60 protein-coding genes and 12 pseudogenes (1 of these 72 cut by a window edge) are annotated in these 55,420 nt (G+C 61.6%); 40 read left to right on the plus strand and 32 right to left on the minus strand.

Translation table 11 applies throughout. The features are described from left to right. Positions 1-206 precede the first annotated feature (206 nt). Positions 207-1,574 (plus strand): glutamate--tRNA ligase, encoded by a 1,368-nt coding sequence (gene gltX / locus QNJ43_RS16495; protein WP_300471703.1) that lies wholly within the window; start codon positions 207-209, stop codon positions 1,572-1,574. Here the strand turns inward: gltX and QNJ43_RS16500 are convergent. Beyond that, entirely contained in the window at positions 1,537-2,118 is a 582-nt protein-coding gene (locus QNJ43_RS16500; protein ID WP_300471886.1) for a DUF2865 domain-containing protein, read from the minus strand. The two genes, gltX and QNJ43_RS16500, sit on opposite strands and share 38 nt — an antisense overlap. A gap of 261 nt (positions 2,119-2,379) precedes the next feature. Next, positions 2,380-2,775: a hypothetical protein gene (locus QNJ43_RS16505; protein WP_300471704.1), complete on the minus strand. Its 396-nt coding sequence runs from the start codon at positions 2,773-2,775 to the stop codon at positions 2,380-2,382. Positions 2,776-3,295: 520 nt separating this feature from the next. On the opposite strand from QNJ43_RS16505, the pseudogene QNJ43_RS16510 reads away from it, so the two are divergent. The 7 genes and pseudogenes from QNJ43_RS16510 to QNJ43_RS16540 all read left to right on the plus strand — a co-directional run bounded on the left by QNJ43_RS16510 (position 3,296) and on the right by QNJ43_RS16540 (position 9,029). Beyond that, positions 3,296-4,298 (plus strand): annotated as a pseudogene (locus tag QNJ43_RS16510) (fumarylacetoacetate hydrolase family protein). A gap of 303 nt (positions 4,299-4,601) precedes the next feature. Continuing rightward, on the plus strand, positions 4,602-5,558 hold the full coding sequence (locus QNJ43_RS16515; protein WP_300471705.1) for an MBL fold metallo-hydrolase: 957 nt from the start codon (positions 4,602-4,604) through the stop codon (positions 5,556-5,558). A 227-nt stretch (positions 5,559-5,785) separates the two neighbouring features. Continuing rightward, positions 5,786-7,414: pseudogene (locus QNJ43_RS16520) on the plus strand (FAD-dependent oxidoreductase). 18 nt (positions 7,415-7,432) lie between these two features. Beyond that, positions 7,433-7,624, plus strand: coding sequence for a DUF2783 domain-containing protein (locus QNJ43_RS16525; protein WP_300471887.1), 192 nt, complete (start codon positions 7,433-7,435; stop codon positions 7,622-7,624). Positions 7,625-7,923: 299 nt separating this feature from the next. After that, on the plus strand, positions 7,924-8,277 hold the full coding sequence (locus QNJ43_RS16530; protein ID WP_300471706.1) for a hypothetical protein: 354 nt from the start codon (positions 7,924-7,926) through the stop codon (positions 8,275-8,277). After that, positions 8,271-8,429: a hypothetical protein gene (locus QNJ43_RS16535; protein ID WP_300471707.1), complete on the plus strand. Its 159-nt coding sequence runs from the start codon at positions 8,271-8,273 to the stop codon at positions 8,427-8,429. Before QNJ43_RS16530 ends, QNJ43_RS16535 begins: the two co-directional genes overlap by 7 nt. Before the next feature lie 108 nt (positions 8,430-8,537). Beyond that, a complete protein-coding gene (locus tag QNJ43_RS16540; RefSeq protein ID WP_300471888.1) occupies positions 8,538-9,029 on the plus strand; it encodes a CreA family protein in 492 nt (163 codons plus the stop codon). 19 nt (positions 9,030-9,048) lie between these two features. Here QNJ43_RS16540 and QNJ43_RS16545 read toward each other — a convergent pair whose 3' ends face one another. Further along, positions 9,049-9,204: a hypothetical protein gene (locus QNJ43_RS16545; RefSeq protein WP_300471708.1), complete on the minus strand. Its 156-nt coding sequence runs from the start codon at positions 9,202-9,204 to the stop codon at positions 9,049-9,051. 448 nt (positions 9,205-9,652) lie between these two features. On the opposite strand from QNJ43_RS16545, the gene cysS reads away from it, so the two are divergent. From cysS to QNJ43_RS16580, 7 genes and pseudogenes are all read left to right on the plus strand, one after another. Beyond that, entirely contained in the window at positions 9,653-11,074 is a 1,422-nt protein-coding gene (gene cysS, locus QNJ43_RS16550; RefSeq protein ID WP_300471709.1) for a cysteine--tRNA ligase, read from the plus strand. A gap of 204 nt (positions 11,075-11,278) precedes the next feature. Then, positions 11,279-11,797, plus strand: a complete 519-nt coding sequence (locus QNJ43_RS16555; protein WP_300471710.1) for a GFA family protein — start codon at positions 11,279-11,281, stop codon at positions 11,795-11,797. Beyond that, on the plus strand, positions 11,794-12,750 hold the full coding sequence (gene pip / locus QNJ43_RS16560) for a prolyl aminopeptidase (RefSeq protein WP_300471711.1): 957 nt from the start codon (positions 11,794-11,796) through the stop codon (positions 12,748-12,750). Before QNJ43_RS16555 ends, pip begins: the two co-directional genes overlap by 4 nt. A gap of 124 nt (positions 12,751-12,874) precedes the next feature. Beyond that, positions 12,875-14,412, plus strand: a pseudogene (gene cimA / locus QNJ43_RS16565) (citramalate synthase). A 17-nt stretch (positions 14,413-14,429) separates the two neighbouring features. Then, positions 14,430-14,642 (plus strand): hypothetical protein, encoded by a 213-nt coding sequence (locus tag QNJ43_RS16570; RefSeq protein ID WP_300471712.1) that lies wholly within the window; start codon positions 14,430-14,432, stop codon positions 14,640-14,642. Next, positions 14,615-14,965, plus strand: a complete 351-nt coding sequence (locus tag QNJ43_RS16575) for an EamA family transporter (protein WP_300471713.1) — start codon at positions 14,615-14,617, stop codon at positions 14,963-14,965. Before QNJ43_RS16570 ends, QNJ43_RS16575 begins: the two co-directional genes overlap by 28 nt. After that, on the plus strand, positions 14,962-15,333 hold the full coding sequence (locus QNJ43_RS16580) for a hypothetical protein (RefSeq protein WP_300471714.1): 372 nt from the start codon (positions 14,962-14,964) through the stop codon (positions 15,331-15,333). The genes QNJ43_RS16575 and QNJ43_RS16580 overlap by 4 nt, the downstream gene beginning before the upstream one ends. 219 nt (positions 15,334-15,552) lie before the next feature. On the opposite strand, the gene QNJ43_RS16585 is transcribed toward QNJ43_RS16580, so the two are convergent. Continuing rightward, positions 15,553-16,155, minus strand: coding sequence for a TIGR00730 family Rossman fold protein (locus tag QNJ43_RS16585; RefSeq protein ID WP_300471889.1), 603 nt, complete (start codon positions 16,153-16,155; stop codon positions 15,553-15,555). A 376-nt stretch (positions 16,156-16,531) separates the two neighbouring features. On the opposite strand from QNJ43_RS16585, the gene QNJ43_RS16590 reads away from it, so the two are divergent. The 6 genes and pseudogenes from QNJ43_RS16590 (at position 16,532) to QNJ43_RS16615 (ending at position 23,669) form a co-directional block, all read left to right on the plus strand. Next, positions 16,532-17,047, plus strand: coding sequence for a hypothetical protein (locus tag QNJ43_RS16590; RefSeq protein ID WP_300471715.1), 516 nt, complete (start codon positions 16,532-16,534; stop codon positions 17,045-17,047). A gap of 395 nt (positions 17,048-17,442) precedes the next feature. Then, a pseudogene (locus tag QNJ43_RS16595) lies at positions 17,443-18,576 on the plus strand (ABC transporter ATP-binding protein/permease); the annotation flags it as partial. A gap of 363 nt (positions 18,577-18,939) precedes the next feature. Beyond that, positions 18,940-19,641 carry a phosphatidylserine decarboxylase gene (locus QNJ43_RS16600; protein WP_300471716.1) on the plus strand — a complete coding sequence of 234 codons (702 nt, stop codon included), beginning with the start codon at positions 18,940-18,942 and terminating at the stop codon, positions 19,639-19,641. 4 nt (positions 19,642-19,645) lie between these two features. Next, complete coding sequence (locus tag QNJ43_RS16605; RefSeq protein WP_300471717.1) at positions 19,646-20,566, plus strand: phosphatidylcholine/phosphatidylserine synthase; 921 nt, start codon at positions 19,646-19,648, stop codon at positions 20,564-20,566. Between the two features lie 603 nt (positions 20,567-21,169). After that, a pseudogene (gene puuE, locus QNJ43_RS16610) lies at positions 21,170-22,071 on the plus strand (allantoinase PuuE); the annotation flags it as partial. Between the two features lie 458 nt (positions 22,072-22,529). Continuing rightward, positions 22,530-23,669 (plus strand): annotated as a pseudogene (locus QNJ43_RS16615) (TRAP transporter substrate-binding protein). A gap of 118 nt (positions 23,670-23,787) precedes the next feature. On the opposite strand, the gene QNJ43_RS16620 reads toward QNJ43_RS16615, so the two are convergent. Further along, positions 23,788-24,000, minus strand: coding sequence for a hypothetical protein (locus QNJ43_RS16620; protein ID WP_300471718.1), 213 nt, complete (start codon positions 23,998-24,000; stop codon positions 23,788-23,790). A 30-nt stretch (positions 24,001-24,030) separates the two neighbouring features. Between QNJ43_RS16620 and QNJ43_RS16625 the strand changes: the two genes are divergently transcribed. The 6 genes and pseudogenes from QNJ43_RS16625 to QNJ43_RS16650 all read left to right on the plus strand — a co-directional run bounded on the left by QNJ43_RS16625 (position 24,031) and on the right by QNJ43_RS16650 (position 28,757). Beyond that, entirely contained in the window at positions 24,031-24,240 is a 210-nt protein-coding gene (locus QNJ43_RS16625; RefSeq protein WP_300471719.1) for a TRAP transporter small permease subunit, read from the plus strand. A gap of 133 nt (positions 24,241-24,373) precedes the next feature. Beyond that, positions 24,374-25,792, plus strand: a complete 1,419-nt coding sequence (locus QNJ43_RS16630; RefSeq protein WP_300471720.1) for a TRAP transporter large permease — start codon at positions 24,374-24,376, stop codon at positions 25,790-25,792. A 221-nt stretch (positions 25,793-26,013) separates the two neighbouring features. Then, entirely contained in the window at positions 26,014-26,814 is an 801-nt protein-coding gene (locus QNJ43_RS16635) for an ABC transporter ATP-binding protein (protein WP_300471721.1), read from the plus strand. 244 nt (positions 26,815-27,058) lie between these two features. After that, a pseudogene (locus QNJ43_RS16640) lies at positions 27,059-27,976 on the plus strand (hypothetical protein); the annotation flags it as partial. 21 nt (positions 27,977-27,997) lie between these two features. Next, complete coding sequence (locus tag QNJ43_RS16645) at positions 27,998-28,132, plus strand: hypothetical protein (protein ID WP_300471722.1); 135 nt, start codon at positions 27,998-28,000, stop codon at positions 28,130-28,132. A 328-nt stretch (positions 28,133-28,460) separates the two neighbouring features. Then, a complete protein-coding gene (locus tag QNJ43_RS16650; protein ID WP_300471723.1) occupies positions 28,461-28,757 on the plus strand; it encodes a hypothetical protein in 297 nt (98 codons plus the stop codon). Positions 28,758-28,793: 36 nt separating this feature from the next. Here the strand turns inward: QNJ43_RS16650 and QNJ43_RS16655 are convergent, their stop codons facing one another. After that, positions 28,794-29,126, minus strand: a complete 333-nt coding sequence (locus QNJ43_RS16655) for a hypothetical protein (protein WP_300471724.1) — start codon at positions 29,124-29,126, stop codon at positions 28,794-28,796. On the opposite strand from QNJ43_RS16655, the gene QNJ43_RS16660 reads away from it, so the two are divergent. From QNJ43_RS16660 to QNJ43_RS16695, 8 genes are all read left to right on the plus strand, one after another. Beyond that, positions 29,113-29,556, plus strand: coding sequence for a hypothetical protein (locus QNJ43_RS16660; protein WP_300471725.1), 444 nt, complete (start codon positions 29,113-29,115; stop codon positions 29,554-29,556). The genes QNJ43_RS16655 and QNJ43_RS16660 overlap by 14 nt on opposite strands. Before the next feature lie 109 nt (positions 29,557-29,665). Beyond that, positions 29,666-29,989, plus strand: coding sequence for a hypothetical protein (locus QNJ43_RS16665; protein ID WP_300471912.1), 324 nt, complete (start codon positions 29,666-29,668; stop codon positions 29,987-29,989). Then, positions 29,946-30,167: a hypothetical protein gene (locus tag QNJ43_RS16670; RefSeq protein WP_300471726.1), complete on the plus strand. Its 222-nt coding sequence runs from the start codon at positions 29,946-29,948 to the stop codon at positions 30,165-30,167. Before QNJ43_RS16665 ends, QNJ43_RS16670 begins: the two co-directional genes overlap by 44 nt. Before the next feature lie 172 nt (positions 30,168-30,339). Beyond that, positions 30,340-30,786 (plus strand): hypothetical protein, encoded by a 447-nt coding sequence (locus tag QNJ43_RS16675; protein ID WP_300471890.1) that lies wholly within the window; start codon positions 30,340-30,342, stop codon positions 30,784-30,786. After that, positions 30,786-31,040: a hypothetical protein gene (locus QNJ43_RS16680; protein ID WP_300471727.1), complete on the plus strand. Its 255-nt coding sequence runs from the start codon at positions 30,786-30,788 to the stop codon at positions 31,038-31,040. The genes QNJ43_RS16675 and QNJ43_RS16680 overlap by 1 nt, the downstream gene beginning before the upstream one ends. 22 nt (positions 31,041-31,062) lie before the next feature. Continuing rightward, complete coding sequence (locus tag QNJ43_RS16685) at positions 31,063-31,884, plus strand: hypothetical protein (protein WP_300471728.1); 822 nt, start codon at positions 31,063-31,065, stop codon at positions 31,882-31,884. After that, positions 31,815-32,384, plus strand: a complete 570-nt coding sequence (locus tag QNJ43_RS16690; RefSeq protein WP_300471729.1) for a hypothetical protein — start codon at positions 31,815-31,817, stop codon at positions 32,382-32,384. Before QNJ43_RS16685 ends, QNJ43_RS16690 begins: the two co-directional genes overlap by 70 nt. A gap of 211 nt (positions 32,385-32,595) precedes the next feature. After that, complete coding sequence (locus QNJ43_RS16695; protein ID WP_300471730.1) at positions 32,596-33,366, plus strand: SDR family NAD(P)-dependent oxidoreductase; 771 nt, start codon at positions 32,596-32,598, stop codon at positions 33,364-33,366. A gap of 186 nt (positions 33,367-33,552) precedes the next feature. On the opposite strand, the gene QNJ43_RS16700 is transcribed toward QNJ43_RS16695, so the two are convergent. The 14 genes and pseudogenes from QNJ43_RS16700 to QNJ43_RS16765 form a co-directional block, all read right to left on the minus strand. After that, a complete protein-coding gene (locus QNJ43_RS16700; RefSeq protein WP_346433020.1) occupies positions 33,553-34,251 on the minus strand; it encodes an aminotransferase class I/II-fold pyridoxal phosphate-dependent enzyme in 699 nt (232 codons plus the stop codon). A gap of 230 nt (positions 34,252-34,481) precedes the next feature. Further along, positions 34,482-34,688, minus strand: coding sequence for a hypothetical protein (locus QNJ43_RS16705; protein ID WP_300471731.1), 207 nt, complete (start codon positions 34,686-34,688; stop codon positions 34,482-34,484). Then, entirely contained in the window at positions 34,685-35,011 is a 327-nt protein-coding gene (locus QNJ43_RS16710; RefSeq protein WP_300471732.1) for a hypothetical protein, read from the minus strand. The genes QNJ43_RS16705 and QNJ43_RS16710 overlap by 4 nt, the downstream gene beginning before the upstream one ends. A gap of 117 nt (positions 35,012-35,128) precedes the next feature. Further along, a complete protein-coding gene (locus QNJ43_RS16715; protein ID WP_346433021.1) occupies positions 35,129-35,539 on the minus strand; it encodes an acyl carrier protein in 411 nt (136 codons plus the stop codon). Next, on the minus strand, positions 35,430-37,250 hold the full coding sequence (locus QNJ43_RS16720; protein WP_300471734.1) for an SDR family NAD(P)-dependent oxidoreductase: 1,821 nt from the start codon (positions 37,248-37,250) through the stop codon (positions 35,430-35,432). The genes QNJ43_RS16715 and QNJ43_RS16720 overlap by 110 nt, the downstream gene beginning before the upstream one ends. A gap of 36 nt (positions 37,251-37,286) precedes the next feature. Then, complete coding sequence (locus tag QNJ43_RS16725) at positions 37,287-37,541, minus strand: hypothetical protein (RefSeq protein ID WP_300471735.1); 255 nt, start codon at positions 37,539-37,541, stop codon at positions 37,287-37,289. A 36-nt stretch (positions 37,542-37,577) separates the two neighbouring features. Next, positions 37,578-38,288 (minus strand): hypothetical protein, encoded by a 711-nt coding sequence (locus QNJ43_RS16730; protein ID WP_300471736.1) that lies wholly within the window; start codon positions 38,286-38,288, stop codon positions 37,578-37,580. Continuing rightward, positions 38,285-39,556 (minus strand): polyketide synthase dehydratase domain-containing protein, encoded by a 1,272-nt coding sequence (locus QNJ43_RS16735; RefSeq protein ID WP_300471891.1) that lies wholly within the window; start codon positions 39,554-39,556, stop codon positions 38,285-38,287. Before QNJ43_RS16735 ends, QNJ43_RS16730 begins: the two co-directional genes overlap by 4 nt. After that, positions 39,553-40,257 (minus strand): polyketide synthase dehydratase domain-containing protein, encoded by a 705-nt coding sequence (locus QNJ43_RS16740; protein ID WP_300471892.1) that lies wholly within the window; start codon positions 40,255-40,257, stop codon positions 39,553-39,555. The genes QNJ43_RS16735 and QNJ43_RS16740 overlap by 4 nt, the downstream gene beginning before the upstream one ends. 6 nt (positions 40,258-40,263) lie before the next feature. Then, positions 40,264-41,082 (minus strand): annotated as a pseudogene (locus QNJ43_RS16745) (acyltransferase domain-containing protein); the annotation flags it as partial. Between the two features lie 252 nt (positions 41,083-41,334). Continuing rightward, positions 41,335-41,523 (minus strand): ketoacyl-synthetase C-terminal extension domain-containing protein, encoded by a 189-nt coding sequence (locus tag QNJ43_RS16750; protein ID WP_300471893.1) that lies wholly within the window; start codon positions 41,521-41,523, stop codon positions 41,335-41,337. Between the two features lie 117 nt (positions 41,524-41,640). Next, positions 41,641-41,727 (minus strand): annotated as a pseudogene (locus QNJ43_RS16755) (hypothetical protein); the annotation flags it as partial. Between the two features lie 60 nt (positions 41,728-41,787). Further along, the gene (locus tag QNJ43_RS16760) at positions 41,788-42,561 is read right to left on the minus strand and encodes a polyketide synthase (protein ID WP_346433029.1); all 774 of its coding nucleotides are present in this window, start codon (positions 42,559-42,561) and stop codon (positions 41,788-41,790) included. 534 nt (positions 42,562-43,095) lie between these two features. Then, positions 43,096-43,617, minus strand: a complete 522-nt coding sequence (locus QNJ43_RS16765; RefSeq protein ID WP_300471737.1) for a transporter substrate-binding domain-containing protein — start codon at positions 43,615-43,617, stop codon at positions 43,096-43,098. 59 nt (positions 43,618-43,676) lie between these two features. On the opposite strand from QNJ43_RS16765, the gene QNJ43_RS16770 reads away from it, so the two are divergent. Beyond that, positions 43,677-44,057, plus strand: a complete 381-nt coding sequence (locus tag QNJ43_RS16770; protein ID WP_300471738.1) for a hypothetical protein — start codon at positions 43,677-43,679, stop codon at positions 44,055-44,057. Between the two features lie 128 nt (positions 44,058-44,185). On the opposite strand, the pseudogene QNJ43_RS16775 reads toward QNJ43_RS16770, so the two are convergent. The 5 genes and pseudogenes from QNJ43_RS16775 to QNJ43_RS16795 form a co-directional block, all read right to left on the minus strand. Then, positions 44,186-45,008 (minus strand): annotated as a pseudogene (locus QNJ43_RS16775) (substrate-binding domain-containing protein). Then, positions 45,005-45,298 (minus strand): hypothetical protein, encoded by a 294-nt coding sequence (locus QNJ43_RS16780; RefSeq protein WP_300471739.1) that lies wholly within the window; start codon positions 45,296-45,298, stop codon positions 45,005-45,007. Before QNJ43_RS16780 ends, QNJ43_RS16775 begins: the two are co-directional and overlap by 4 nt. Before the next feature lie 90 nt (positions 45,299-45,388). Then, complete coding sequence (locus QNJ43_RS16785; protein ID WP_300471895.1) at positions 45,389-45,661, minus strand: ATP-binding cassette domain-containing protein; 273 nt, start codon at positions 45,659-45,661, stop codon at positions 45,389-45,391. Positions 45,662-45,685: 24 nt separating this feature from the next. Further along, positions 45,686-45,844, minus strand: a complete 159-nt coding sequence (locus QNJ43_RS16790) for a hypothetical protein (protein WP_300471740.1) — start codon at positions 45,842-45,844, stop codon at positions 45,686-45,688. Continuing rightward, positions 45,837-46,544: pseudogene (locus tag QNJ43_RS16795) on the minus strand (ABC transporter permease). The gene QNJ43_RS16790 and the pseudogene QNJ43_RS16795 overlap by 8 nt, the downstream one beginning before the upstream one ends. Positions 46,545-46,908: 364 nt before the next feature. Between QNJ43_RS16795 and QNJ43_RS16800 the strand changes: the two are divergent. The 4 genes and pseudogenes from QNJ43_RS16800 to QNJ43_RS16815 all read left to right on the plus strand — a co-directional run bounded on the left by QNJ43_RS16800 (position 46,909) and on the right by QNJ43_RS16815 (position 48,820). Beyond that, positions 46,909-47,139 carry a hypothetical protein gene (locus QNJ43_RS16800; RefSeq protein WP_300471913.1) on the plus strand — a complete coding sequence of 77 codons (231 nt, stop codon included), beginning with the start codon at positions 46,909-46,911 and terminating at the stop codon, positions 47,137-47,139. A gap of 16 nt (positions 47,140-47,155) precedes the next feature. Beyond that, entirely contained in the window at positions 47,156-47,230 is a 75-nt protein-coding gene (locus QNJ43_RS16805; RefSeq protein WP_300471896.1) for a hypothetical protein, read from the plus strand. A gap of 127 nt (positions 47,231-47,357) precedes the next feature. After that, positions 47,358-48,344 (plus strand): aldehyde dehydrogenase family protein, encoded by a 987-nt coding sequence (locus QNJ43_RS16810; RefSeq protein WP_300471897.1) that lies wholly within the window; start codon positions 47,358-47,360, stop codon positions 48,342-48,344. Positions 48,345-48,534: 190 nt separating this feature from the next. Further along, a pseudogene (locus tag QNJ43_RS16815) lies at positions 48,535-48,820 on the plus strand (GIY-YIG nuclease family protein). 169 nt (positions 48,821-48,989) lie between these two features. Here QNJ43_RS16815 and QNJ43_RS16820 read toward each other — a convergent pair. From QNJ43_RS16820 to QNJ43_RS16850, 7 genes are all read right to left on the minus strand, one after another. Further along, complete coding sequence (locus QNJ43_RS16820) at positions 48,990-50,258, minus strand: indolepyruvate oxidoreductase subunit beta family protein (RefSeq protein ID WP_300471898.1); 1,269 nt, start codon at positions 50,256-50,258, stop codon at positions 48,990-48,992. Further along, positions 50,213-50,425 (minus strand): hypothetical protein, encoded by a 213-nt coding sequence (locus QNJ43_RS16825; protein ID WP_300471914.1) that lies wholly within the window; start codon positions 50,423-50,425, stop codon positions 50,213-50,215. Before QNJ43_RS16825 ends, QNJ43_RS16820 begins: the two co-directional genes overlap by 46 nt. A gap of 3 nt (positions 50,426-50,428) precedes the next feature. Then, complete coding sequence (locus QNJ43_RS16830; protein WP_300471741.1) at positions 50,429-51,730, minus strand: thiamine pyrophosphate-dependent enzyme; 1,302 nt, start codon at positions 51,728-51,730, stop codon at positions 50,429-50,431. 71 nt (positions 51,731-51,801) lie between these two features. Next, complete coding sequence (locus tag QNJ43_RS16835) at positions 51,802-52,557, minus strand: hypothetical protein (RefSeq protein ID WP_300471742.1); 756 nt, start codon at positions 52,555-52,557, stop codon at positions 51,802-51,804. Positions 52,558-52,591: 34 nt separating this feature from the next. Next, the gene (locus tag QNJ43_RS16840) at positions 52,592-53,368 is read right to left on the minus strand and encodes an IclR family transcriptional regulator (RefSeq protein WP_300471743.1); all 777 of its coding nucleotides are present in this window, start codon (positions 53,366-53,368) and stop codon (positions 52,592-52,594) included. A 270-nt stretch (positions 53,369-53,638) separates the two neighbouring features. After that, complete coding sequence (locus tag QNJ43_RS16845) at positions 53,639-54,961, minus strand: TRAP transporter large permease (protein ID WP_300471744.1); 1,323 nt, start codon at positions 54,959-54,961, stop codon at positions 53,639-53,641. A gap of 48 nt (positions 54,962-55,009) precedes the next feature. Continuing rightward, positions 55,010-55,420, minus strand: partial view of a TRAP transporter small permease gene (locus QNJ43_RS16850; protein WP_300471745.1) — the 3' portion only. Its footprint extends 138 nt past the window's final position; 411 of the gene's 549 nt are visible here — the last part of the coding sequence; the start codon falls outside the window, past its right edge; its stop codon occupies positions 55,010-55,012.

Genomic DNA, 55,420 nt, shown 5'->3' on the forward strand with positions numbered 1-55,420 from the left:
AACGTCATCCTGAGGAGGCCGAAGGCCGTCTCGAAGGATGGGCCGCTTGCTCCGCAATCGGTCTTCGCGCTCCGATGCAAGTAATCCACTTCCCGGCGTTGGCGCGGGCGGCAATCCAGAGTAGAAGCTCAACCCAAATACGACATCCCCCGCGCCGCCGTGCCGTGGTGACGGGGATCTGCAAACAAAGGCAACCAGCGAAAAACATGACTGCAACCGTCCGTTTCGCCCCTTCGCCCACGGGTATGATCCATATCGGCAACGCGCGCACTGCGCTGTTCAACGCGCTGTTTGCCCGGCAACGGGGCGGATCCTTCGTGCTGCGGTTGGATGACACGGATGTTGCACGCTCCCGCGAGGAATATGCCGAAGCGATCATTCGCGATCTCGAATGGCTCGGCATCACGCCCGATCGCATCGAACGCCAATCAAAGTGCTTTGCGCTCTACGATGCCGCAGCCGAGAAGCTGAAGGCCGCAGGCCTGCTCTATCCTTGTTACGAGACGCCGGACGAACTCGAACGACGGCGCAAGCGTCGCCGTGCGCGCGGGCTGCCGCCGGCCTATGACCGCGCCGCGCTCAAACTGTCCGACGAGGAGCGCGCCGCCCTGGAAGCGGAAGGCCGCAAGCCCCATTGGCGTTTTCTGCTGCCGAACTACGAGACGGACCCGTTCGAGACGCGCCGGTCCGAAATCACCTGGCCCGATCTGTGTCGGGGAGACCAGAGCGTCGATCTCACCTCGCTGTCCGACCCGGTCCTGCTGCGCGAGGACGGCACCTACCTCTACACGTTGCCCTCCATCGTCGATGACATCGACTTTGGCATGACCCATGTCATTCGCGGCGAGGAGCATGTCGCCAACACCGCCGTGCAGATCGCGATCTTCCATGCGCTGAACGCGACGCCGCCGATCTTCGGCCATCACAACCTGCTGACGACGGCAAGCGGGGAGGGGCTGTCGAAGCGCTCCGGCGCACTGTCCATCACCGCGCTGCGCGAGGTTGGCTACGAACCGATGTCGGTCGCGAGCCTTGCCGTGCTGATCGGCACATCGGATGCGGTGGAGCCGATGGTCGATCTCGATGCGTTGACGGAGCACTTCGATCTCTCCCACGTCTCGCGCGCACCGGCCCGGTTCGACCCGTCGGATCTCTCAAACCTGAATGCCCGGCTTCTGCATCACCTTCCGGTGGAAAGCGTGGCCGACCGTCTGGTGACGATGGGGGTTGCGTCCGACAAGGTCAGCGAATTCTGGGAAGCGGTTTCGGGAAACCTGGAGAAGCTGGCCGATGCGGTCGGTTGGTGGCGGATCATTTCGGGTCAGATGCAGCCGGTCATCGCGGAGGAAGACCGCGAGTTTCTGAGCAAGGCGGCCGGGCTGTTACCCGAGGAGCCCTGGGACGGCGAAACCTGGAAGACCTGGACGAATGCCGTGAAGACGGCCACCGGGCGCAGGGGCAAAGGGCTTTTCATGCCTCTCCGAAAGGCTCTGACCGGGCGCGAGCATGGCCCCGAACTGGCGCGTCTGCTGCCCCTTATTGGGCGACAAAATACTTTGGACCGACTCGCCTGACACGGGTCGGCACGGACGCAGTCTTGGCTGTTTCGCCCTTTTGGGAAGTCTCTGCTGCGGCCGTCTTCGGCGGTGCGGCTTCCGCAGGCTTCGGAACATAGGCCCCGCGCCGGTTCAGGACCGTGTCCGGATCTTCATCGGCGGGCAACTTGGCGAGCGGCCGGGTCTCGGTGACGAGATCCCCGTTGTGATCGGCGCGATAGCCGTCCCACGGGTCGTTTGAATCCCAGGGTTCATTCGTGTCCCACGGCTCGTCGGGATTCCACACCCTTTCCGAATTCCAGTCGTCCTCGGTCCACTCGGAAGCCGGGTCGGAACCGCTGGCATTGAGCGCGGTGCCTCGTTCCGTGCTCGTCAGCGGCGTGATGTCCCCATTGTACCGGTTGCCGAGCCCCGCCACGGACATGTTCGACGACTTGCAGGAACACTCCGCATCCGTGCCCGGACACATGGCGTGACACTGGTCGGCATCCTGCAAGAACTGGTTTTCCGTCGTGGAAAACGAGATCGGGAAATAGAACCCGTCGCAGCGCCTGACGCACAGCGTTCGATAGGTGCGCCGCCGTAATTGTTCCGGTCCTCATAGGGCGTGTAGTAGTCGCGTTCGCCGCGATTGCGCTCTCCTCCGCCGAACAACATTCCGAACAGTCCGCTCTCGTGCTGTGCTTGCGGCGGGCGATTGTCGATGACGCCGTTGCGGTTGGGGCTTGCGAGTCTCCAGGCGCCGGAATCCCGGCCGTTGGTATTCGCGGCTTGCGGATAGCGGGAATCGGGCTCGCGCGATCCTGCTCGATAATCTGGAGCATTACAGCGCAGGGCGGAAAGCTGCTCGCGCACCTTGGCCATGCGCTGGGCGGTCTTGCTCGTGCCGGAGCGCTGCATGGAGATTGCGCGACAGCCGCGCCATGCGGGCGTGCATGTCTGCGATATCGTGGTCGATCCCGGCGCATACGCGCGGATCGGGCGAGGAGAACAGAAACCCGCCGCCGCAATGGGCCCGCCGGGCACGCTGATCCAGCATGTCGAGCCGGTCGGCCGCCTCTTGCAGCGCCCTGTCCCATTGGTGCACTTTCTTCCCGCCGCACCGGTCGTCGGTAATGCTGGAAAGCCGCGCCAGTTCGTCCTCAAGCGCATAGCAGCGCCCGTCGCGCGCCTGCGCATCGCCGGTTACCCCGGCAGCCAGAAGGACGGCGAGGCTCAAGACGGCAGACAGTGATCCGGATCCAAGACGCATACGCTTCCACCGGCCGTTTTGTCGCCGGGGTCCCGAAAATGGTGAGACGAACAATGCGGGTAATCTAGCGGACGTTGAGGTAGGGGGAAACCGGGCGCTGCGGGGGAGATGCGGAGCGCCTGCAGCGCGGCTTGTTGCGCTGGATTCCGGATCGGCGTTCGGCTTTGCCTCACTTGTCCGGAATGAGGGAGGGGGCTGAGTTGTAAGCAAACGCTAACACCGGGTACTGCTCGCACATCATTCGGGGGGTGGTTACAACTCTCCCCTTGCTCGTCATTCCGGACAGTCTGCAGCGAAGCTGCATGGCCAGATCCGGAATCCAGTACAACAAGCTGCACCTCCGCTGCTCCGCTTCCTCTTCTCCTCCGCCGAGGCCCATTGACGCTGCGTGCAACCGGAGGCGAGACGGTCGCATTTTCACCGTCTAGACTCACCCATCCTTGACCGCTTTGGGAAGAGCGTGCCGATATCTGGTGAGGAGAAATACATGAAGCTCGCGACGTTGCGCGACGGCACTCGTGACGGACAGTTGGTCGTCGTCTCCCGCGATCTCACCCGTTACACCCCGGCCGGAGCGGTCGCCGGAACCATGCAGCAGGCGCTCGACAACTGGAGCAAGGCCGAGCCCGATCTGCGGGATCTGTCAACGCGGCTCGACATCGGCCAGATCCCCGGCAAACCCTTCGACGAGACGCTGTGCCTGTCGCCGTTGCCGCGCGCCTACCAGTGGGCGGACGGATCTGCCTACGTCAATCACGTGGAGCTGGTGCGCAAGGCGCGCGGGGTGGAGATGCCGGTAAGCTTCTGGAACAACTCACTGATGTATCAGGGCGGCTTGGACGCGTTCCTGGCGCTGCGAAGCGCGATCCGGATGGCGGACGATGCCTGGGGAACCGATTTCGAGGCCGAGATCGCCGTCGTCACCGACGATGTGCCGATGGGCATCACGCCGGAATCCACCGCTCATCACATCAAGCTCCTGATGTTGGTCAACGACGTCTCGCTGCGCAATCTGATCCCCGGCGAGCTTGCCAAGGGCTTCGGCTTTTTCCAGGCAAAGCCCTCCTCGGCTTTTGGCCCTGTCGCGGTGACGCCGGACGAACTGGGCGAGGCATGGACCGGCGGCACCATCGCGCTGCCCATGCTGGTGGAGTACAACGGCAAGCTCTTCGGCAAGGCGCGTTGCGATGTCGACATGACCTTCGATCTGACGTGGCTCGTCTCGCATGCCGCGCTGACCCGGCCGCCATCGTCGGATCGGGCACGATCTCCAACAAGCTCAACGGCGGGCCCGGCAAGCCGATCGGCGAGGGCGGTGTCGGTTATGCTTGCATCGCCGATGCAGCGCATGGTGGAGACGATCACGCAAGGCGCGGCCAGACCCCCCCTTCATGAGCTTCGACGATCGCGTGCGCATCGAGATGAAGGACGACGAGGGGCTGTCAGTCTTCGGTGCGATCGATCAGGTCGTGGAGCAGTATGTGGGGTAAAGGGTGGGGGTATTTCGTTATCTTCCGGGCGTTGCATGCCCGGGGGCACGATTGACCCGTTCGCTCGGAACCTGTCATTCCCGCGAAGGCGGGAATCCAGCATCACAGAGACGCCTCGGCGGTGCTGGAATGCCTGATCCTGTGGGTACTGGATCCCCGCCTTCGCGGGGATGACAATCATTCGGTTTCGGTGCAACACGGGCATTTCGACGAGACCGTCCGCCGCGCGCGATCGTTGACGGTTACAAATTAACGGTCGATCAGAAGCGTGAAACGCGCATTTGGCCACTTGGGGAGTAAGCCATGAGCAAACAATTCGCATCCGCCGGTGACATGGAAGAAAAGGAGATTTCGTTTTTCGAGATCGGTCCCGGTTGCTATGCCTTCACCGCGCAGGGCGATCTGAACACAGGGATCATCGTCGGCGACGAGAGCGTCATGGTGATCGACACCCAGGCGACGCCCGCCATGGCGGAAAAGGTGATCGAGTACATCCGCACCGTCACCGACAAGCTGATCAAGCACGTGGTGCTGTCGCATTATCACGCCGTGCGCGTGCTGGGCGCGTCTGCTTACGGGGCGAGCGAGATCATTTCCTCCGATCTCACCTACCGCATGATCGTGGAACGCGGCCAGCAGGAATGGGACAGCGAGCAGGGATGTTTCCCGCTCCTTTTCCAGGGGGCCGACACCGTCCCCGGCCTGGCCTGGCCGACCCTCACTTTCGGCTCCTCCATGACCGTGTGGCTGGGCAAGCGCGAAGTGAAGATCACGCATCTGGGCCGCGGGCACACGATGGGCGATATCGTCGTCTGGGTGCCGGATGCGGGCGTGATGTTCTCCGGCGATCTGGTGGAATACCATTCCGCCTGCTACTGCGGTGACGCGCATTTCGCCGACTGGTCGGAGACGCTGGGCCGGGTCGCCGCCTTCGAGCCCAAGGCCGTGGTGCCGGGGCGCGGCGATGCGCTGACCTCGCCGAAGATGGTTGCCGACGGCATCGCGCTGACGCGGGATTTCCTGACGACGCTCTATACCTCCGTTGCGCAGTCGGTTGAGGAAGGCCGCTCGCTGGAGGAGGCGTTCGACGCTGCACGCGAGGCGATGGATCCGAAATTCGGCAGCTTCGCCATTCACGAGCATTGCCTGCCCTTCAACGTGGCGCGCGCCTATGATGAGGTTAAGGGCCTCGACCATCCGCAGATCTGGACGGCGGAACGTGACCGCGAGATGTGGGCAGCGCTTCAGGACGCCGAGTAGGGAGTTCAGTGCGGAGGCCGATCCTTCGCGACGGCCTCCGCAAGAAGGCAGCGCCACGCATCACGCATCAAGCCGTTGGGAGGCGGCGCGTGATCCAGCGCAAAGTTGGGAGGGTGCCGTAGCGGTATAACCGGGGCGGTGCGATATCTTGGGAGTAGAGTATGGCAGCAACCGAGGCCGGAGGCCGGGCTGCGCCCGTCAACGCGTCCGCAAATGCGGGCCCCGGTATGGGAACCGGGTCACGCAAGGCGTTCTATCAGTTCGGCTACGCCCGCGCGGCGGATCAGGATGCCTTCGCAGCAACCGGAAAACCGCCCCGTCATCCGATCGTGGTAGTCGGCGCCGGACCGGTGGGCATGACGGTTGCCATCGATCTGGCCATGCGCGGCAATGAGGTGGTGATCCTCGACGATGCCGACCGCATCGGCGAGGGCTCGCGCGCCATCTGCTTTTTCCAGCGCACGCTGGAAATCTGGGATCGCCTCGGCGTCGGCAAGCCGATGGTCGACAAGGGCATCACCTGGCAGGTCGGCAAGGACTTTCTGCGTGACGATCTCGTCTATCAGTTCGACCTGCTGCCCGAAGACGGCCACAAGATGCCCGCCTTCATCAACCTGCAGCAATATTACGCCGAGCTTTATCTGGTCGAACGTATCGTTGAATTGCCTCGGATCGATCTGCGCTGGCGCAACAAGGTCTCAGCGATCGACAGCCACGCCGACGGCGTCCGCCTGACAATCGAGACGCCGGATGGTCCTTACGAGATCGAAGCCGATTGGTTGATTGCCTGCGATGGCGCGAAATCGCCGTTGCGCGCCATGATGGACCTGGAATTCAAGGGTGAGGTTTTCGACGACCGCTTCCTGATCGCGGACGTGAAGATGACCGCGGATTTTCCGGTCGAGCGCTGGTTCTGGTTCGATCCGCCTTTCCATGCCGGACAATCGGCGCTGCTCCAAAAGCAGCCCGATGACATCTGGCGTATTGACCTGCAACTCGGGCCGGAGGCTGATCCGGAGACCGAGCAGAAGCTGGAAAACGTCGTTCCGCGCATCGAATGGATGCTGGGTCATTCCAATTTCGAGCTGAAATGGGTGTCGCTCTATTCCTTCCAGTGCCGCCGGATCGATCGATTCGTCCATGACCGCGTGGTCTTTTGCGGCGACAGCGCCCACGAGATCTCGCCGTTCGGTGCGCGCGGCGCCAATTCCGGCGTGCAGGATGCGGAAAACCTCGCCTGGAAGCTCGATTTTATCCTCAAGGGCGAGGCGGATACGTCGCTGATGGCGACGTATGACGCCGAGCGCTCGGATGCGGCGGACGAGAATATCGGCCATTCTACCCGCTCCACCGACTTCATCGCCCCGAAAACGGAGATGGAACGTACGCTGCGCAACGCCGTGCTGCATCTGGCCGCGCGCACGGAATTTGCCCGCGCGATGGTGAATTCCGGCCGTCTGTCGCAGTCCGTGACCTACGCAACCGATTTCTCAACGCCCGATACGGAGGCCTTTTCCGGCTCCGCGAAGCTCGGCGCGCCGGTGCCCGATGCGACACTCAGAACCGCCGAGGGCAGGGAAACGTAGCTGCACGATGAACTGGGCGCGGGCTTCACCGTGCTCCACGTGGCCAATGGCAGCGTACCCAACGCGGTGGAGGGGGCGGACCTTCGTATCGTGGGCGGGGAGATTATCGACGAGACGGGCCAGTTCCACCGCCGCTTCGATGCAACGCCCGGCGCGACCCATGTGGTCCGGCCCGATCAACACCTTGCCGCCCGGTTCCGTCATTTCGAGGCGCGCAAGGTCGCTGAGGCGATCGCTCGCGCCAAGGGTCGACCTGTTGCGTCCGCATAAGAAGGAAAAAGCGCCATGATGGATCTCATCACCACGAGCCAGTTGGCCGCGCCCGATGCGGCCTACAACATGATCGTCGATGCCCATCGCGGTCTCGATGAAAAGGACAGCGCGGTCCTCAACGCGCGGCTGGTGTTTCTGCTTGCCAATCACATCGGCGAATTGAGCGTGCTGGAACAGGCGATCGCGCTGGCGAAAGAGGAACTTTGAGGTCGGGCGGTAGGCTTGGAGCACGCGGTCCATCCTTCGAGATGCGGTCTGTGACCGCTCCTCAGGATGACGTTGTGCGTGTTGACGGTGTCTTCGAGGTCAATACAACGATAACGTCATCCTGAGGAGGCCCGTAAGGGTCGTCTCGAAGGATGAGCATCCGCCCAGATATTTCCTTTTCTCGTTGAAACCACCCCGTTTGCTTGGCACATCATGTGTCATGACCAGACGCATCACCGGCTCTCATCGCGCTTGTCGGCCTCGGCCTTGCAGCGGCGATCGTCGCGTTCATTGGGTTCGTGATGTTGCCGCGGCTTTTGCCGGACGGCGGGTTGCCGTTCGATCTCTATCGCGGGTCGATGACCTTCGATCAGGTGCGCGACCTGATGATGGTGCTCGGCGAGGACGGGCGCCGGCTTTATCGTTTCGTGATGGTGCCGCTCGACATGGTGCTGGTCGTCGCCTATGGTGCGGGCGTCGGTTGCGGATCTTATGGTTGCGCGGTATCCCGGACAACCGGGCGCACCACCGCTCTCCCTATGACAATCGTCGCCGGCAGCCCGCGGGCCAACGCATCCGCTCCGCCGTCGGGTTCATTTTCCTCGTCGCGCCCTTTCTCGCCGTCGCCTTCGATGCCTGGGAGAACGTGCTGATTTTCCGCATGCTGGGGCAGGGGGAGGGTGTTTCCATCCGCCTGATGGAGGAGTTCAACCGCACCTCGGGCTACAAATGGGCCTTTTTGGCGCTGACCGGCGTTGTGTTCTGCTTCTTGATGCTCGGCTTTGCTTTGCGGCGCGGACGGTAAACGTCGCAAGGTCTGGCAAGTCCGCATCTGCTACACTACGTGGGCGGAGAATTTGTCAGTGAGAGGAAAGACAATGTGCAAGGGTATTCGCGCGATGCTTGCCGCGACATGGCCGCGATGGCGGTGGTGACGGTGAACGCACCGGCCGGGGCCGCGGACGAGCCGGAACTGATCTTCAAGCGCTCGACCGTCTGGAAGTTTCTGACTCCCGATCACAAGCTCGCCACCTATGCGGTCGACGACCCGTTGATCGACGGCGTCGCCTGTCATTTCGCCGTTCCGGAAAAGGGTGGGATTCCCGGCTGGCTCGGCGTGGCGGAGGAAGTCTCCGACATTTCGCTCGCCTGTCGGCAGGTGGGGCCGATTTCCTTCAAGGGCGAGTTCGAGCAGGGCGAGGAGATGTTCCGTCAGCGCCGTTCGCTGTTCTTCAAGAAGATGCGGATCGTGCGTGGTTGCGACGCCAAGCGCAACGTGCTGGTCTACGTGATCTATTCGGACAAGCTGGTGGAGGGATCGCCGAAGAATTCCACCTCCACCGTGCCGATCATGCCTTGGGGCGACCAAACACCCGCCAAATGCGGCGACTACCTCAAGGACTGACGGTGCGCGTCCCCTCCGCTTAACGGTCCACGCCGAAGGACCAGGGCGACAGATCGTGGAAGGCCGTGGGATCCCTGTTGCCCGCAACTGCCACGAGAGCTGCGACGGGCGCGGCAAGCATCAGCCCGATGATGATACCGGCGAGGATGGCCTTCACCTTCTCGGGGGTGGTCATTTCGCCGCGGCCGAACCGCGTGTAGGGGCGATATTCGGGATGCGGGCGGAGCCGGGCCTTCAGGCGCGGCCGTATTTTGGGGCGCGGAAGGGCCGGAGCATCTACACCGCTCGCTTTTCCTCTCATCCCGCCCAGGAATATGATTTTCGACATCTTCGGTACTCGCAACTGTTTCCGAACGTATCGACAATGGCCGTATTGGTCTGAATGTGTCTTTGGAACGCCGTTCAGCGCCCGTTCATCGCTATTTCATCGCAATCGTTCAACTTGACCCCTGCACCGATGTGCCTTACACCGCTAAAGCGTGAATACGGTCATCATCATTCGCATTAGCGACGAGATTATTTGCGGCTAGCGAAATCGCTGGCTGTGGCCGTTTCCTCCTGCCCGAAATTGCATGACGAACGCCCCGGCTAGCGCCTCGCTGGCAACGTGGGACGGGGTGCCTATGGATCTTGTTATTTACAATACGCTCACGCGCGTTAAGGAAGCCTTCACGCCGATCGATCCCGTGAACGTGCGCATGTATGTCTGTGGCCCGACCGTCTACGACTATGCGCATATCGGCAACGCGCGACCGGTGGTCGTCTTCGACCTTCTGTTCCGCCTGCTGCGCCATTTCTACGGGGCTGATTACGTCACCTATGCGCGCAACATCACCGACGTCGATGACAAGATCAACGCGCGTGCGGAGGTGGAGAAGCGCACCATCCGCGAAGTGACGGAAACAACCGCCTCCCAGTATCACTCCGACATGGCCGCGCTGAGCGCGTTGCTGCCGACAATGGAGCCGCGCGCCACCGAGCACATCAACGACATGAAGGCGATGATCGAGAACCTCGTCGCCAAGGGCTTCGCCTATGTGGCGGAAGGCCATGTGCTGTTCGAGGTCGGCAAGATGCCGGGCTACGGCAAGCTTTCCGGTCGTTCGCTGGAGGACATGGTGGCCGGTGCCCGCGTGGAAGTGGCGCCCTACAAGCGCGATGCGATGGATTTCGTGCTGTGGAAGCCGTCGAAGCCCGGCGAGCCGTCCTGGCCGAGCCCCTGCGGGATTGTGGAAGACGGACGTCCCGGCTGGCATATCGAATGCTCCGCCATGGCGGGCAAGCACCTGGGCGAGGTCTTTGACATCCATGGCGGCGGCATCGATCTGACCTTTCCGCACCACGAGAACGAGATCGCCCAGTCCTGCTGTGCCCACGGTACGCAGAAAATGGCGAACTATTGGCTCCACAACGGCTTCCTGCAGGTCGAGGGCGAGAAGGTGTCGAAGTCTCTCGGCAACTTCATCACCGTCCACGAGCTTCTGGAGAGCGATAAGGTGGGCGGGCGCACCTGGCCGGGGGCTGCGGTGCGGCTGACGCTGATGTCGGCCCATTACCGCCAGCCGCTCGACTTCACGCAGAAGGGGCTGGAAGAGTCTGAAAAGCTTATCGAGCGCTGGGCGAAGCTGATCGACGGTGTCGAGACATCGAGCGATGCTGAGCCGCCGGTCGAGGTGGTGGAGGCCCTGTGCGAGGATCTCAACACCCCGCGTGCGATTGCGGCCTTGCACGGCTTTGCGCGTGCGGCGCGTTCCGGCGATATCGGTGCGGTACAAAAGCTCGCCGATGCGGCCGCCTTCCTCGGGCTGATGCCGGAGAGCTGGCAGGACGTGGAAGCGCAGACGGCAGAAGCCGCCACGGCCGATCCGGAACTTGCCGTGCGCGTGGAAGGTTTGATCGCGGATCGCCTTGCGGCGCGTGCGGCCAAGAACTGGACCGAATCCGACCGCATCCGCGACGAACTCGCCGCCGAGGGCATCGTGCTGAAGGACGGCAAGAACCCGGAAACGGGCGAGATGGAAACGACGTGGGAGTTGAAGAGGTAGGACGGGAACGCGGAATGCTTGGCCGATCCTTCGAGACGCCGTCTTGTGACGACTCCTCAGGATGACGTTGTGCATGTTGCTCGTTCTTTCGAAAACAACCGCACGATAACGTCATCCTGAGCAGGGCCGACGGCCCGTCTCGAAGGATGGGCTGCATATGTGGGCCTTGGAGAGGCTGCAGACATTGGAAGGGGAGTGGACGACATGGCGATGAGTGAGAATTCCCGTCGTACCGGTGGGTGCCAGTGCGGCGCCGTCTGGTTTGCCGTCGCCGGTCCGCTTGGACAGGCCTCGATCTGCCATTGCCGCATGTGTCAGAAGGCGCTCGGCAATTTCTTTGCGCCCTTCGTCTCCGTAGCCGACGATCAACTGACCTGGACGCGCGGGCAACCTCGCCATTTCCAGTCCTCCAACGATATGCGCCGCGGCTTTTGCGAAAACTGTGGCACGCCGCTGACCTACGAGGTATCCGAAGGCGTCGCGATCGCCATCGGCACCTTCGACGACCCGAAAACCATCGTGCCGACCATCCAGTTCGGGATGGAGTCAAAGCTGCCTTATGTGGATCGGCTGCATTGTCTGCCCGGCATGACGACGGAAGAAGATCCGGATATTGCCAACATCATCGATAACCTGGTGTCCTATCAGCACCCGGATCACGACACGCGCGACTGGCCGCCCGCCACCGAAGGTTGGGGCCAGGCCGCAAAGGAGACGAAATGAGCGAGCTCGCCACCCTCTACCCGCCGATCGAGCCCTATGAGACGGGCTATCTCGATGTCGGCGACGGCCATGAGATCTATTGGGAGCGTTGCGGCACCAAGGGCGCCAAGCCGGTGGTGTTTCTGCACGGCGGACCGGGCGGCGGGTTCTCTCCTGTCCATCGTCGCCAGTTCAATCCCGAGGCCTACGACATCCTGCTGTTCGATCAGCGCGGCTGCGGCCATTCTCGCCCGCATGCGGAACTGGAGGCCAACACCACCTGGCATTTGGTCGCCGATATCGAGCGGTTGCGCGAAATGGTGGGCGTGGAGAAGTGGCAGGTCTTCGGCGGCTCCTGGGGCTCCGCGCTGGCGCTCGCCTATGCCGAGACCCATCCTGAACACGTGAGCGAGCTGATCCTGCGCGGGATCTTCACCCTGCGCCGCTTCGAGCTGGAATGGTACTACCAGTCGGGCGCCTCCATGCTCCATCCCGACAAGTGGGAGCGGTTCCAGGCGCCTATCCCCGAGGATGAGCGCGACGACATGATGGCTGCCTATCGCCGCCGTCTGGTCGGCGACAACGAGGAGGTCAAGCTTGAGGTCGCCAAGGCTTGGGCGATCTGGGAAGGCGAGACCCTGACGCTCGCGCCCGATCCCGGCACTTTCGAGAAGTTCAAGGACGGCCACTTCGCGCTCGCCTTTGCGCGCATCGAGAACTACTATTTCGTCCACGGGGGCTGGATGAATGAAGGCCAGCTTCTGCGCGATGCCTACAAGCTGAAGGGCATTCCTGGCGTCATCGTGCAGGGCCGCTACGACATGGCCACCCCGGCGCGCACCGCCTGGGACCTGCACAAGGCCTGGCCCGACGCCGAATTCCACCTCATCGAGGATGCCGGTCACGCCTATTCCGAACCCGGCAACCTGGATCAATTGATCCGTGCTACCGACCGATTTGCCCAACGATCCTGAAATGAACGAAAGACAACAAAGGCTAACCCCCATGTTCGGAAACGCTGACGCTGTGGAGATGCCCGCCAGGGAACAACTCTATCTCTTCGATACCACCTTGCGTGACGGTGCCTAGACCAACGGCATCGACTTCTCGCTGGAGGACAATATTGCGATTGCGGGCATGCTGGACAAGATCGGTATCGATTACGTGGAGGGCGGCTATCCCGGTGCCAATCCGACCGATACCGCCTTCTTCGAGAAAAAGCGCACGCAGAAGGCGGCCTTTACCGCCTTCGGCATGACCAAGTGGGCCGGGCTTGCGGTGGACAACGATCCCGGCCTGCAAGGCCTCTTGTCGGCGCAGTCCGATGCGATCTGCTTCGTCGCCAAAATCTGGGATTTCCATGTAACGGTGGTGCTCGGCACCACCAACGAGGAAAACCTCGACGGCATCCGTCAGTCGGTCGCCGCCGCGGTGGCTTCCGGCAAGGAGGCGATGGTCGATTGCGAGCACTTTTTCGACGGCTACAAGGCCAATCCCGACTATGCGCTGGCCTGCGCCAAGGCCGCCTATGATGCGCGCGCGCTGAGTGGTGTTGTGCGACACCAATGGCGGCACGCTGCCCGACGAGATCGAGGCCATCGTCACCGACGTGATGAGCGTCGTGCTGGGCGATCATCTGGGCATCCACGCCCATAACGACACCGAGCGGGCGGTCGCCAATTCTCTGGCCGCCGTCAAGATGGGCGTGCGCCAGATCCAGGGCACGCTCAACGGCGTGGGCGAGCGCTGCGGCAATGCCAATCTCATCACCCTGATCCCGACCCTGATGTTCAAGAAGGATTATGCGGATCGCTTTGAAGTAGGGGTGAGCAAGGAGGCGTTGGCGAAGCTAACGCAGTTCTCCCGTTCCTTCGACGAGTTGCTCAATCGCGCGCCCGACCGGCATGCGCCCTATGTCGGTGCGGCGGCGTTTGCCACCAAGGCGGGCATCCACGCTTCCGCCATCCTGAAGGACCCGAAGACCTATGAGCATGTCTCTCCGGATCTCGTCGGCAACCGGCGGTACGTTCTGGTCTCCGATCAGGTGGGCAAGTCGAACCTTGTTAGCCAGCTCAAGATGCTGGGCATCGAGGCCGATCCTTCCGACCGGCGGCTCGACGGCCTGCTGCGCGAGGTGAAGGAACGGGAAGCGCTGGGCTATGCCTATGAGGCGGCGGATGCGTTCTTCTCGCTGCTCGCCACGCGGCTCCTCGGCAAGGTACCGAAGTTCTTCGACGTCAAAAGCTTCCGCGTCATGGTGGAGAGGCGTTACAACGCAGTCGACGAACTCGTCACCATCTTCGAGGCGGTGGTGAAGATCGTCATCGACGGCGAAGAGCACATGTCGGTGGCGGAAGGCAACGGCCCCGTCAACGCGCTCGACATCGCGCTGCGCAAGGATCTCGGCAAATACCAGAGCGAGATCGAGAACCTCGTGCTGATGGACTTCAAGGTCCGTATCCTCAAATGGCGGCACGGAGGCCATCACGCGTGTTCTGATCGAGAGCATGGATGAGGGCACGGGCGAGAGGTGGTTTACCGTCGGCGTCTCTCCCAATATCGTCGATGCCTCGTTCCAGGCCCTTACCGATTCCATTACCTACCGTTTGATGAAGGGGAGCGCGCCGGCCGCCTGATCGACGCCTCGTTTCACATGGAAAGAAAACCGCTTGCCCCGCGTCCCGCAGACGCGGAAACCACCGCCTATGTCAGCGCGGTCAGGGCCTATGGTCTGTGGGGATTTCTGCCGCTCTACTTCATGCTGGTGAGCGCCGTGCCCTCCATCCAGCTGGTCGCCCAGCGTATCGTTTGGTCGGTGGTGATCGTCGGGCGGCTTTCATGTTCGTGCGCCGCATGGACATGGTGAGGGGCGTCTTGCGCGACCGGCGCATCGTGATCCGCCTCACCATGAGCGCCACGATCCTGGCCGCGAACTGGCTGATCTTCATCTACGCCATCGATGCGTCGCGGGTGCTGGAGGTTTCCTTCGGCTATTTCATCAACCCGCTCGTCTCCGTGGTGCTGGGAACGGTGCTCCTCGGCGAAACTCTGAGTCGGGGACAGCGTCTCGCCGTCGGCATCGCACTGGTCGCCATTGCCATCCTGGCCTGGGGGTTCGGCAACTTCCCGTGGGTGTCGCTGGCGCTCGCCTTCACCTTCGGGACTACGGTTTCCTGCGCAAGACGGTGATCGTAGGCGCCGCGACCGGCCTGCTGGTGGAGGCCGCCGTGCTGCTGCCGGTGGCTGTGGCCTATCTCGGCTGGTGCGGGTTGAACGGTACGCTGGAGCTCGGCGACAATTTCGAGATGACGGTCCTCATTGCAGCGTTCGGCGTGGTGACGGCGGTGCCGCTGATCCTGTTTGCGCTGGGGGGTCAGGGATTGCCGCTTTCCACGATCGGCATCCTGCAATATCTCGCCCCGTCGCTGCACTTTGCGCTGGCGATCTTCGTCTTCAACGAGCCGCTGGATCCGATGCGGCTGGTGAGTTTCGCTCTGATCTGGGCATCGCTGATCGTGTTCACCCGAGACCTGCTCCGCCGCCGCGCGCATGCTTGAGTAGTGGGAAGGGAGGGGGATTTGCGAGTGTGTGGCGTGTGTGCGTGCACTTTACAATTGCTGCGTAATGTGCGTTTGCCGATGTGAACAATCCACGCACGACTGTCATCCCCGCCTGCGCGGGGATGACAGTCTCGGGTAGGGCGTGCCCTTTTCTCCTCACAATCAAGAGGGTTGGCCGACTGTTGGAAGGGCTTGTTTCTTCCTTCCCCCACACGCTCAAAGCTGCGAGATGGACACGGCATCCTTGGCATACGCATCGCGCTTGCCGTTGGCGATGTTCTGCTGGTGGGGGGCGATATCGGCGGCCTCGTCGACCACGTGATAGGTCACGTCGAGGTCCTCACGGATGAAGCCGTCTTTCGCCATATGCTCGAGAAATTGGTGCAAAGGTTTCCAGAGCCCCTTGATATTGGACAGAAGAACCGGCTTGTGATGCCACCCGAGCTGCGCCCAAGTCATCATCTCGACGGTTTCCTCAAGCGTGCCGATGCCGTCGGGCAGCGCCACGAAGGCATCCGCCTTCTCGAACATCAGCCGCTTGCGCTGGTGCATGTCGTCTATGACGATGAGTTTGCACTCGGTCTCCAGCATTTCCTCGCGGTCTTTCAGGAACTGCGGGATGATCCCGGTCACTTTGCCGCCATTGTCGAGGACCGAACGCGCGACGATGCCCATCAGCCCGACGGAGCCGCCGCCATAGACGAGGCGAATGCCGGCCTGAGCCACCGCGCGGCCGAGTTCTACGGCTGCTTCTCGATAGGCCGGGTCGTTGCCCGGACCATATCCGCAATAGACGCAAATGCTTCGAATGTCTGTTATACCGCCAAATTGGCACCCCCTGCGACATCCGGTCAAGCGGCCTTGCATGGCTCCGCATTCATCCGGACGGAGCCGGCGGCTGGAAAGCGATCGGCGCGGCTGAGGCTCCGTAGGAGAGGGGGCAATCGGCGCGCCATGGCGAAGGTCGTTGAGAGAATCACCGTGCGAATCGACCGCAAAGGCATGTGCGGGTGCGACCAAAAGGGACGCAGAGGGAAGCACTTGCGGCGGTTTGCTTGCCGTGGACGGCAAAGGCGTATAACCATGCGAGGAATTTGCGGATGGGGCTGTTCCTGAGACCGGCGCTACCCGGCGGCGGGGCCCGGATGCGGGTGTTTGAGAACGGTTCTCCAGGCTGAAGGAGCGCGAAGGTTCGATGTTCAAGGTATCGCTCGTAGGGCTCGCCGGTGTCGTTGTCGCGATCGGTCTCGCCATCTTTGGCTATCAGGCCGGGTATTTCGACAGCTTCCGGCAGACGCAGAGCCCGGCAACGGGATCGATCGCCGAGGCCCCGGCCGATGCCGGAACGCCTTCGGACAAGGCCGCGCCGACGGATGCCGCAAACCGCGAACAGGCCGCAGAAAAGGCGGGCGAAAGCGCCGCTCAGTTCGGCGGCGAGACGACGGCTGAAAAGACGGCTACCAGTGCGCAGAAAAAGCGGGAGGTTGTACCGGCCTTCGATGTGGTGCGTGTCGAGCGCTCGGGCGATGCGGTTGTTGCCGGTCTTGCCGAGGGCAATGCCACGGTGGCGCTTGTCGCGAACGGCAAGGTCATCGCCAAGACGAAGGCGAACGGTGCGGGTGAATGGGCAATCGTTCTCGACGATCCGTTGAAAGCCCGGCGACTACGACATTGCCATCTTTGCCGAGAAGGAGGGCGAAGCGCCCTTTGAATCGACGCAGCGCGTGACTGTTTCCATTCCCACCGATAAGGACGACAGCGACGTGCTCGTCGTCATGAACGCCGAGGGCGAGCCCAGCACCATCCTGCAAAAGTCGGGCGAGCAGGTCGCACCTCAGGTCGTTATCTTCAACGAAGCTGCCGATGGGGGCAAGGCCGAGGCGCAGCCTGAAGCCGCTGTATCGGAGGCAGGGCGAACAGGCAGCCGACGCGGCCGAGACGGCAGACACCTCGGAAACGCTGGAAGCCGCAGCGGAGACCAAAACCGCAGCCCTGTCGGACAACGAGCCGGAAGATGAGGCCTCATCAAACGAGGCAACGTCGGACAAGGCCGAAGAGACGGCGTCCACGTCCCGCAGTGTCGCGGCGACCGACGAGCCTGCGGGTGAGGGCGCGGCGATCCAGATCTGGACGTCGCTTGCCTGGCTGAACCTCGGCCAGACGGTGATTTTCACCCTGGGCATGGGTGCCTGCATGGCGATGTCGTCGCGCGCGGTGATGAACGGCACGCAGACGGTCGGCGATTTTGTCATGATCAATGCGCTGCTGATGCAGCTCTCCATCCCGCTCAACATGATCGGCTTTATCTACCGCGAAGTGCGTCAGGGACTGATCGACATCGCCGACATGTTCGACCTGCTGGCGGTGGATGCGGAGATCGTCGACCGGCCGGACGCGGCCCCTCTGGTGGTCGAGGGCGGCACGATCCGCTTCGACGACGTGCGCTTTTCGTATGATACGGAACGCGCAATTCTGAAGGGCGTCTCCTTCGAGGTGCCGAGCGGCAACACGGTGGCGATCGTCGGGCCGTCGGGGGTGGGCAAGTCGACCATCTCGTGGCTGATCTTCCGTTTCTACGACGTCACCTCCGGCGCAATCAGCATCGACGGACAGGATCTGCGCGAGGTTCAGCAGGAAAGCGTGCGGGCGAAGATCGGCATGGTTCCGCAGGATACGGTGCTGTTCAACGACACCATCCGCTACAACATCCGCTACGGCCGCCCTTCCGCCATTGACGAGGAGGTGGAGGAGGCCGCCCGCATGGCGCAGATCGCCGATTTCATCGAAACCCTGCCGCAGGGCTTCAATACGGAGGTGGGCGAGCGCGGATTGAAGCTGTCGGGCGGTGAGAAGCAGCGCGTGGCAATCGCGCACACACTCCTGAAGGCCCCGCCGATCCTGATCCTCGACGAGGCGACCTCCGTGCTCGAAACCCAGACTGAGCGGGAGATCCAGTCGGCACTCGACGTGGTGTCGAAGAACCGCACCACGCTGATGATCGCGCACCGTCTGTCGACGGTGGTGGGCGCGGACATGATTCTGGTTCTGGAAGCAGGCCGAATCGTGGAGCGCGGCACCCATGCCGAGCTTCTGAAGCAGAACGGCCTCTATGCCTCCATGTGGGCCCGCCAGCGCGAGGTGACGGAAGTAGAGGAACGCCTGCGCGCCATGCAGGATGCCGACGACGATTACATCGTGCGCCGTGGCCCGACTGCGGAAGAGGTAGTGGAGGTCGAGTAGGGGAGGATGGGAAGAGAAAGCGGAGGTGCTTCGCATCGCTTGTTGCGCTGGATTCCGGGTTTGGTCATGCGGCTTCGCCGCAGACCCGCCCGGAATGAGGGCGTTTGGGGTTGGACTTGTAAGCAGACGCCAAAACCGCATGCTGCTCGTCCTTCGTTTGCGTGTGGTTACACCTCTCCACTTGCTCCTCATTCCGGCCAAGTGAGGTAAAGCCGAGCGCTGATCCGGAATCCAGCGTAACAAGAGCGCGCGAATGCGCGCTCCATATCCCCTCCCCATTGATCCCCCTTGTCACATGGTGCATTGATTGCGTCGCATAGCTTCGGCATGATCTTGCCGAGCGAGAGGTTCTATGAAAGCCCCATGTCCCTGATCGACACCATCAAGCGTACGGCCGTCCCGATCCACCGGGAGGGCTGGCACTTCATCGCCATCGCGGCGGCGATTACCGTCGTCGTCGGATGGTTCGTGCCAATTATCTTCTGGATCGGTCTCATCCTGACCGGCTGGGTAATCTATTTCTTCCGCGATCCACGACGGGTGACCCCCTTGGGTGCCGGACTGGTGATCGCACCGGCCGATGGCACCGTGTGCATGATCGGACCGGCCACGCCGCCGGAAGAGCTGGGCCTCGGCAACGAACCGATGGTGCGTATCTGCACCTTCATGAATGTCTTCAATTGTCACGTGAATCGTGCGCCGCTCTCCGGCCCTGTCACCAAGATTGCCTATCGGGCGGGCAAGTTCCTGAACGCGGAACTGGAAAAGGTCTCCGACGACAATGAACGCAACGATCTGGTGATCGACGCTGCCGAAGGGCGCATTGCCGTGGTGCAGATCGCGGGCCTGGTGGCGCGCCGCATCGTGTGTTTCATGCGCGAGGGCGAGAGCGTGCAGGCGGGCGAGCGCTTCGGCCTCATCCGTTTCGGCTCGCGGCTTGACGTCTACCTGCCCGCCGGAACCGCGCCGAAGGTCGCCATCGGTCAGACCATGGTGGCCGGCGAGACCGTTCTGGCGGATTTGACCGCGCCCAAAGGCAACGCACCGCTGACGCGGGTAAGTTAGGGTCATGAGTACACCTTTCGCCCCCTTCGAGCCGGGCCCCAGCGAGCGTTCCAAGCGCTCCGGCGGCCGGATCCGCCGTTTCCAGCGCGTGCCGCTGAAGATGATCCTGCCCAATCTGGTGACGTTGCTGGCTCTGTGTTCGGGGCTGACCGCCATCCGAATGGCGTTGGAGACGCGGTGGGACTGGGCGATCGGGGCGATCGTTCTGGCTGCGGTGCTCGATGCGATCGACGGTCGGGTGGCGCGGTTCCTGCGCTCCACCTCGCGTTTCGGGGCGGAATTCGACAGCCTCGCCGATTTCGTCAATTTCGGCGTCGCGCCCGCGATCATTCTCTATACGTGGGTGTTGAACGAGCTGCATTCCTTCGGCTGGATCACCGTGCTCGTCTTCGCCATTTCGGCCGCACTCCGGCTTGCCCGTTTCAACGTTGCGCTGGATGAGCCCGACAAGCCCGCCTGGCAGGCAAACTATTTCACCGGCACGCCCGCGCCTGCGGGGGCGCTGTCGGTGCTGCTGCCGGTCTATCTGCACCAGCTCGGTCTGCTGGATCGTTGGGTGGAAGTTGCGCCCTTCGTTGTCGCCTACACCTTCCTGATCGCCTTCTTCATGGTCTCGCGCCTGCCGACCTTTTCCGGCAAGCGGGTGGCGATGCGGGTGCGCAAGGATCTGGTCCTGGCGATTTTCGTGGCAGCCGTGCTGCTGGTCGCGCTCGCCGTGAGCTATCCCTTCGAAATGCTGACCTTGGCGACGATCGCCTACCTGATCTCCATTCCGATCGCCGGTCGGGCATGGTGTCGGCACGTGAAAGAAGACGCGGCGAAGGCCGAAGGCCGATCCCAGACGTCCGCACAGTCCTCTGGCGCCGAACAGCCGGAGCTCGATAAAGAGGACGAGGACGCGGAATATGGATCCGGGCCCCTGTGAGGGGCTGGTTCACATGCCGTCGTCGTCCTCAGGCTTCCTCGCGATATCCCAGAGCGTGCACGAGGTCGCTCAGATTGGCATCGGGGAATGCCTGCCGCAGCATCGCAAGCGCTTCCGCCGCTGACGCGTGTGGTGTGTTTTGCAGCATTTGCCGCATTGCCTGCAATCGACTGTGCAATGGAGTCTGTCCCCCCTGTCGTGAAATGATCCGGGCCCCTCATGCCCGGTTCCGCCGCACCATGGTCGACCAGGGTAAGCGAGGGTTTCATCGTCGCCATCACTGTCTCCTTGCCTTCTCGTTTGTCCGTATCTGATGCAGTTCCCGGCCTATTTGTCGGGCAAAAACTCGCATCGGGCCTCAAAGTTTCGACCTCAGAACGGAATAGGCGACACCCTTGCTAGTTTCGGGCCAGTTTCGGATCTGTTTTACTGCTTAGTGAGAAAAAGATGACTTGATGACAACTGGAAACTGATTCTCGCGGATGTAAAGGCGCTGCGGGAGGAAATGCGAAAAAGGTTTCGACTGTTGAAAAATCCGGCTGTTTGAGCTTCTCTGCGAACATGAAGTATAGGTAATAACGACAATATACGGAGCTTCCTTCCATGACTGACTATCCGCGTGACATGATCGGCTACGGGCGCAACGCGCCGGACCGGCGCTGGCCGGACAAGGCACGCATCGCCGTCCAGTTCGTGATCAATTACGAAGAGGGCGGCGAGAACAATATCCTGCACGGGGATGCGGCATCAGAGGCCTTTCTGTCGGAGATCGTCGGCGCTGTGTCTTGTCCCGGCAAGCGCCACATGAACATGGAATCGATCTACGAGTACGGTTCCCGGGCCGACTTCTGGCGGCTGTGGCGCATGTTCACCGGGGTCAACGTGCCCGTCACCGTCTACGGTGTGGCCACCGCCTTGCAGCGCAACCCGGAAGCGGTTGCCGCGATGAAGGAAGCGGGCTGGGAAATCGCTTCCCACGGGCTCAAGTGGGTCTAGTTCAAGGATATGCCGATCGAGGAGGAGCGCGTGGCGATTGCCGAGGCCGTGCGCATCTACACGGAAGTGACCGGCGAGCGCCCGCTCGGCTTCTACCAGGGCCGCAGTTCGGAAAAAACCATTCTGCTGGCGATGGAGGAGGATGGTTTCGTCTATCTCTCAGATACTTATGCCGACGATCTGCCCTACTGGATGGAAGGCCTCGGCGGGCAGCATCTGATCATTCCCTATACGCTCGATGCCAACGACATGCGCTTTGCCACCGCTCAGGGCTTCAACTGTGGCGACCAGTTCTTCACCTATCTCAAGGACAGCTTCGACACCCTCTATGTCGAAGATGTCGCCGGTCAGGCCAAGATGATGAATGTTGGCCTGCATTGCCGTCTCGTCGGTCGTCCGGGACGCGCCGCAGCCCTCGCCTGGTTCATCGATTACGTGAAGGGGCATGACAAGGTCTGGCTGCCCGCCGTATCGACATTGCTTGCCACTGGCACGAGCATCACAAGCCGGCCTGAAGGTCCTCTCGAGATCCGGCCGACGCCTGCTGAACGGAGCCGGCGTCGGCCCGTGCCTACATTCGCGGTAATTGGTTATTCGTTTTTCTCTCCTTCGTAAAACGACGAGGGCTCACTACGGCAAGCGCCGGTTGGTCGGGGCACCGGGTTGGGAGATGCTGGCAACCTGTTGAAAACGTAGCGAGAGATATGCCTGCTTCGCGATTTCGGACTTGAGCAGGTCATTCGAAATTTTCCCGCAGTGATAGGTTCCTTCTACAACCGCTTTCCCAAACGACCGATAAGTGAAAAAATTTCAGTGAATTGTTTGAATAGAGAACTTTTACTTAAATTATTTATTTTATACTTGAATTAAGGAGGGATTTGCAGAAAATTCGCCGCATTGCAGCCGGATCCTTTACGGACTCGGTTGGGGAGAGCTCCGTCACAGGCGGAAAAATTCGAGGAAAAATATGTTAAATAATCTTGCGATTGCAGGGTGTCTTGCCGTCAGCGCACTTGCTCTGACCGGAACTGCGCAGGCGCAGGAAGTGACCCTGAAGATCCATCATTTCCTGTCTCCGCAATCCTCGGTTCCGAAATACTTCATCGGGTCCTGGGCGGAGAAGGTGGAAAAGGATTCGGACGGTCGCATCGCTATCCAGATCTTCCCCACGATGCAGCTCGGCGGCAAGCCGCCTTCGCTCTACGATCAGGCCAAGGATGGCGTGGTTGACACCATCTGGACGCTGACCGGCTACACGCCGGGTCGCTTCCCCAAGTCCTAAGCCTTCGAGTTTCCCTTCATAGCGGGCAAGGGCTCGGCGACCTCGGAAGCTGCCTGGGACTACTACGAGAAGGGCCTTCAGGACGAATTCAAGGACGTGAAGGTGATCGCTGCGTTTACCCACGGCCCCGGCCTCGTCCATGCCAACAAGCCGGTCGAAAAGCTTGAGGACATGAAGGGCCTGAAGCTGCGCGGTCCCACCCGCATGACCAACAAGCTTCTGGAGAAGCTGGGCGCGATCCCGGTCGGCATGCCTGTGCCCGCGGTGCCGGAAGCCCTGTCCAAGCATGCTATCGACGGTGCGGTGGTGCCCTGGGAGGTCTCCGTTCCGCTGTGCATCCCCGAACTCGTCCATCACCACACCGGTTTCTCCGGCTCGCGCGGCCTCTACACGTTCTTCATGGTCTTTGCCATGAACAAGGCCAAGTACGACAGCCTGCCGAATGACCTGAAGAAGGTGATCGACGACAATTCCGGTCGTGAAGCCTCGCGTCTTGCCGGCCTTGCGATGGACAAGGGCGACGAGGCCGGTCCTCCTGCCCTGGCGAAGATCGGCGACAAGCAGACCATTCTCGATGAAGCCGAGACCCAGCGCTGGAAGGATATGCCGCCAAGGAGATCGAGGCCGCCTGGATCGAGGAAATGGACGGCAAGGGCTTCGACGGAGCCAAGCTGGTCGAGGATGCCAAGGCCGCGATCGACGCCTATGTCGACGACGAGCAGCCTGCCTACCAGTACTGATCCGCTTTCTTCGAAAGCCGGAGCCGGCCGCGCATGCCGTGGCCGGCTCACTTCAATCACAAGAAAACTTCATCGAAGCGCATAGATGCCACAGGGGCGCCGCCGCGTTTGGAACGTCACAAGCCTTGTGCAACCGGGCAATGCGCGGGTCCAATCTGGGCTCCGTCGCATATGCGGCTACGCGATACGGCTTGAATCTTCCATCAATTCGGGGGGATAGGGATGGTCAGCCAGGCTAAGGGGCTCGCGCCCCGGCTCGAACGGCGCGTCGGCCATGTCATCGACTTCATCACCCGCTGGCTGGCGCTCGCCGGCGGTGCTGCACTCGTCGCGATCACCGCGGTCACCTGTATCAGCGTCTTCGGTCGCGAGCTTGCCAGCGTCGCGGTGGCGCCGTTCGACGTTTTCGATCCCATTCCGGGCGACTTCGAATTCGTGGAGGCCGGGTGCGCCCCTTCGCGATCTTCTACTTCCTGCCATGGTGTCAGATGCAGCGCGGCCATGTCACGGTGGACATCTTCGTCCAGCCACTCGGTCCCCGCGTCAATGCCGGCTTGTCCCTGGCCGGCAACATCCTGCTGACCGCTTGTGCCGCTCTCATCGCCGTAAAGCTCGGGGAGGGGCTCATGGACAAGCGCGCCTATTCCGAGAGATAACCTTCATCCTGCAGATGCCGGTCTGGTGGGGCTATGCGGTGTCGCTTGTGGGTGCGTGGGTGTTCACGCTCACGGCCGTCTACACCGTGTGGCGCAATCTCAACGAGATGTTGGGCTAGGGGGAGAGCGCGTAATGGGCAACATGGAACTCGCCGGTCTCAGCTTTGTCGTGTTGCTGGGGCTCATCTTCCTGCACATTCCGATCGGGCTTTCCATGCTCGCCGTGGGTATCGGCGGCACCGTGATAGTCACGGGAAGCTGGGTGCCGATCCTGGCGCAGATGAAATCGCTCACCTACGAGACCTTCTCCAGCTACTCGCTGTCCATCGTGCCGCTGTTCCTGCTGATGGGCCAGTTCGCGACCAGAAGCGGCATGTCGCGCGGTCTGTTCCGCGCCGCCGCCGCCATGATCGGCCACAAGCGCGGCGGTATCACGATGGCGTCAGTGGTCGGATGTGCAGGCTTCGGCACGATCTGCGGTTCCTCGCTGGCGACCGCGGCCACCATGGCCCAGGTGGCGGTGCCTGAAATGCGCCGCTACGGCTACAACGGTGCGCTTTCGACCGCCTGCCTTGCCGCGGGCGGTACGCTCGGCATTCTGATCCCGCCCTCTTTCGTGCTGGTGATCTATGCGATCCTGGCCGAACAGAACATCGCCAAGCTTTTCGCCGCGGCTTTCATTCCGGGCATTCTGGCGGCGGTGGGCTATGTCATCACCATCTCGCTGTTCATGCGGTTGGACCCTTCCGCTGCGCAGTTTGCCGAAAAAGCGAGCCCGCGCGAACGTCTGGAGGCCATGATTGAAGTGTGGTCGGTGGTGCTTATCTTCCTTTTGGTGGTCGGCGGCATCTATGCCGGCTGGTTCACGCCGACCGAAGGTGCGGCGGTTGGTACCGCCGGTACCGGACTGGTGGCTCTGTTCCGTCGTCAACTCGGCTGGAAGGTGCTTGGCGAGTGCATCCTGGCCACCGCCGTTTCCTCCGGCATGATCTTCTTCATCGTGTTCGGTGCCGGCGTGTTCAACTCCTTCCTGGCCTTCACCCAGATGTCGCAGACGATGGCTGCCTGGGTCGGCGGTGCCGGGTTCAACCCCTGGTTGGTGCTGGCAGGCATCCTGCTGACCTATCTGGTCTTCGGCTGCGTGATGGATTCGGTGTCGATGATCCTGCTGACCGTGCCGATCTTCTTCCCGATCATCATGACCCTCGATTTCGGGTTGACGCCGGAAGAGACCGCCATCTGGTTCGGCGTTCTGGTCCTGATTGTGGTTGAGGTCGGATTGATAACGCCACCGGTGGGGATGAACCTGTTCATCACCAATTCGATGGCGCCGGACGTCTCACTCACCCAGACCTACAAGGGCGTCATCTTCTTCGTCCTGTTTGATTTGATCCGCGTGGCGATTCTCGCGGCGTTCCCCGCAATCATACTCGCGGTGCTGTGGTTGTGGAGATTGGGAAACAATGTTCAGGCTCGGTTAGAGCGGAACAGAACACCGTACAACAGACGCCTGCCGGGGTTCTTCCGGCAGGCGTTTCTGTTTGAACGATGATATTTCATGTTAATCACTTCCCCGGAAGTCGTAACGGCAAGTTACATTCAGTCGGATATTCTTCATCAAATGGGCGTAATATACGAGCATTGGGAGAATGCGCATGCATAGCGCGGGTGCGTTTGTTTCCGGATTCGGTTTCAAAAGATCAGCTTGCGGCAAGTGTTTGATGATTGGTTTGAAATGAGGCAGGATCACCCGCATATGCGGCGGAGAGTGAAGTGAGCAGAAGTCAGGCGACCCACGACGATTATCTCGGGGACGGATCGGTTCGACAGCGCAGATCGCGCGGGTCGTTCTTGCGTCGTGTCACCAGTACCCTGATCGACGTTCGCAGCAACAAGAGCGCGCAACCGGCTGAACCGTTGCGCCACCTGCGCTTCAACAACGTGTCCAAGTTCTACGATACCAAGAAAGGGCAGCGTTGCGTTCTCGACCATATTTCGCTGGATTTCCCGCGCGGCCGTAACATCGCGATTCTCGGCAAGAACGGCGCCGGAAATTCGACACTCGTGCGTCTGATCGTCGGGTCGGAAGCCCCGACATCCGGACGTATCTTGCGGAAATCTCGGATTTCCTGGCCGTTGGGGCTGGGCGTCGGTGTCCATTCCGAGCTCAGTGCGTTGGAAAACAGCCGGTTCGTTGCCCGCATCTACAATGCCGATCCGCGCGAGGTCATCGATCTGGTCGAGGAGTTCGCGGATATCGGCGCCTATTTCCATATGCCGGTGCGCACGTTGTCATCCGGCATGCGTGCCCGCGTGAATTTCGGCCTGAGCCTCGCAATCCAGTTCGACTGCTATCTGATCGACGAATTGACTGCCGTGGGTGACCGCAAGTTTCAGGAAAAGTGCCGCGAGGCTTTCAGTGAACGCCTGTCGAATGCTGACGTAATCATGGTTTCTCACCAGACGAACACCGTTAAGTCCTACTGCGATATGGCAGCTATCCTCAAAGACGGTAAGATCCGCTTCTATGATTCGCTGGAGCAAGCGAGAGAGATCTATCAGGGGCTTGCGTGATGCTGGACATTCCCAAGGCTGCCAGCCGCCTTCGGCAGATGGCGAGGGGCGGAATGAGTGCTGTGTCCCGCCAGGTAGGCCACGTTCCGCAACAACATCCCGCAGAAACTCCCGATCCGACGATCGTGCGTTTGCCGGAAGGCAAACCGGTCACATCGCCTGGCGCCAGACCTGGTGCGCGGGGTAGGCAGGGGGCGTCTGCGTTTGATGTCGTGGGCAAGCCCAAGCTCAATGTTGGTCGTTCGTTCTTTGCGTTGTCCTGCTGACAATTATCGCAGGTATCTATTTTGCCTTCTTCGCTGCCGATCAATATTCGGTCGAGGCGCAGTTCGCGGTGCGCAGCAAGGAGAGCTCTGGAGCCTATATCGACGGGCTGACCATTCTGAGCGGAATCACCGGATCCCAACCAAACTCGTCTGACAGCTACATCGTTGCCAAGTTTGTCGAGTCTCGCGATCTGGTGGACAAGATCGACAAGGATCTGGACCTGCGCAAGATCTACTCACGGTCCGAGGCCGATTTTTTGTCGTCGGTCGACGATGAAGCTCCGATAGAGGATCTTGTGGAATACTGGCGAGGGATGGTTACAACTGAATACGATAAATATTCGGGAATCGTGACCCTCCAGGTGAAAGCTTTCCGTCCCAAGGACGCGGTCCTCATCGCGCAGAAGGTGATCGGATACAGCGAAGCCCCGGTGAATGATCTGTCCCGCCGAGCCCGGGAAGATGCCGTCGCCGAATCGGGAAGTGAAGTGGCCCGTGCGGAAAACCGCTTGCGGCTGGCGCGTCGCGCCGTTGCCCATTTCCGCCGATCGGAACGGCGCCTGAACCCGGTGGTGACGGCCGAAGCTCGCGAAAAGATCATCGCCGAACTCGAAGGAGAGAAAGCCAAGCTCGAGACTGAGCGCGCTACAGCAGCCGCGGTTAGCCCGAATTCACCGCGTCTGAACTCTCTCGACTCGCAAATATCTGCGCTGACCAAACAGATCGACAGCGTGCGTCTGCAAACCAACGAAACGGATGATTCTGGAAAGGAAGAGTCGCTCAACCAACAGCTTTCGGAACACGAAGAGTTGCAGACCGAGCGGGAGTTCGTTCAAAGAGACTATGTCTCCTCGCTAACTTCCTTGGAAAAGGCCCGCGTGGAAGCCGCCAGTTAAACCCGGTATCTGTCGGTTTTCGTGGAACCGCGCCTTACCGATATCGCGCTTTATCCGGAAGGGCTGCGTTGGACTTTCATCATCTTTATCGGCGTTTTCCTGCTCTGGGGAATCGTCGGGCTGATCATCGCCGAAGTTCGCGACCACGTCGCCTGACCGGTAAGACGCGCTTCATCCTTCTGGGCCTCGAAACGGTCCGGTCCTGCCTGCAAGTCGTCGATGCCATGGGATAGCTTCGACAAATTTAATCGAAGTTTAATATGCGAGTCACTCTCTAGACCGTGCCGGATGGCTTTAGGCCAAGCTTCCTGCGGTATTCTGATGAGTGGCCGTATCAGGTTTGTATCTGAATTGTATCCGGCCTTGTTGCGAGGCTGCAACAGTGTGTGGTCGAGAGTGTTGTGCATCGGTTCGCCGATGTAAAAGGACAGAGCTACCTGCTATTGAGAGTCGCGGCAGGCGGAAAGGCGATAACTTGAGTGCAATGAAAACAATCGGCCTTGTCTTCGTAGCGGTGATGGTTGCGGGGTGCGCGGCATTGAGCGCAAACGATATTGAAGATATCGCTCGCCAGGAAGATTACTTCACTTTCCGCCTGACGCCCGAAAATGCCCAGATCATCGGTCAGTACGTCCCGTCTCGCTTTGCCGACTATTTCGGCATCAAGGGGACGGAACCGCGCCAGCGCATTGGTGTCGGCGACGTTCTCGCTGTCAATATCTGGGAAAGCCGACGAGAAAGGCATCTTCTCCACAGCCTACGGCAAGAAGACCACGGTTGAGAGTGTTGTCGATGATTCCGGCTGTATTTTCTTGCCCTATGCCGGGCGCATCTGGGCCGCCGGGCGGTCCGTGAGACCGTCGAACAATCTCTGGTCGGCAAGGCCGATCAGCCTCAGGTCCAGATCATCGTCAAGGGTAACCAGACCAACAGCGCCGTGATCGTCGGCGATGTGGGCAAGGCCGGCAAATACCCCATTTCGGTGGCGGGAACGTGGTTGCTGGATCTGGTCGCGCAGGCAGGTGGCTAACGCGGCAAGATCTATGAGACGACCGTAACGCTGAAATGCGGTAATCGGAAGGCCTCGACACGTCTGGAAGACCTGATTGATCTTCCCCAAAAACAATGTCCGGCTGGTGAAGGGCGACAACATCCTGTTGTCCGTCAAGCCGCGCAGCTTCACTGCCTTTGGCGCCGTCAGAAAGACGACCATCCAGCATTTCCCGTCCAAGACGGTGACGATGACGGAAGCCTTGGCCATGGTCGGTGGCTTGAACGATAACACCGCGGATGCCAGCGCCGTCTATCTGTTCCGCTTCGAGGATCCGGAAGTGGTCGCCAAGTTGCGACCTGATTTGCGTGAGAAGCTCGGCGACTATCAGGTTCCTGTGATCTACCGTCTGAACCTGCGGTATCCGAAGGCCTGGTTCGTTGCGCGCTACATTCAGATGCATGACAAAGACATAATCTATGTTGCGACACATTCGGTGGCTGAGTTCGCGAAATTCTTCCGGATCGTCCAACTTCTCGTTACGTCGGCTCGGTACGGCGTGTTGATCTCGAACGACCTCGAAGACTAGCCGAATGTCATCAGGTTTGGTTTGAACGCTCCCCCTCGCGCAAGCGTGAGGGGGAGGTATTTGCTTGTCGCAATAAGCGACATTCGGCGGAATGGATAATAGCTAGCTCATGGATGGTCGGCGTCCGACGGTTCGTACCGTTCTTATTCTTCAAGGCCCTCCTTCGTTTTTTATGCGCGATCTGGGGGATGAACTGGGTCGCAAAGGCCACTGCGTTCTCCGTATCAATCTCAATCTCGGGGAGTGGTTGTTCTGGTTCCGCCGCGAGGCCCACAACTATCGCGGTCGGTTGCGGAATTGGCGGTCCTTTCTGACGGACTATGTCGCCCGCAATAAAGTGACGGACATCGTCTACTACGCGGACCGGTTGCCCTATCATGTGATCGCAGGTGAGGTGGCGCGCGCAGTGGGGAATCAATGTTTCGGCGGTTGAATTCGGGTATCTGAGACCCGACTGGATCACCCTGGAGCGAAACGGCATGTCGGCCTATTCGCATTTTCCAAACGATCCGGATGTCATTCGAGACCTGGGAAAGGGATTGGTCGAGCCCTCGGGAGCTTCGCTCTATGCCTTCTCGCATGCCAAGGAAGCGTTTTGCGAGATCTTCTAAAATCTCTCCGCCTATTTCGGTCGGCTGTTCTTTCCCTATTACTATGCCGACAGGCTCTATAATCCGGTTATCGAGTATATCAGCCACATTCCTCGCATCGTGCGCACGAAGCACAATTGGCGTCGTTCGCATGAGGTGTTGCACGAGCTGATCTCATCGGGAACGAAGTATTATTTTTCCGCTTCAGATCGATGCGGATTACCAGTTACGGGCCAATGCGCCGTTTCCCAGACAGGCTGACGCGGTCAAGCTTGCGATCAAGTCGTTTGCGTCCCACGCCTCGAAAGACACGGTGCTGCTGTTCAAGCAGCATCCGCTCAACAACGTTCTGATGTACTGGAAATCGCGCATCCAGCGATTGGCACGGCGCTACAAGGTGCCCGACCGGGTTCATTTCGTTCGTGCGGGTAATCTGTATGAGCAGCTTACCCACACGCTTGGAACGGTACTGATCAACTCGACCGTCGGCATGCATGTGCTGAAGCACGGTTGCCCGGTCAAGACGCCGGGCGTCGCGGTCTACGATATACCGGGGCTGACCTTTCAGGGCCCGCTCGACGATTTCTGGACGAAGGCTGAGAACCCGACAAGGAGCTGTGCCATGTCCTCGTTGCGGTGATGGCCAATACGATCCAGGTGCGCGGTAACTTCTATTCGCACGAAGGCCGCAATGCGGGCGCCCGGGCGGCTGCGGAGCGGATCGCCAAAGGATGCGTCAACGAACCCGGCGCTTTCGTGCCGGAACCCCCGAGACTTGAACAGGCGATGCGCCGTGGCCTCCAGCCCGCCGACGATCTCGGTCGCCAGATCCGGCAGAACGGGCTGAAGGAGCCTGAGGGCAGCAGCACGGTTCATCCGGCTGGAAGCGTCTGATCGACGAGGCTACGCTGCAACGATGATCCACATGACAAGGGCAGGCGGCGCAATGGGCGGATGCCGGACATTTCTGTTTCTGCAAGGTCCGCTGTCTCCGCTCTTCTCGCGTATCGCAGACAGGTTCGCTGCCGCCGATCATCGGGTTCTGCGGGTCAACCTGTGCATCGGCGACCGCCTCCACTGGCGCAGGGGAGGCGCTGTGGACTATCGCGGCACGGTGCACTCCTGGCCCGCCTTCATCGATGCTCTGATGGCGCGTGAGGGCGTGGCCGATCTGATCCTCCACGGCGATCGCCGCATCTATCACCGGATGGCCGGAGAGCTAACCCGTGCGCGCGGCATCCACGTTATTGCGACAGAGCTGGGATATCTCCGTCCCGACTGGATGACGATCGAGCGCGACGGGACATCCACCGGCTCACATTTTCCTGATGATCTCTATGCCATCCGCGCCATTGCTGCTGCCGTCGGCCCTGTCGTTCTCACGCCGAAATTTGCAAACAGCTTCTGGCTCGTGGCAGCCCCGGATGTCACCTACAACCTTGCCAATGTGGTGTTGTGGTTCCTCTATCCCCACTACCGGCGTCATACGATCTACCACCCCGTGATCGAATATTGCGCCAGGGTGGAGGCTCTTGTGGGAGGGCCGTCGTGCGCGGGAGGGGAGGGCTCTCGCCGCGAGGCTCAAGGCGGGCAGGGCGCCGTGGTTCGTGTTTCCCATGCAGTTGGAAGGAGATTTCCAGCTTCGCGATCCATTCCCCTTTTGGAGGAATGGTTCCGGCTCTTGAGAGCGTCCTGCAGTCCTTCGCCTCTCATGCTCCGCAAGACGCTCGACTGGTGATCAAGGCTCATCCGCTCGATGTCGGGTTCGAGCACTGGACGCGGGTCGTGCCGCGCCTTGCCCGCGCCGCCGGGATCGAGACCCGTGTGGACTTTGCCGACGGCGGCGGGCTGAACGAATTGCTGGACGGAGCCTCCGGCATGGTGACGGTGAACAGTTCCGCCGGCCTCGAGGTGTTACGGGCGGGCTTCCCCGTCAAGACACTGTGCCCGGCCATATTCGACGTGGTCGGCATAACGAATCGGCAATCGCTCGATGTGTTCTGGACAAACCCGACGCCGCCGGATCCTGCTCTGGTAGAGGCTTTCGTGACGGCGCTTGCAGGATCCGTTCAGGCGCGCGGAACGATCCATAACCGCGCCGGGTTTGATGAGGCCGTCGCCACCATGAGCGCTTGGATCCTGGAAAACTGGCTGAACAAACACGGCGCCTTCGTCGATCCGCCGCCGCGGGGCTCGCCCGTGCCAGAGAACAAGACGCCCCTCTTTGAGGGCCCATAGCTCACTTGTCTTGAATCAGTTTCTTGAAAACGAAGAAAATGAAATAAATACAAGTATTTAACGAAAAAATCGGAATCATTTTCACCATTGGTTGAATCACATTCTGAGCGCGCGTAGAATCATTCCCTCAATGGTGGCTTGAATCAGTTTCTCAAGTGACGCGGCAGACGCGCGGGATGGACGAGGGGTTATGACGAATTTTCGAAGCATTGTGATCACCGGGGCGAGCGGTGGCATCGGTAGCGAGCTTGCCCGTGCCTTTGCGGGGCCGGGGGTGTCGCTTGCTCTCATTGCCCGCGACGCGCAGCGCCTTGAACCGTTGGCGCGCGAATGCGAGGCGGCAGGCGCAACGGTGGCCTTGGCGGGCATCGACGTGCGGGACAGGGCAGGGCTCCACGCCTTTCTTCAGGCCCACGATACTGACCATCCGGTCGATCTCCTGATCTCCAATGCGGGCGTGACCTGCGGGCTTGGAGCGGGGCGTAGCCGGGAGACGGATGAGGATGCAGAGTGGCTGGCGGAGGTAAACTACAAGGGAGCTGTTCACACGGTCTCCGCGCTGGTGGAGCGCATGCGGGCGCGCAGGGCGGGGCGCATCGTCTTGATGTCGTCGCTGGCGGGCATGCGCGGGTTCCCCGACATGCCGTCCTATTCCGCCACGAAGGCTGCGTTGATTGCCTATGGCGAGTCCTTGGGGGGCTGGCTGAGGCGCGACCGTGTCGGCGTGACGGTCATCTGTCCGGGCTTTGTGACATCTCCTATGTCCGCCCGGTATATGGGCGCCAAGCCGTTCGAGATCTCGGCGGCCAAGGCGGCGCAGATCATCAAGCAGGCGGCGGAGAAGGGAAAACCGTTCCGCGCGTTTCCATTACCCCTGGCGCTGGGGATCCGGCTTTCGAAATTCCTGCCCGCCTGGGCCTCGGATCTTTGCTACGCCCCGATGTCTGCGGATGTGGCGCGTGATCCTCGCAGCGATCTGTGATCGGAGAATATGGAGCTATTTCGCGTTATTTGCGGGCATAGTGCCCCTCCAGCGCGTTGAATCAGTTTCTTAAGAGGGGCGGGGACGCCGGATCAAGGCCCCATCTTTCGAGACTGCGCTAACGCGCTTCCTCAGGATGACGGTGTGGAGGTTGCTCGTTTCTTCGAAATTGACCACCCGATAGCGTCATCTTAAGAAGGCTCGAAGAGCCGTCTCGAAGGATGGGTCACGAGCGCTATATCGCCTGAACGTCGTAGTGCTCAGCGCGAGCCTTCGAGCAGTGCCTTCAGGCCGGAGCCTCCGGCTTGGATCTGGGCGAGGCGGGAGGCGGTGCAGGCAACGGCGTGCTCGATCTGTTCTTGCGTGTGTTTCGCTGGTCATGAAGAAGCGCAACTGCGCGGCGTTCTCTGCCACGGCGGGGAAGATGATCGGCAGGGCGTTGATACCGTCCTCAAGAATCGCATTGGCGAGCATCGCCGCCTGCACGCTGTCGCCGACGATGACGGGAATGACCGAATATCCGGCCGACGGCCCCGTATCGAGCCCGACCTCGGCCGCGGCTTTCAGGAAGCGATGCCTGTTGGTCTTGAGCCGCGTGACGCGCTCCGGCTCGCGTTCCAGAATGGAGAGGCAGGTCAGGGCGGCAGCGGCCAGCGGCGGCGGCGTGCCGACCGAATAGACGAAGCCGGGCGATGTCGCCTTGAGATACTCGCACAAGGCGCTGGAACCGGCGATGTAGCCGCCGCAAGAGGTCCAAGAAGCCAATGTCTTCGACAGTGTGCCCATCCAGATCTCGACCGAAGTCGGATCGACACCGAACTCTTCCACAATCCCTCGGCCATGGGCCCCAAGAACGCCCATCGAATGCGCCTCGTCGACCAGCAATCAGGCGTCGTAGCGGTTCTTGAGGGCGATCAGGTGCTTGAGATCGGGGAAATCCCGATCCATCGAATAGAGCCCTTCCACTGCAATCAGCACGCGGCCGTGCATGTGGCGGTTGGAGACAAGCTGCCGTTCCAGCGTATCCAGGTCGCCGTGCGGGAAATTGAGCCGCTTGGCCCCCGCCAGCCGCGCGCCTTCGGCAATCGAGTTGTGGATCAGAATGTTCGTGAGGATCAGATCTTCTGCCCCCAGCAGATGTCCGATGGTCGAGACGTTAGTGTGGCGTGACCCGAAACGTAGGTCATCGCATCCTCGACCCCGTAGAAACGCGCCAGAGTGGCTTCCAGTTCGCGGTGAATCGGCCGTTCACCGGCCACCACGCGGCTTGCCGATACGGACGTGCCGTATTTCTCGATCGCGGCCTTGGCGGCCTCGTTCACGTCGGGGTGCCGCTGAGGCCGAGATAGTTGTAGGAGGCGAAATTATCGAACTTCCGCCCGTCGATCTCGGTATGCGCACCTGCGGTGGCGTCGTGCGGGCGAAAGAACGGGTTCGCGATGTCGATCATGTCGGCTGCCGCCCGCTGCATTTTCAATTGCTTGACGTCAGGCAGGGTGGAGAAATCGAAGGAGGGAGCTGTCTGCGGCCGTTTCGGCACCGCAACGCGCGTGTCCTTGGCGTTCTTGCGCTCGGTGCTCAGCGATTGCATCAGCTTGTCTCGTTCGCCGCCTGAAAGCCCGCCTATCCCGCGCTTGGCACTCATGCTGTCGTCCTTGCTGGACGGTCGGGCGGTCCATCATGCCCGACCGGTCCGGTCCGTTTGGATTGGGGCGCGCCCTCCCGACTGCGTCCTCGTCATCGTGAAATGGTGCGCCGGCCCCTAACTCAGGAGCTTGCCGACGTTCCGGCTCGATTCCTCCATCCGCGTGGCCAGCCCTTCCAGGTCGACCTCGCCGTCCATTTCGCTCGTATCGCCCAGATGGTGACTGGCGAGCGATTGTGCGTCACCGGTAAGAGACGTGTCCTCACCGCGCACCCGCCGCGCGATCCGCATCGACAGGTCGTTGAGGGTTGCGCCATTGGCCAGCGACATCAACGGAATATCGACGCCGAGCTGACGTTTCGCCGCCATGCGCAGCTCCAGTGCCATCCGCGAATCCATGCCGATATCCGAGAGCGGCTTATGTGGAACGATCTTCTCCGGTGCGATGCGCAGGATACGACCGATTTCGCCCGACAACAGGCGACCGACCGTCGCCATCGCGGCATTCGTGTCGAGCCCGTCGAGCATGGCCGCGAGATCGATCGACCCTTCCTCCATTCCTTCGCCGCCCGAGCCATGGCCGAGCAGGGAAACGAGCGGAGTGGACAAAAGCGCCAGATCGCGCTGGGCCTGCGCCTAATCGATGCGCGCATAGGCAAGGGCGGCGAGGTTGACGTCCGCCCGGGTCCTCTTTGCTGAGTGAGAGAAGGCGTTCAAGCTCCGCCAGAGCGTCTGCCGCGCTCAGGGCGTGTCGGCCGAGCTTGCGCGACAGAAATTCGTTGACCTCGGTGTTGCGCGCCAGATAACCGGCATCCGAAATCGCGCCCCAGGCAACCGCAAGCACGGTTTTGCCCTGGGCTCTGCGCCGCCGCGCAAGCGCTTCCAGATAGCCGTTGGCGGCAACGTAGTTCGTCTGGTCGGGATTGCCGACAAGTGTTGTCGCGGAGGAGAACACGACAAAAATCTCCATCTGATCGTCCGAGGTCAGGGCGTCCAGATGATCCGCTGCCGCGACCTTCGGCGCGATCACGCGGGCGATGCCGTCATGATCGAGATTGGCGATCAGCGTATCGTGCAGCATCATCGCGGTGTGGAAGACGCCGGAAATCGGCGGCAGGTCCGCGCGGATGTCGCCGAGTGCGCGGGACAGGGCCTCGCGATCCGTGGCATCGCAGGCAATCACCTTGACGGTGACGCCGCGCGCCTCAAGCCGCGCAATCGTCTGCTGCGCCTCTTCGCGTGCCGCTCCAGATCGTCCGATGACGGCGAGATGGCTCACTCCGTGATCGGCCAGCCAGTCGAGAAGCGCGCTTCCGAAGCCGTCGACGATGACTTGCGCCCGCTCTCCGGAGAAATCGATCGGCACCGGCAGGGCGCGGGGCTCCGGTGTAGCCGGCGGGCTCAGGACGATCTTGCCGATATGGCTGGACTGCTGCATTACGCGGAAGGCTTCCACTACCGAACCGGCATCGAAGAGCCCGACGAGATCGGCAAACAGCCACTTTGCAAGCTCCGGCTGACGGGTCAGAAGCTGGTCGGCATCGATGCCGAAATAGGAAAGGTTCTGACGGAAGGGGCGCAGTCCAAGGCGGGTATTGCCGTAATAGTCGCGTTTTCCGAGTTCCAGGAACCGGCCGAAGGGCTTCAGAATCTCCACGGAGCGTTCCATCGCCTCTCCGAAGAGCGAGTTCAGAACCACGTCGACGCCTTCGTCGCCAGTGAGTTCCATGATCTCCTCGGCGAAATCGAGCGATCTGGAATCGAAGACGTGATCGGCGCCCATGAGCGTCAGGAAGTTGCGCTTCTCCGGCGTGCCGGCTGTTGCGATGACGGTCGCCCCGCGCCATTTGGCAAGCTGCAATGCCGCCAGGCCGACGCCGCCCGCGCCGCCGTGAATGAGAACCGTCTCGCCCTCGCTGAGTCGCGCCAGTTCGATCAGCGCGTAATAGGCGGTGAGGAAGGTGACGGGGATTGTGGCCGCTTCTTCGAAGGTCACCGTCTGCGGCATCGGCGCAAGTGCCGTTTCCGCGACGCAAACATGGCTGGTAAAACAGACGGATGCGAAGGTGATGACGCGGTCGCCGGGCCTGAAGCGGGTAATCGCCTGTCCTACGCGCGTGATCTCGCCCGCGCATTCCATGCCGAGCGTGGGGCCTGCGAAGCCGTCTTCCAGCTCCTCTTCCGGCAGCAGTCCCAGTGCCCACATCACATCGCGGAAATTGAGGCCGCTGGCCTGCACCGAGATTTCCACCTCGTCGCCCTGCGGCGCTGTGCGTTACACCGTCTGCCACACCAGTTCATCGAGTGCGCCCTGGCGGGGAATATCGAGCCGGGCGGCTAAATCTGACCCTGGCTTGATGGTGCCGTCGTCGTTGAGCGGGCCCCCGTGGAGCAGCCGAAGCCCGGCGCGATGGTCCATATCGCGCACGATCTCGCGTTCGTCGCCGGGATGAAGGATCTCGTCGGCGAGCCTGACGGCGAATTCTCCCGGCGCCAGAATGGCGGAAATATCGACCAGCCGCAGCGACATGTCGGGAAATTCGTTGAGAGCGACACGGCCGAAGGTTCAGATGGCGGCCTGAGCAGGGTCATGCTGTCTGTGACCGGTCACGGATTGCATCGCGTCGGGTGAAACGATCCACAAGCCCGTCTCGCGCCCGTGCAGGGCCTTCAAGAGATCGACGAACCCGTCCATCCGAGCACGCACACGGGAATTGTCGCAGGCCGAGCGCGAAAAGGCGCCTGCCAGATGGACGACCTCGGTGTCGGCATTCGCTATTTCCGCAAGCGTCTGCGGCACCTCGGCGCTGTCGGCGATCAGCGAAACAGTGTGGCCCGTGCGTTCCATCGTGCCGGCAAGGGCGCAGGCGATGTCGTGGGACGGATCTTCGCTGTCATGGACGATGAGAACCGTCTTGGCCGTCGTCTTGTCCGGATCGGCGGTAGTCCTCGCGTCCTGCGTCTGCGTGGGCGCACTGCGGGTCTGGGCGAGCAGCAGGAACGCATCCGTGTCGCCGCTCGAAAGAGCCGCGCCGTCAGTCTTGGCAAAGCCGATGCTCTTCAACGTCTCGCGCCACTCGTCGAGAAGGCGCAGGCGTGAGATGGGGAAAACGGGGGAGGCGGTCTGCGACCACCACTCCTCGCCAATGCCGAAAATCATGTCGAGCACGAGCGAGGGGGCGGGTTCCGCGGCAACCAGAACGGCGCCGGGTGCAAAGCGGGCGGAAAGCTCCGCCAATTCGCTTTCCCGCAACAGGTTGAGGCGTTCGGCACTCACCACCGCATCGAAGCGGTGCTCCAGGTCCTGTGCATCGAGAATGTCCGACAACGGATGGTGGAGACGTGTCCCTTGCCCGACCAGCGCCGCGCCGCACGCGAAAGAATGGCGTCATCGGGGTCGGTGATGACAAGCGTCGCGCCGACGAAGCTGTCCAGAAGCCGTGCAAGGCGTTCCGCCAAGGTGGCGTCCAATGCGCCGATCAGCAGAACCCGCATCGGCTCACGCGCAGGCCAGCTCACTGCCAGTCGTTCGACCGCGGTATGGACTGCATCGCTCAACGGAGCATGGGAGGGCGAAGCGGTGAGGAGGTGCTCCATCAGTGGGGCGGCGAAGGTGGCGTCGGCCGATTCCGGGAGCCCATTGCCGAGATGCATCGCAAGATCCGTGTGGAGCCGCGCAAGCAGTACGATTTCGGCAATATGGTCGGGCGCCTCGAGTGCGATGGTGCGCAGCAGATCTGCCGCGGCCGGATGGTCGTCGGGTGCAGCCAGATGCCAGTCGCGTGGGGCCGTTCCGGTCTCTGCCGTCGCATCCTCGCCCGGTGCGCTCGCCAGTTCCGCATCGGCCAGTCCCTGCAGCAGCCGCATGGCGAGCGGCAGGGCGTTTTCGGCCAAACGTCCGGCGGCAACAAGTCTCGTCGGAGAGATGGTCCCGTCGGCATCAGCGAAGCCCCGCAGGCTTTCCAGCGCGATCGCGCGGACCAGCGCTTCCACGAGCAGGAGCGTCTCCTCCAGTTCGCTTTCCTCCGCGATCGTTTCCGGATTTGCGATGTCGCGCAGATGAGGCACGGCCGTCAGCGCTGCCGACGGCGCATCGGTGAGTGGCAACGGCACGCTCTCGGTTCGATAGACGAGATCGTCGGGACGGTCGGCCCGCCCCAGGGGCACCGCCCGGAAGCGCGTACCCGTCAATCGGGCCACAAGGGCATCGTCGCGATCGAGGAACTCGAACGTCGTCTCGACGGAACGCGGAGGCGCCTTAGTCACGTGGATACGCACCTTGACCGGCTCTCCTACATCCGTCAACCGCAAGCGGCCGATGCGGACGGGCAGGAAGCTGACGGTGCCGGGCTTCTGGCCGCTTTCCTCAAGCAGGGCAAACAGGCCGTGGAATCCGGCATCGAGCAGCGTCGGATCGAGCGTGAAATTGCTTTCCGTGTCGGCGCTGGGCGTCAGATACGTGACGGCGTGGCGTTTATCGGCGATGTCGACGTGATCGGCGCGCCGGAAGGTGGGACCGTATTCAAGACCGAAGCGTCGCGTCAGCTCATAGAGGCTGTCCTCTCGGCTGCGGCCTCATCGAGGCGCGGTGCGCCGCCGGTCTTCGGTGGACGGGCCATCGTGCCCCTGGCATGAAGTGACCATTCGGCATCTTCCAGCCGTGCGCGGCTTTCGATTTCGATCACCCGGTCATCGGGCGAGATCCGCACCCGCACCTGCTGGCTGCGCCCTTCTTCGAATACGAGCGGCCGCAGGATATCGAGGTCGCGAAGCTCCACCGCCTCCGTTTCAAACCAGAGGCGTGCAGCTCTGAGGGCCATTTCCACATAGCCCGCCGCGGGGAAGACGATCGTTTCCTCGACCTTGTGATCGGCGAGGTAGGGAAGGGCGTCCGCATCAAGGACCGAGTACCACTCGCTCGCCTCCGACCTCAGCCGGAAGCCCAGCAGCGGCCAGTGCCGGCCTGAGAAGGAATGAATGCCCTCGGTCGTCGTGTCGGTGCAGAACGGCTTGTTCTGCCACGGGTATTGCGGCAGCGGACGTGCCGGGGCAGGTCCGACGAAACGATCCAGATCGACCTTGCCGCCATGGGCGAGCGTGCGCGCGGCAATCGGCGCAATCGGGTCGGCCGGTGGCGCCGGGACGGGGCCGATTGCCTTGTCTGCGCGTTCCGACTGCGCCGTCCTGGCGGCGTCCGTCTTCTTGGATTTGTGCGGCTTTTCGAGGCTGGGAATGACGATCGCCATCTGACCGGCCTCACGCAGAACATCGCGGGCATAGGCGCCCAGAAGCGGCATGGGCCCGATTTCCAGGACGACCCGGTACCCGTCATCGATCAGATGGGCGAGCGCATCGGCAAATTGCACCGGTTGGCGCACGTTATCCCACCAATATTCGGCGTCCAGATACCATTCATCCAACTCGGGATGAACCGTGGAGACGAACCGGCATTTCGGCGCCTGGGAGTGCACTCCCTCAAGGCTTGCCATGAGCGGTTCGCGGATCGGATCGACCAGATGGCAATGGAAGGGATAGTCGAGCGCCAGACGGCGCATCGCCAGGCGTTTCTTGCGGGCGAATTTGCCGAACGCATCGAGATTTTCGACAGGCCCGGAAATGGTGACCGAACGCGGGCTGTTGATCGCGGCGATCTCGATGTCGGTGAACCCGGCCTCCGCAAGGGCGGCGCGAACATCCTCGGCAGACAACAGCAGGGTGGCCATGCTGCCCAGATGGCGAACCATCTCCTGATGAGTGGAGCGGGCATGGATGATGCGCGCGGCCTGATCTAGATCGATCATTCATGCCGCTCATACAGCCGCCACTTCGCCGACGGAATGATCGAGAACGGCATCGGGAACGACACCCTCTGCGGCAAGCGCTTCGGTCAATGCGATCTGCGCGGCGAGCAGCAGCGGCTGGGCGATCTCGGTGCGCTCGATCTCGCTTTCCAGCTTGCTCGAATAGAGCATGGTTACGAGCGATCAGCCCGACAGGCTCATGAACTTGCGGTCGAGCTTGTCGAAGGTTGCACGGAAGACCGCGTTGCCCTGATAGGCTTCCACGCCCATGCCCGCCCACTGAGCGCCGTTGCCTGAATAGGCAAAGACGACGGGTGCGCTACCCTCATCCCCCGAACCCGTGACGAGCGTGGCGGGATCGATATCCGTATGGCCCTTGGCGAATGCCCGAAGCGCTGCGATGCGGGCCTCCGGCTTTTCTTCGAGAACAACTAGACGATGCTCGAGCCCGTCGCGACCATGCGCGGCGGCCGTGGCAATGGCCGGATGGTCCTCAGGGGAGAGCGTCTCCAGATGATCGCCTTAGCGCCCCGCCAGTTCCTTGAGCGCGACTTCGCTGCGCGCGGAAATGACGAGCGGGCCGTCCTTGGGCGCTTCCAAAGGCGCGCAAACGCGCGGGGCATCGGCGATGACCGCATGGGCATTGGTACCGCCGAAGCCGAAGGAATTGATGCCGGCAAGCCTGCTCGAGCGCCCCCTGACGAGATCCACCGCCTTGCCCGCAACCTTGATGTTCAGGTCATCGAAGGGAATATCCTGGTTCGGTGTATCGAAGTGCAGGGAGGCGGGGAAGCGGTTGTGCTCCAGCGCCAGGATCGACTTGATCAGCCCGGCAAGCCCGGACGCCGGTTCCAGATGGCCGATATTGGTCTTGACCGATCCGATGGGCAACGGCGAGGTGCGGCGTTTGCCAAGCTTGTTGCCGAGCGCGAAGGCCTCCGCCGAGTCGCCGACGCGGGTTCCCGTGCCGTGTGCCTAGATGAAGGCAAGATCGTTCGGATCGAGTTCGAAATCGCGGTAGACGGCCTCAAGCAGATCTGCCTGCGATTCGGAGGAGGGCAGGGACATGCCGACGGTGCGTCCGTCGGAATTGACCCTGGTCGCAACAAGGCGGGCATGTTCGCGGTTGCCCGCGTTGCGCGCCGCCGAAGCCGTGCGCAGCACGATGACGGCTGCACCGTCCGATCGAACGTACCCGTCGCCGTCGGCATCGAACGCGCGGCGCATTCCATGCGGTGAGAGCATGGAGGTGCGCGAAAAACCGATGAAGGTGAAGGGGCTGAACAGCAGGTTCACGCCTGCCACGACCGCCGTGTCGATCGTGAAGCTCGGGCCGTGCAGGTCGTAGATGTAGGAAATCCGGTTGGAGATGATCGACAGGGTGTTGCCGGTCATGAACCGCACGTCGGCTGAGGCCGGATCGAGCAGGAAACGGTGACTGTAATCAAGCGCGGAGGCGCCGACGAACACGCTTGTCCGGCTGCCCGCCAGTTCGCTGAGCCGGATGGCGCCCTGTTCCAGCGCTTCCCAGGTTACCTCAAGCAGCAGACGCTGTTGCGGATCGATCTGCAGAGCTTCGCGCGGAGAAATCCTGAAAAAGTCCGGATCGAAATCCAACGGGCGATCGATCTGCCCGGCGGTCCAGGTGATCGAGTGGTCGGGCGTGCCCGTTCGCGGATGGCCGAAACGCTCCAGAGACCAGCGTTCGGGAGAAATCTGCGTGATTGCGTTGCGGCCCTCGTCCAGCAGAGACCAATAATCAGGATCGTGGGCGCGGACGGAAGGCGGGCCGCGTAGCCGATGATGGAAATATCAGGCGAGGACATGACAATCCGTGTCTTGACGTGCAATCGGTCGGTTCTGCTCGGCCGAAAGGCAGAGGTAATATCGCGAAGTCCGGTCCATATTTGCGTCCAGTTGTTCACGCTTGGAAATATGAGCTCACCTCGGGAGATCCGTTGCCCGAAACCGCAGCCCCACCGCCTTCGACCTCTCGGTCTCCGGTTTCTTACAGCATCTTGCAGTATCAGCCACGGCACGATAAATCCCCGATATGTGCCGTCGTCCGGTCAACCGCCCGTTTTCATGGTTGTTACCGACATGACAGTATCGGGCGTGTTCCTTGCATCGCTCTTGTGGCCTTCGTTGTTTCGATTCGAACGGTCCTGTCGTCCGCTTCCATGTTCGCCTGCCCCGACAAGCGGACATGCGTCACCGAATCGATGGCGTCGTGTCTCGATCGACGTAAATGTTCTCAGCGCTTTCGGGTGAAAAGATGACGGTTCAGAATCCGACCGGCAGAGGATTCAGGATGCGGACCATCGTGCGGTCATATGTTCCGTCGCTCTTCATCTCGCGCAATGCCGCCTCGATACGGGGAACGAGGGTGGCATGCTGGCGATTGACGGAGAAATACAGCGGTTGGCGTTCCAGCGCCGGCTGCTGCATGTGGATTCCCTTGCAGCCAAGGGTCTTGAGCATATAGAGCCCTGTCCAGCGCTCGATGAGCACCACGTCAATGCGACCGAGCTCGAGATCGAGAAGCCGGAAAAGCTGGTTCACGTTTTTTACCACCGTGACCGACCCCGCATATTGCTGGGCGTTTCTCGTGAGGATGACTGAGCCGGTAAGGTGGCCGACGGAATAGTCGCCGAGCTCTTCCCAGTCGTGGATCCGGATGTCCCCGTCACGGGTGAATGCCACGAATTCGAAGACGATCGCCGGTTCGCGGATCGGCAGCAGATCCGGATATATCTCCGAATACTGCGCGATACGGGGACATACTGCGCGATACGGGGACCGCATCCGTCCTCTGTCCCGGCATTTGCAAGCTGCTCGGCGCGCGCCGTCGGGACCCGGCGCAGATGAACCACGATACCTGCGTGCCGAAGCGCTTCGGTCAGGATGATGTCGTTGAAACCGGTGTGCTGGTCAGTCGAGAACGGCGAATGATGCCCGCTTGCGAAATGCAGATGAGTGCCGTCATGCGCCTTGACTTGCGTCACGGCCAGAATGCTGACGGCCACCATGAGGATGAAGGCTTTCATAGGCCCCTTCCAAGATCATCGGTAGAAATACCCCGGCACTCATTGTTTCCCGATATTTCTAATTTCAATTATCGAACGTCAGGAAAGTCACTCGGTCAATACAAATATATCGAAATTCGCAGATTTTTGTTATATTTGTTTCTTGAGGACGTTTTTTCACGGTATCTTGTTACATCATCCCGGTCCGCAGCGCTGTGAGAGGCTCAGATCACCGAATCGGAAGTCCCCCGCGAGACTTCCAAGAAGCGGGAAGGGGGACGAGAAATGCAAAAGGCCGCCGGTATTCTACCCGGCGGCCTTGATCGTTCGCACGGTCCAGAAAGTGTCTATTGCGCGCTTGCCTTCGCATTGGGAAAGAAGAGCTGCTGGCCGGCGACCTTGTAGAAGGCGATCAGCTCCTGGCCTTCTTTTGAGAGAAGCCAATCGATGAAGGCCTGTCCGGCTTCCGCCTTCACGTTTTCATGCTTTTTCGGGTTCACCAGAATGATGCCATACTGGTTGAACAGCTTGTCGTCGCCTTCCACCGCGATTTCGAAACTGCCCTTGTTCTTGAAGAAAATCCAGGTCGTGCGGTCCGTGAGGGCGTAGGCGTTCATGCCGACGGCGGCGTTCAGTGTCGCCCCCCATGCCGGACCCTGTTTCGCGATACCAGCCGTCGCTGGCCGAGATCGGATCGATCCCGGCCTCCTTCCACAGCGCCTTTTCCTTCTTGTGGGTGCCGGAATCGTCGCCGCGAGAGGCGATCTTCTTCATGGCGTCCACGACGTTGTGCGATCCGGCCACCTTGGCAGGATCGGCCTCGGGCCCGACGATGACGAAATCGTTGTACATCAGGTCGTAGCGCTTCACCCCGTCACCGTCGGCAACGAACTTTTCTTCCGCCGGTTTGGCGTGGACGAGCAGAACGTCGCCGTCGCCATTGGCGGCGTTCTTGATGGCCTGTCCGGTGCACACCGCCACGACGCGAACCTCGATCCCGTTCTTCTAGGTAAATTTTGGCAGAATGTAATCGAGCAGTCCGGAGTTCTGCGTCGAGGTCGTCGACTGGACGATGATGAATTGATCCGCGGCTTGAGCGGGGCCGTGAAGTGCCGTGCCCACCAGACCCAGAGCCGCGCCGAGTGCGGCCAGAAAATAACGTCGTTTCATGGGGTTCTATCCTCCTCCCGATTCAATTCCTGAAAGCCTTCAACCAGAAGCTCGCCCGCGAGAAAGCGTGCGGCCAAGGGATTCCTCGGGTTGTCGAAAAAGGGGACGGCGGGCTCGTGCGCGACGATGCGGCCGCAATGCATGAACACCAAATCGTCGGCAAGCCGGCGGGCCTGCCCCATGTCGTGACCGACGAACAGGATCCGTGTTCCGGCGTGGGCGTATTCCTGAACCAGCGTTTCGATATGGGCGGCGGAGGCCGGATCGAGATTGGAGGTCGGCTCGTCCAAAATGAGCAGACGGGGGTGCAGAGGGCCAGCGCGCGCGCAAGCGCCGGTCGCTGCTGTTCTCCGCCCGACATGAGGCGTCGGCAAGCTGGATCAGGCGCGCGCCTTGCGCTCGCTCCGCTTGATCCCGGCGCCGCGTAGCGCATGCAGCGTGTTGCCGAGCACCGACCGTCTCAACAGCACCGGCTTTTGAAAGACGAACCCGATCCGTGTCGCGCGTTCCCGGTCCGGCGCCCGGCCGTTCCATGTCACCGTCCCGGCATCGGGCGCAACGAGCCCGGCCAGAAGGCGCAGGAAAAGGCTCTTGCGCGCGCCGTTCGGCCCCATCACCAGTGTGATGCCATCGCCCTCCAGTGTGAAGTCGATGCCATCGACGAGCGTGCGCCCGCCTCAGGCGAAAACAAGATCGCGCGCAACGAGCGGCAGAACAGCATCTTCGGGGGCATCTAGATCGGGCAGGAGCTTGCGCAGCGATGCGTCGATCCGGGCCTCGGGCAGGCCGTCGCGATGGGCACGCGGTCGGTCGAACATGACGATCCCCTCAGCCATAGGCGGTGCTCGTTGCTGTCGAGCGCAAACCCATGAGGGCGGCGTTGATCGAAACGGCGATGGCGATGAGCACCATGCCGAGCCCCATGGCCAGAGCCAGATTGCCCTTGGAGGTCTCCAACGCGATGGTCGTGGTCATGACGCGGGTGACGTGATTGATGTTGCCGCCGACGATGATGACGGCACCGACCTCGGCAATCGCGCGGCCGAAGCCTGCAAGAAGGGCGGTCAGCAGGCTGTAACGGGCATCGATCAGCAGCATGATGATCGTCTCGAACGGCCCTGTGCCGAGCATGGTGAGATATTCCGCATATTCCCCACGCATGTCCTCCACTGTCTGCCGGATGAGGGCGGCGATGATCGGCGTGACCAGGATCGCCTGCGCGAAGACCATCGCGGCGGGGGTGTAGAGAAGCTGCAGAACGCCGAGCGGTCCCGCATTCGACTGGAGCAGATAGACGCCGAGGCCGACCACGATCGGCGGCGGGCCCATCAACGAATTGAGCAGGATGACGAGCACGTCGCGTCCGGGAAATTTGGAGACGGCGAGCAGCGCTTCGAGCGGTAGTTCGATGACGGCGGCAACCAGCACCGCGCCCAGGCTGACACGCAGGGAGAGCCCGACGACCTACAGCAAGTCGTCGTCAAACGCGGCCACAAGCCGGAACGCATCGAAAAATGCGCCTAAGAAATCCTGCAAGAGTTCTCCTCCCCTTTGGTAAAAATCGTAGCAAACAAATGGAAAATGTCTAATATATCTGAGGATGTAGAAAACGCACTATTTCACGCAAGAAATCATAGATTAAAATGACCTTGTCATTTGATTTCAGGTAAAAATACGGATTTTTCGACTTCCCGTTTCTCTGAAGTCGCGGTGTCGTGGCCGCACCACGACTTCGGAACGAGGGCCGCCCTCGCGGCGTTGAAGAGGTGAGGTTGCACCGGGTGCGCGCGTGGCATGAGGGTGCCAGGGATTTTGTACGCCTTGAGAGGCATGAAAGGTCTCGAAACGCCGGTTCGATCGTGTATCGTGGGCACAACGAACAGTCAGGGAGTGAGCGACAATGAACGAGCAGATCGGCAAGACGGCTCCGCGTGATCTTTATATCGCTGGCGAATGGGTGGACGGCTCGGGCGGCGAGTGCTTCGATGTGCTCAATCCGGCCGACCAGGCCGTGCTGGCATCGGTCGCCAGCGGTACCGAGGTCGATGCGATCCGGGTGATCGATGCGGCCGAGGGGGCGCCTTTGCCGACTGGGCGGCCCGCTCTCCGCGCGCGCGGAAATCCTGCGTAAGGCGTGGGAGCTGATCATGGCCGATCAAGAGCGTTTCGCCCGCCTCATCACGCTTGAAAACGGTAAGCCGCTGTCGGATGCGCGCGGCTAGGTCGCCTATGCGGCGGAATTCTTCCGTTGGTATGCGGAAGAGGCGGTGCGTAATCGCGGCGAGGTGATGGTCTCTCCCGCATCGGGCGCGCATTCTGGTCCGGCACAATCCCGCCGGCATCGCCGTTCTGGTCACGCCGTGGAATTTCCCGGCCGCCATGGGCACCCGCAAGATCAGCTCGGCCCTGGCCGCCGGCTGCCCGGTGGTCGTCAAACCCGCATTTGCCACCCCGCTGACCATGCCGGTTCTGGAAGAGGCGGGCGTGCCTGCGGGTGTCGTCAACGTCGCGCCGTCGAAATCCTCGGGCAAGATCGTCGACGCCATTCTGCATGATCCCCGCGTCCGTGTCGTCTCCTTCACCGACTCGACGGAAGTGGGCCGCACGCTTTTGAAAGGCGCGGCCGACAACATCGTCACCCCGGCGATGGAGCTTGGCGGCAACGCCCCCTCCATCGTGTGCGAGGATGCGGATATCGACAAGGCGGTGGAAGGCGCGATCCTCGCCAAGATGTGCAATATCGGCGAGGCCTGCACGGCGGCCAACCGCTTCTTCGTGTATGACAAGATCTACGACACCTTCGCCGAAAAGCTCACGTGGCGCATGGGCTCGATGAAGATGGGGAATGGCCTGGAGGAGGGCGTCGAGGTCGGCTCTCTGGTCAACGCTGCGACCCGCAACAAGGTGATCGAGCTGGTAAACGACGCGGTCGAGCGCGGGGTGAAGGTCCTGTGCGGCGGCGCGGTGCCGGAGGGGCCGGGCTATTTCTACCCCGCCACGGTGCTGGGCGACGTGTCCCCCGACAGCCGCTGCGTCGCGGAGGAGATTTTCGGGCCCGTCGCGGCGCTTCAGCGGTTCTCCGATGAGGAGGAGATGATCAGCCGTGCGAACGACACCGAATACGGTCTCATCTCCTACCTGTTCTTCGGCGAGATGAAACGCGGCATGGCGCTTTGCGAGCGTCTGGAGGCGGGCATGGTCGGGCGCAATCCCGGTCTCGTTAGCGACCCGGCGGCTCCCTTCGGCGACGTCAAGCAATCCGGCATCGGCCGCGAAGGCTCGCACGAGGGCCTGAAGGAGTTTCAGGAGACGCAATACGTTTCGGTTGAGTGGTAAAGATCACTCGGCTCTCAAGGTCGTCATTGCCCGGCGAAGTCCGGGCAATCCAACGCTTTCGACTTGTCGCGATGCTTTAGTGTCGGTGCGTGTCGATATTGCTGGATCACTCGGACTTCGCCGGGTGATGACGGTGGAGAGGTGTATGGTATTATGAGGAGCGTTATTTCTAAGTGGGGCGGTATTTTGAGTGGCTTTTGTCTACATTCTTGCCAGTCGGAAGAAGGGAACGCTCTATACGGGCGTAACCACCGATCTTTCTCGTCGGCTTTTTGAACATCGGGAAGAACTGACGCCCGGATTCACAAGTCGCTACGATGTGAAGCGGCTTGTTTTTTTATGAAGAATATCCTCTTACGGCTGACGCGATCCATCGCGAGAAACGAATAAAAAAGTGGTCTCGCGCCATGAAGATCCGGGTCATCGAACAGATGAACCCTGATTGGAGCGATCTCTATGAGATGCTGAATGCGTAAGGCTTGGGTTCTCCATTTATGTTTCCCCCTCACCCCTACACCGTCATCACCCGGCGTAGTCCGGGTGATCCAGCAGGCTGCGGCATATGCTGAGGGGGATGGATTCCCCGGACTTTGCCGGGGGATGACGGCGGAGAGACGGGCGCAAGCCCATCGCCCCGCCACGCTTTCACGCAGGCGCCGCCAGAACCCCTTCAATTGCGCCCTTGAACTGCGCTTCCGGTGCCTCCACCGCGCTGCCTTTGTGCAGAACCGGGCGAACCATCTCTGTAACCAGCCGCTCGTAGGTTTCCTGCCCGCGCCGGTAGGTGTCGCTGTAGCCTTTGACGAGGCGGGCGAGGTCCGCCGTCTGCAATGCGAAATCGCGCGATACCCCGCGCGCATCAGAAACCAGTGCCAGCCAGGCGTCGATCGCCGTCTGCTCCTCGGCAAAGCGCAAGGAGTGCGGCCGCCAAACCTTGAGCTTTGCCAGTGGCCTGAGACGCGCGAAGCCGAGGATGGTGTTGGTCCTCACCCGCATGCCGAAATTGGCCGTCTCGCGGATGCCTTTCTTTTCTGCCCGGGCATTGAGCCTGTGTCCGAGCCCCGGCGGCAACATGTCGGCGAGCTCCGGAATGCCCGGCTTGAAGAAATCGACGAGCTGGAACGGTTCATCCGCCGGGATACCGATTTCCTGAAGCACGTTCTCCAGTCGACGGGCCCGCGTCTTCAGTTGCGCTACGCGGATGATGTCCTCAAACGACATGCGCACCGCCAGATGACGCGCCACTTCACGCGCCAGGATCCCGTCATCGGCAAAGAGGGCAAGACGCTCGAGATAGCGCCCGGCATAGGCCTCATTCTGATAGTCGACGAGCCGGGCAACGCCGATACGCGTGACCTCGCGTGCCTCCTCCGGCAGGGCATCAATGCGCGCGGCGAGCGATGCGTGGGCCGGGGCAGGCACGGGCGAGGGCGTGTCCTCCACGCTCTCCGATCCGATCTCGGCAGAGCATGTCGCGGCAAAGCCCGCATCGAAACCTGAGAGATTGCGGGTAACCGCAATGCCTCCGGCCTCGATCGCGTCGCGCAAATGCTCCGCGCGGATAAGCGTCAGTCCCAGTGCCGCGATAGCTCCCAGCAAAACCGCGTTGAGCGGCGCGCCTTGTGCTCGAGCAATCGCGGCGAGATCGGCCAGAAAACGTTTGCGGCTCGCGCTCTCGGCTGCCTGCATCAGGCTGTCCGTATCCCGCTCTTCGTCGCCGCGCGCAATGCGTTCGTGCATGGTCAGGACGCGATGGGTGGAGGCGAGCAGGAAGGTGCGATCCGGCACGACGAACCCGCGTTCCGCCATGCGCACGGCCTCCAGCAATTCGCTGGCGACCACCACGTCGCCGTCGCCGGCAACCGGCATCAGCGCGAAGACGGGCTTGCCGGCGCTGTCGGCCTCATCGGCGATTTCGAGATAGAGATAGTAGGTCGTGCGCCCGTGCGCTGGGCGACGCTGGGCACGGAGGTCGCCTGCGCCTTCAGCCCTTGCGCGGAAGCTGCCGCAACCAGCCAGTTGGTGAGCACGCCGCCGCCTTCGCCGCCGAGCGCTGCGATCAGAAGTCGAGTGGTCGCCATCCGTCACACCCCCGCCATGGCCGCGATGACACGGCTGCGCAACCCGTGCAGCCTGCGCTCGAACCAGCCCGCATTATGAATGCGCGCCGCCCGGTAGAAGGAAGGGTACAATACCGCCGCGTGCGCCATCTCTCCGCAAAGCCCACAGGCCATGCAGTCCTGCTTCACTTCCGCGATCGGGTCCTTGCGCAAGGGATCGGGATTGGCGCGCACGCCCAGGCTCGGGCAGCCGGAAAGCCGGATGCAGGAATGATCGCCGGTGCACACCTCCGCATCGACGCCGAATTTCGCCTGTTCCACCCGGCGGCCTTCCTTCAGGACCTTGGCCTTTTCGGACCATTCCCGCCGCTGGCGGGCCAGCATGAATTCGCCGTCGGCGATGATAACCTTCAACCCCTTCTGTGTGGTGGTGAAAGCCTCCTTGAGGGTCTTCACCATCATCTCCACCGAATAGGTGCGCACGGTCTTGAGCCGTTTGACGCCGAGCGCCTCCAGCTTTGTTGCTATCTTTGCGCCGGTGCCGAAGATCTCGGAATGTTTTGACGACGGGATCACCTGCTGGCCGGTGGTCGAGGTGTAGCCGTTGTTCATGATGATCAGAACGCCATCGCCCTTGTTGTAGAGATTGGAGGCGACACCCGTCTGCAAGCCGTTATGCCAGAAGCTGCCATCGCCCATGATGGCGAGCGAGCGCCGCTCCTGCATCGGCGTCACCGCCGCCATGGAGGCGAGCGACAGGCCGTAACCGAGGATGGAATTCCCCTGGTTGAAGGGCGCAAAGGTTGCGAATGCGTGGCAGCCGATATCGGCGGATACATGCACCTTGCCGACCTCGCGCTCCGCCAGCTTGATCGCGCCGAAGACCGGGCGTTCCGGGCAGCCGGTGCAGAAGATCGGCTGGCGCGGGGGCAGGGGGGCTTCCATCAGTGCTCCGGCTGCTGCGCGCACACGTTCCATCCGCTCCATGCGTTCTCGCACGGTCTCCAGATCGAGGATATTACCGCCGTTTTCGGTGAAATAGCGGCCGAGTCCCGAAGCCAGAACCTCGCCCGTATATTCGCTCACCTCGGGCAGATAGTTCTTGCCATCGATGCGCGTGGAAAGCCCGGCATCGACGATGAAGCACAGTGCCTGCTGCTCCATGTAGGCGGGGTTTCCCTCCTCGAGGATGAGCACCCGGTCCTTGTCGCGCGCAAACTCGACGATCTCGTCGGGCACCAGCGGATAGGTCATGTTCAGACAGAGAATGTCGATATCTGAGCGCCCGTCATCGTCGGCCAGTCCCATCTCGCGAAGCTGGCGCAAAACGGTGTTGTAGAGCCCGCCTTGCAGAACGAGGCCGAAGCGGCTGGTCTTCGTGCCCGCGATCCGCTCGTTCAGGACGTGTCGCGGATATAGGTCCGTGCGGCGGGAATGCGGTCGGCGACCTTGTCGGCCTCCTGCGAATAGATGACCGGAGGGTGGGCGAGGCGCGGATAGAAGAACTCCGCCGGATCCTTGAACTTCGTGTTGGTGCCGTGGTCGGGCACCGTGTTGTCGCGTGCCGCAAATTCCCCCTGAACATGGCAGGCGCGGATGCGCAACTGCATCATTGCGGGCATGTGCGAGGCTTCCGAGAGCGCAAACGCATGCTCCACCATGTCGACCATCGAGGTCAGGTTGGGGGGGCGGGGATCGACCGGCAGCAGCGCCGATTTCATGGCGTAGGCGTAGGTGCGCTCCTGAATGACGCTCGCCCCTTCACTGAAATCCTCGCCGATGACGACCAGCGCACCGCCGGTGACGCCGGTGGAAGCCAGGTTCGATAGGGCATCGGAGGCGACGTTAGTGCCGACGATGGATTTCCACGTCACCGTCCCGCGTACCGGATAGTTGATGGAGGCCGCCAGCATGGCCGCGGCCGAGGGCTCGTTGGCACACGATTCCGCATGAATCTCCATCTCGCCCATGAGGTCCTTGGCCGATACCAGTACGTCGAGAAGATGCGAAACCGGCGCGCCCTGATAACCGCCGACATAAGAGACGCCCGATTGCAGCAGTCCCTTGGTGATGGCGAGAATGCCCTCGCCGCGAAACGTGTCGCCCGCGCCAAGGCGCAAAAGCTCGATCTCACTCTCAAAAGTGCGTTCCATTGCGGCCCTCCCGCGTGCCGACGAAAAGGGGACGTCAGCCCGTTCGCGCGATATCCGTTCCGTAGAGAATGTCGATGAGATCCCGAGCGCCTTGCTTCAGCGCCGCATGAGCCTGTTGCAGCGCCTCGTTCTTGATGCGCGCGGCGGGGCCGTAGACCGACAGGCCGGTGACCATTCGCCCGTCCGGCCCGATCACGGGAACGGCGATGGTGCGCAAGCCCTCTTCGCGCTTGCCGTCATTGATGGCGTAGCCCTGTTCGCGCGCGGTCGCGATTTCGCGTTCGAGCGCTGTCCGATCGGTGATGGTGCGCTCCGTCAGCCCAACGAGCGGCATCCCGTCCAGCGCCCGCGTGAACTCGCGTTCGTTGAGGTGGGTAAGCCAGATCTTGCCCTGCGAGGTGCGATGGGCCTCCAGCCGCATGCCGGGGCGCAGATCCACGAAGAGGTGGCGCTTGGGCACGGTCGTGGCGAGACAGACCACCACGCCGCTCTCGAACACGGAGGCCATGGCGCTTTCATTGACGGTCTCCGCTACCCGGTCCAGCACCGGCTGCACGATATCGGCCAGCATCTTGTGCGAGGTCACCCACCGCGCCAGATCGATGAAAAGATAACCCAATCGGTACATGCCGCGCGAAACCGGCACCAGCGCGCCGGTCGCCGCCAGTGAATGCAGAAAGCGATGGGCGGTCGCGTTGTTGAGCGACAACTCCCGCGCAACCTCACCCGCCGTCAGATGCGGACGCGTTTCGGTAAAGAGGTCGAGAATCGCGAAGGCGCGCGCGACCGAGTTGTTGTGTTGAACAGCCATTTCCCCTCAGCGCCGCGTATGCGTTGCCTGCCTTTGGTTTTTGGCGACAGGCCTCTTGTTGTTCTGAACAGTGCCGTTGCGGAAAATCATTGTCAAACTTTTAGTGAAGTACAAATTTCAATATATGAAATAGCGATGTTAAAACACTTGTTTCCATTGCAGTTACTCTGTCGGAAAAGCTCGATATTGGCGCTTGAGAACTTCGCGAAGCTGTGTGCCCTTGGCAAAGGGCAGGCGCCAGCTCGCGAGATGTCGCGGGCCCCTTGTCGATCAGCTCAGAAGATGCGGCAGGAACAGGATGATCGTTGGAAAGCAGATCAAGAGGGCCACGCGCACGAGTTCCGTCAGGAAGAACGGGAACACACCCCGGAACGTCTGGATCATCGGAACATCTCGGGCCAGCGCGTTGATGATGAACACGTTGAGCCCCACCGGTGGCGTGATCAGTCCCAGTTCCACCACCACCAGCGCGATCACCCCGAACCAGATCTTCAGCGACTCCTCGTCCATGCCGAAATCGAGTCCGGTCAGCACCGGCCAGAAGAACGGGATGGCCAGCAGGATCATCGACAGACCGTCCATCAGGCAGCCCAGAATGATGAGCGCGAAGAGCAGAAGCAGCAGGATGACGTAAGGATGGAGCCCGCTGGCGAGCATGGCATCAGCCGCCGCCTGGGGCACCCCGCCGCGTGCTAGGAAGATCTTCAAGAGTTCCGCGCCCAGCAGGATCAGATAGATCATGCCGGTGGTCTTGGCGGTGTCGAGAATGGCGGCGATTAAGCTCGCCCCGTTCATCCGTCCGTGCGCCAGTCCGTAAAGCGCGACGAGTAATGCCCCGACGGCCGCAGCCGGCGTCGGGTTGAACGCACCGGCATAGATGCCGCCGATGACCAGCACGAAGATCGTCAGGACGGGGACGACTGCGATGGTCGCACTTCGTCGCTGCTGTGCCGTCAGCGTATCGCCCACCGGTCCGGCTGAGGGGCGGAGCCAGCAGTAGATGGAGATGGCGATCATGAACATCACCATGGCCAGTAGGTCCGGCACCAGCGAGGCCATGAACATGGTGACGATATTCGCCTCCACGATGATGGCGTAGATGACCAGCACCACCGAGGGAGGAATGAGGATGCCGAGCGTGCCGCCCGCCGCCAGCGTGCCGGTGGCAAGCGAGGGCGCGTAGTTGAGGCGTCTGAGTTCCGGCAGCGCCGCCTGTCCCATGGTGGAGGCGGTGGCGAACGAGGAGTCGCAGATCGCGCCGAACCCGGCGCACGTGGCCACCGCCGCCATGGCGACGCCGCCTCTGAACCGTTCAAGCCAGGCATTCGCGGCGTTGAAGAAATCGCGCGACAGGCCGATCCGCGAGGCGAAATTGCCCATCAGCACGAACATCGGCACGACCGAGACGTCGTAGATGGAGAACTGTGCGTAAGCGAGGTCCTTGAGTTGGTAGAGCACGATCTGCGGACCGGACAGGATTGCGGCGGCGCCGAGACCGACGACGATCATGGAATAGGCGATGGAAACGCGGATGACGATAAGCGTCAGAAGGACGCCCAGACCGCCCAATCCGATGAAGAGACTGTTATCCATCGTGTTGCAAGAGCCTTCTTTGGGCTGAGAGTTGGAAAGCGCGTCGAACTAGAGCGACGACGAGGCGGGGCGGGCGATGTCCCTGACGGCCTCCGCGAGGGTGATCGCGGACGCGATCGCCAGCAGGACTAGCGAGAACAGGATCGGCGGGAAGACGGACCAGATCGGCACTTCGAGGATCGGCGTTACCTCGTTGTACTGCCGGTAGTAAGCCATGCCGTCATACATGGTGGTGACGAGCAGCACCGCGAAGGCGCCTGCGATCAGTGACGAGATGAACTTGAAGACGTCGACCAGCCGGGGCGAGGCCCAAGCGGTGAAGATGTCCACCGTCACGTTCGCGCCGGTGAGCTGGCAGAAGGGCAGGAAGGCAAAGGCGGTTACCGCCACGCTCAGTTCCACGAGTTCGAAGTCGCCGGGAAAGGGCTTGTCGAAGACAAAGCCCGAAATGACGCTCGC

The sequence above is a fragment of the Breoghania sp. genome (assembly GCF_030066895.1).
Taxonomy (GTDB): Bacteria; Pseudomonadota; Alphaproteobacteria; order Rhizobiales; family Stappiaceae; genus Breoghania.

Excerpts from the sequence above, each read along its gene's own strand:
- gltX (WP_300471703.1), top strand. The coding sequence starts at position 207 with ATGACTGCAACCGTCCGTTTCGCCCCTTCGCCCACGGGTATGATCCAT.
- QNJ43_RS16515 (WP_300471705.1), top strand. The coding sequence starts at position 4,602 with ATGAGCAAACAATTCGCATCCGCCGGTGACATGGAAGAAAAGGAGATT.
- QNJ43_RS16525 (WP_300471887.1), top strand. The coding sequence starts at position 7,433 with ATGGATCTCATCACCACGAGCCAGTTGGCCGCGCCCGATGCGGCCTAC.
- QNJ43_RS16540 (WP_300471888.1), top strand. The coding sequence starts at position 8,538 with ATGGCCGCGATGGCGGTGGTGACGGTGAACGCACCGGCCGGGGCCGCG.
- QNJ43_RS16545 (WP_300471708.1), bottom strand. The coding sequence starts at position 9,204 with ATGACCACCCCCGAGAAGGTGAAGGCCATCCTCGCCGGTATCATCATC.
- cysS (WP_300471709.1), top strand. The coding sequence starts at position 9,653 with ATGGATCTTGTTATTTACAATACGCTCACGCGCGTTAAGGAAGCCTTC.
- QNJ43_RS16555 (WP_300471710.1), top strand. The coding sequence starts at position 11,279 with ATGGCGATGAGTGAGAATTCCCGTCGTACCGGTGGGTGCCAGTGCGGC.
- pip (WP_300471711.1), top strand. The coding sequence starts at position 11,794 with ATGAGCGAGCTCGCCACCCTCTACCCGCCGATCGAGCCCTATGAGACG.
- QNJ43_RS16570 (WP_300471712.1), top strand. The coding sequence starts at position 14,430 with ATGGAAAGAAAACCGCTTGCCCCGCGTCCCGCAGACGCGGAAACCACC.
- QNJ43_RS16575 (WP_300471713.1), top strand. The coding sequence starts at position 14,615 with ATGTTCGTGCGCCGCATGGACATGGTGAGGGGCGTCTTGCGCGACCGG.
- QNJ43_RS16590 (WP_300471715.1), top strand. The coding sequence starts at position 16,532 with ATGTTCAAGGTATCGCTCGTAGGGCTCGCCGGTGTCGTTGTCGCGATC.
- QNJ43_RS16600 (WP_300471716.1), top strand. The coding sequence starts at position 18,940 with ATGTCCCTGATCGACACCATCAAGCGTACGGCCGTCCCGATCCACCGG.
- QNJ43_RS16605 (WP_300471717.1), top strand. The coding sequence starts at position 19,646 with ATGAGTACACCTTTCGCCCCCTTCGAGCCGGGCCCCAGCGAGCGTTCC.
- QNJ43_RS16620 (WP_300471718.1), bottom strand. The coding sequence starts at position 24,000 with ATGGGATCGAAAACGTCGAACGGCGCCACCGCGACGCTGGCAAGCTCG.
- QNJ43_RS16630 (WP_300471720.1), top strand. The coding sequence starts at position 24,374 with ATGGGCAACATGGAACTCGCCGGTCTCAGCTTTGTCGTGTTGCTGGGG.
- QNJ43_RS16650 (WP_300471723.1), top strand. The coding sequence starts at position 28,461 with ATGAAAACAATCGGCCTTGTCTTCGTAGCGGTGATGGTTGCGGGGTGC.
- QNJ43_RS16665 (WP_300471912.1), top strand. The coding sequence starts at position 29,666 with ATGGATGGTCGGCGTCCGACGGTTCGTACCGTTCTTATTCTTCAAGGC.
- QNJ43_RS16680 (WP_300471727.1), top strand. The coding sequence starts at position 30,786 with ATGGCCAATACGATCCAGGTGCGCGGTAACTTCTATTCGCACGAAGGC.
- QNJ43_RS16685 (WP_300471728.1), top strand. The coding sequence starts at position 31,063 with ATGATCCACATGACAAGGGCAGGCGGCGCAATGGGCGGATGCCGGACA.
- QNJ43_RS16690 (WP_300471729.1), top strand. The coding sequence starts at position 31,815 with ATGGTTCCGGCTCTTGAGAGCGTCCTGCAGTCCTTCGCCTCTCATGCT.
- QNJ43_RS16710 (WP_300471732.1), bottom strand. The coding sequence starts at position 35,011 with ATGAGTGCCAAGCGCGGGATAGGCGGGCTTTCAGGCGGCGAACGAGAC.
- QNJ43_RS16715 (WP_346433021.1), bottom strand. The coding sequence starts at position 35,539 with ATGCTCGACGGGCTCGACACGAATGCCGCGATGGCGACGGTCGGTCGC.
- QNJ43_RS16725 (WP_300471735.1), bottom strand. The coding sequence starts at position 37,541 with ATGTCGCTGCGGCTGGTCGATATTTCCGCCATTCTGGCGCCGGGAGAA.
- QNJ43_RS16740 (WP_300471892.1), bottom strand. The coding sequence starts at position 40,257 with ATGGCGATCGTCATTCCCAGCCTCGAAAAGCCGCACAAATCCAAGAAG.
- QNJ43_RS16765 (WP_300471737.1), bottom strand. The coding sequence starts at position 43,617 with ATGCGGTCCCCGTATCGCGCAGTATGTCCCCGTATCGCGCAGTATTCG.
- QNJ43_RS16770 (WP_300471738.1), top strand. The coding sequence starts at position 43,677 with ATGAACCACGATACCTGCGTGCCGAAGCGCTTCGGTCAGGATGATGTC.
- QNJ43_RS16790 (WP_300471740.1), bottom strand. The coding sequence starts at position 45,844 with ATGGCTGAGGGGATCGTCATGTTCGACCGACCGCGTGCCCATCGCGAC.
- QNJ43_RS16800 (WP_300471913.1), top strand. The coding sequence starts at position 46,909 with ATGAACGAGCAGATCGGCAAGACGGCTCCGCGTGATCTTTATATCGCT.
- QNJ43_RS16825 (WP_300471914.1), bottom strand. The coding sequence starts at position 50,425 with ATGGCGACCACTCGACTTCTGATCGCAGCGCTCGGCGGCGAAGGCGGC.
- QNJ43_RS16835 (WP_300471742.1), bottom strand. The coding sequence starts at position 52,557 with ATGGAACGCACTTTTGAGAGTGAGATCGAGCTTTTGCGCCTTGGCGCG.
- QNJ43_RS16840 (WP_300471743.1), bottom strand. The coding sequence starts at position 53,368 with ATGGCTGTTCAACACAACAACTCGGTCGCGCGCGCCTTCGCGATTCTC.
- QNJ43_RS16845 (WP_300471744.1), bottom strand. The coding sequence starts at position 54,961 with ATGGATAACAGTCTCTTCATCGGATTGGGCGGTCTGGGCGTCCTTCTG.